Origin of the sequence: Sphingomonas zeae, assembly GCF_014197135.1 — a bacterium.
GTDB classification, from domain to species: Bacteria; Pseudomonadota; Alphaproteobacteria; order Sphingomonadales; family Sphingomonadaceae; genus Sphingomonas; species Sphingomonas zeae.
Genome location: NZ_JACIFA010000002.1, coordinates 56,713 through 109,186, shown reverse-complemented (window position 1 = coordinate 109,186; position 52,474 = coordinate 56,713). Strand labels below are relative to the sequence as shown.

At 66.8% G+C, this 52,474-nt stretch carries 62 protein-coding genes and 1 riboswitch (2 of these 63 running past the window's edge); of the genes, 35 read left to right on the top strand and 27 right to left on the bottom strand.

Annotation, left to right across the window (positions count from 1 at the left end; genetic code table 11):
* Both GGR45_RS03635 and GGR45_RS03630 read right to left on the bottom strand, forming a co-directional pair.
* A protein-coding gene (locus GGR45_RS03635) for an NAD(P)/FAD-dependent oxidoreductase (protein ID WP_175312798.1) crosses the window boundary here: on the bottom strand, positions 1 to 425 show its beginning. It extends 661 nt beyond the left edge of the window; 425 of the gene's 1,086 nt are visible here — the first part of the coding sequence; it begins with the start codon at positions 423 to 425; the stop codon falls past the left edge of the window.
* Positions 422 to 1,360, bottom strand: a complete 939-nt coding sequence (locus GGR45_RS03630; protein ID WP_175312797.1) for an alpha/beta fold hydrolase — start codon at positions 1,358 to 1,360, stop codon at positions 422 to 424. Before GGR45_RS03630 ends, GGR45_RS03635 begins: the two co-directional genes overlap by 4 nt.
* A gap of 50 nt (positions 1,361 to 1,410) precedes the next feature.
* On the opposite strand from GGR45_RS03630, the gene GGR45_RS03625 reads away from it, so the two are divergent.
* The 8 genes from GGR45_RS03625 (at position 1,411) to GGR45_RS03590 (ending at position 8,902) form a co-directional block, all read left to right on the top strand.
* The gene (locus GGR45_RS03625) at positions 1,411 to 1,905 is read left to right on the top strand and encodes an A24 family peptidase (RefSeq protein WP_175312796.1); all 495 of its coding nucleotides are present in this window, start codon (positions 1,411 to 1,413) and stop codon (positions 1,903 to 1,905) included.
* A gap of 50 nt (positions 1,906 to 1,955) precedes the next feature.
* Positions 1,956 to 2,975: a Flp pilus assembly protein CpaB gene (cpaB, locus tag GGR45_RS03620; RefSeq protein WP_175312795.1), complete on the top strand. Its 1,020-nt coding sequence runs from the start codon at positions 1,956 to 1,958 to the stop codon at positions 2,973 to 2,975.
* Between the two features lie 2 nt (positions 2,976 to 2,977).
* Positions 2,978 to 4,516 carry a type II and III secretion system protein family protein gene (locus GGR45_RS03615; RefSeq protein WP_246358034.1) on the top strand — a complete coding sequence of 513 codons (1,539 nt, stop codon included), beginning with the start codon at positions 2,978 to 2,980 and terminating at the stop codon, positions 4,514 to 4,516.
* 26 nt (positions 4,517 to 4,542) lie between these two features.
* Positions 4,543 to 5,220 carry a CpaD family pilus assembly lipoprotein gene (locus GGR45_RS03610; RefSeq protein WP_175312794.1) on the top strand — a complete coding sequence of 226 codons (678 nt, stop codon included), beginning with the start codon at positions 4,543 to 4,545 and terminating at the stop codon, positions 5,218 to 5,220.
* Positions 5,217 to 6,482, top strand: a complete 1,266-nt coding sequence (locus tag GGR45_RS03605) for a CpaE/TadZ family protein (RefSeq protein ID WP_175312793.1) — start codon at positions 5,217 to 5,219, stop codon at positions 6,480 to 6,482. The genes GGR45_RS03610 and GGR45_RS03605 overlap by 4 nt, the downstream gene beginning before the upstream one ends.
* Positions 6,483 to 6,486: 4 nt before the next feature.
* Entirely contained in the window at positions 6,487 to 7,467 is a 981-nt protein-coding gene (locus tag GGR45_RS03600) for a type II secretion system F family protein (RefSeq protein WP_175312792.1), read from the top strand.
* Positions 7,468 to 8,460 (top strand): type II secretion system F family protein, encoded by a 993-nt coding sequence (locus GGR45_RS03595; RefSeq protein ID WP_175312791.1) that lies wholly within the window; start codon positions 7,468 to 7,470, stop codon positions 8,458 to 8,460.
* A 79-nt stretch (positions 8,461 to 8,539) separates the two neighbouring features.
* A complete protein-coding gene (locus GGR45_RS03590) occupies positions 8,540 to 8,902 on the top strand; it encodes a hypothetical protein (RefSeq protein WP_175312790.1) in 363 nt (120 codons plus the stop codon).
* 276 nt (positions 8,903 to 9,178) lie between these two features.
* Here the strand turns inward: GGR45_RS03590 and ppdK are convergent, their stop codons facing one another.
* The 3 genes from ppdK to GGR45_RS03575 all read right to left on the bottom strand — a co-directional run bounded on the left by ppdK (position 9,179) and on the right by GGR45_RS03575 (position 14,897).
* Positions 9,179 to 11,839: a pyruvate, phosphate dikinase gene (gene ppdK, locus GGR45_RS03585; RefSeq protein WP_175312789.1), complete on the bottom strand. Its 2,661-nt coding sequence runs from the start codon at positions 11,837 to 11,839 to the stop codon at positions 9,179 to 9,181.
* Between the two features lie 125 nt (positions 11,840 to 11,964).
* The gene (gene glyS / locus GGR45_RS03580; RefSeq protein WP_175312788.1) at positions 11,965 to 14,058 is read right to left on the bottom strand and encodes a glycine--tRNA ligase subunit beta; all 2,094 of its coding nucleotides are present in this window, start codon (positions 14,056 to 14,058) and stop codon (positions 11,965 to 11,967) included.
* A complete protein-coding gene (locus tag GGR45_RS03575) occupies positions 14,058 to 14,897 on the bottom strand; it encodes a glycine--tRNA ligase subunit alpha (protein WP_175312787.1) in 840 nt (279 codons plus the stop codon). The genes glyS and GGR45_RS03575 overlap by 1 nt, the downstream gene beginning before the upstream one ends.
* Positions 14,898 to 15,144: 247 nt before the next feature.
* Between GGR45_RS03575 and GGR45_RS03570 the strand changes: the two genes are divergently transcribed.
* From GGR45_RS03570 to GGR45_RS03550, 5 genes are all read left to right on the top strand, one after another.
* The gene (locus GGR45_RS03570) at positions 15,145 to 15,348 is read left to right on the top strand and encodes a helix-turn-helix transcriptional regulator (protein ID WP_175312786.1); all 204 of its coding nucleotides are present in this window, start codon (positions 15,145 to 15,147) and stop codon (positions 15,346 to 15,348) included.
* 69 nt (positions 15,349 to 15,417) lie between these two features.
* The gene (locus tag GGR45_RS03565; RefSeq protein ID WP_175312785.1) at positions 15,418 to 15,615 is read left to right on the top strand and encodes a hypothetical protein; all 198 of its coding nucleotides are present in this window, start codon (positions 15,418 to 15,420) and stop codon (positions 15,613 to 15,615) included.
* On the top strand, positions 15,606 to 16,049 hold the full coding sequence (locus GGR45_RS03560) for a hypothetical protein (RefSeq protein WP_175312784.1): 444 nt from the start codon (positions 15,606 to 15,608) through the stop codon (positions 16,047 to 16,049). Before GGR45_RS03565 ends, GGR45_RS03560 begins: the two co-directional genes overlap by 10 nt.
* A 31-nt stretch (positions 16,050 to 16,080) precedes the next feature.
* Positions 16,081 to 16,980: a TraB/GumN family protein gene (locus GGR45_RS03555; protein ID WP_175312783.1), complete on the top strand. Its 900-nt coding sequence runs from the start codon at positions 16,081 to 16,083 to the stop codon at positions 16,978 to 16,980.
* A gap of 125 nt (positions 16,981 to 17,105) precedes the next feature.
* Positions 17,106 to 17,720, top strand: a complete 615-nt coding sequence (locus tag GGR45_RS03550) for a 50S ribosomal protein L25/general stress protein Ctc (protein WP_175312782.1) — start codon at positions 17,106 to 17,108, stop codon at positions 17,718 to 17,720.
* A 308-nt stretch (positions 17,721 to 18,028) separates the two neighbouring features.
* On the opposite strand, the gene GGR45_RS03545 is transcribed toward GGR45_RS03550, so the two are convergent.
* Positions 18,029 to 18,472: an EF-hand domain-containing protein gene (locus GGR45_RS03545; RefSeq protein WP_175312781.1), complete on the bottom strand. Its 444-nt coding sequence runs from the start codon at positions 18,470 to 18,472 to the stop codon at positions 18,029 to 18,031.
* Positions 18,473 to 18,687: 215 nt separating this feature from the next.
* On the opposite strand from GGR45_RS03545, the gene purB reads away from it, so the two are divergent.
* The gene (purB, locus tag GGR45_RS03540) at positions 18,688 to 20,004 is read left to right on the top strand and encodes an adenylosuccinate lyase (RefSeq protein WP_175312780.1); all 1,317 of its coding nucleotides are present in this window, start codon (positions 18,688 to 18,690) and stop codon (positions 20,002 to 20,004) included.
* 185 nt (positions 20,005 to 20,189) lie between these two features.
* Here the strand turns inward: purB and GGR45_RS03535 are convergent, their stop codons facing one another.
* Positions 20,190 to 20,705, bottom strand: coding sequence for a thioredoxin family protein (locus GGR45_RS03535; RefSeq protein WP_175312779.1), 516 nt, complete (start codon positions 20,703 to 20,705; stop codon positions 20,190 to 20,192).
* 32 nt (positions 20,706 to 20,737) lie between these two features.
* Here GGR45_RS03535 and GGR45_RS03530 point away from each other — a divergent pair, with 32 nt between their 5' ends.
* Positions 20,738 to 21,256, top strand: a complete 519-nt coding sequence (locus GGR45_RS03530; protein ID WP_175312778.1) for a hypothetical protein — start codon at positions 20,738 to 20,740, stop codon at positions 21,254 to 21,256.
* 18 nt (positions 21,257 to 21,274) lie between these two features.
* On the opposite strand, the gene dnaJ is transcribed toward GGR45_RS03530, so the two are convergent.
* Together dnaJ and dnaK are read right to left on the bottom strand one after the other, a co-directional pair.
* Positions 21,275 to 22,408 carry a molecular chaperone DnaJ gene (dnaJ, locus tag GGR45_RS03525; RefSeq protein WP_175312777.1) on the bottom strand — a complete coding sequence of 378 codons (1,134 nt, stop codon included), beginning with the start codon at positions 22,406 to 22,408 and terminating at the stop codon, positions 21,275 to 21,277.
* 178 nt (positions 22,409 to 22,586) lie between these two features.
* Positions 22,587 to 24,485 (bottom strand): molecular chaperone DnaK, encoded by a 1,899-nt coding sequence (dnaK, locus tag GGR45_RS03520; protein ID WP_175312776.1) that lies wholly within the window; start codon positions 24,483 to 24,485, stop codon positions 22,587 to 22,589.
* A 179-nt stretch (positions 24,486 to 24,664) separates the two neighbouring features.
* Between dnaK and GGR45_RS03515 the strand changes: the two genes are divergently transcribed.
* Together GGR45_RS03515 and GGR45_RS03510 are read left to right on the top strand one after the other, a co-directional pair.
* The gene (locus GGR45_RS03515; protein ID WP_175312775.1) at positions 24,665 to 25,105 is read left to right on the top strand and encodes a copper chaperone PCu(A)C; all 441 of its coding nucleotides are present in this window, start codon (positions 24,665 to 24,667) and stop codon (positions 25,103 to 25,105) included.
* Positions 25,102 to 25,566, top strand: a complete 465-nt coding sequence (locus GGR45_RS03510) for a vgr related protein (RefSeq protein WP_175312774.1) — start codon at positions 25,102 to 25,104, stop codon at positions 25,564 to 25,566. Before GGR45_RS03515 ends, GGR45_RS03510 begins: the two co-directional genes overlap by 4 nt.
* A 487-nt stretch (positions 25,567 to 26,053) precedes the next feature.
* On the opposite strand, the gene grpE is transcribed toward GGR45_RS03510, so the two are convergent.
* Complete coding sequence (gene grpE / locus GGR45_RS03505) at positions 26,054 to 26,599, bottom strand: nucleotide exchange factor GrpE (protein ID WP_175312773.1); 546 nt, start codon at positions 26,597 to 26,599, stop codon at positions 26,054 to 26,056.
* 12 nt (positions 26,600 to 26,611) lie between these two features.
* Entirely contained in the window at positions 26,612 to 27,652 is a 1,041-nt protein-coding gene (gene hrcA / locus GGR45_RS03500) for a heat-inducible transcriptional repressor HrcA (protein ID WP_175312772.1), read from the bottom strand.
* 293 nt (positions 27,653 to 27,945) lie between these two features.
* Between hrcA and rph the strand changes: the two genes are divergently transcribed.
* Positions 27,946 to 28,662, top strand: a complete 717-nt coding sequence (gene rph, locus GGR45_RS03495) for a ribonuclease PH (protein WP_175312771.1) — start codon at positions 27,946 to 27,948, stop codon at positions 28,660 to 28,662.
* Positions 28,659 to 29,285: an RdgB/HAM1 family non-canonical purine NTP pyrophosphatase gene (rdgB, locus tag GGR45_RS03490; RefSeq protein ID WP_175312770.1), complete on the top strand. Its 627-nt coding sequence runs from the start codon at positions 28,659 to 28,661 to the stop codon at positions 29,283 to 29,285. Before rph ends, rdgB begins: the two co-directional genes overlap by 4 nt.
* 137 nt (positions 29,286 to 29,422) lie before the next feature.
* Here rdgB and GGR45_RS03485 read toward each other — a convergent pair whose 3' ends face one another.
* Both GGR45_RS03485 and GGR45_RS03480 read right to left on the bottom strand, forming a co-directional pair.
* Positions 29,423 to 29,809 (bottom strand): hypothetical protein, encoded by a 387-nt coding sequence (locus GGR45_RS03485; protein ID WP_175312769.1) that lies wholly within the window; start codon positions 29,807 to 29,809, stop codon positions 29,423 to 29,425.
* A gap of 34 nt (positions 29,810 to 29,843) precedes the next feature.
* The gene (locus tag GGR45_RS03480; RefSeq protein ID WP_336621503.1) at positions 29,844 to 30,368 is read right to left on the bottom strand and encodes a CAP domain-containing protein; all 525 of its coding nucleotides are present in this window, start codon (positions 30,366 to 30,368) and stop codon (positions 29,844 to 29,846) included.
* 88 nt (positions 30,369 to 30,456) lie between these two features.
* Here GGR45_RS03480 and hemW point away from each other — a divergent pair, with 88 nt between their 5' ends.
* Positions 30,457 to 31,641 (top strand): radical SAM family heme chaperone HemW, encoded by a 1,185-nt coding sequence (gene hemW / locus GGR45_RS03475; RefSeq protein WP_175312768.1) that lies wholly within the window; start codon positions 30,457 to 30,459, stop codon positions 31,639 to 31,641.
* Between the two features lie 139 nt (positions 31,642 to 31,780).
* Here the strand turns inward: hemW and cutA are convergent, their stop codons facing one another.
* On the bottom strand, positions 31,781 to 32,098 hold the full coding sequence (gene cutA / locus GGR45_RS03470; RefSeq protein WP_285138873.1) for a divalent-cation tolerance protein CutA: 318 nt from the start codon (positions 32,096 to 32,098) through the stop codon (positions 31,781 to 31,783).
* Positions 32,095 to 33,339 carry a penicillin-binding protein activator gene (locus GGR45_RS03465; RefSeq protein WP_415640775.1) on the bottom strand — a complete coding sequence of 415 codons (1,245 nt, stop codon included), beginning with the start codon at positions 33,337 to 33,339 and terminating at the stop codon, positions 32,095 to 32,097. Before GGR45_RS03465 ends, cutA begins: the two co-directional genes overlap by 4 nt.
* On the opposite strand from GGR45_RS03465, the gene rsmI reads away from it, so the two are divergent.
* From rsmI to gmk, 7 genes are all read left to right on the top strand, one after another.
* Positions 33,338 to 34,207, top strand: a complete 870-nt coding sequence (rsmI, locus tag GGR45_RS03460) for a 16S rRNA (cytidine(1402)-2'-O)-methyltransferase (protein WP_175312767.1) — start codon at positions 33,338 to 33,340, stop codon at positions 34,205 to 34,207. The genes GGR45_RS03465 and rsmI overlap by 2 nt on opposite strands.
* A 63-nt stretch (positions 34,208 to 34,270) precedes the next feature.
* Positions 34,271 to 34,639, top strand: coding sequence for an STAS/SEC14 domain-containing protein (locus GGR45_RS03455; protein WP_175312766.1), 369 nt, complete (start codon positions 34,271 to 34,273; stop codon positions 34,637 to 34,639).
* A 28-nt stretch (positions 34,640 to 34,667) separates the two neighbouring features.
* On the top strand, positions 34,668 to 35,045 hold the full coding sequence (locus GGR45_RS03450; RefSeq protein ID WP_175312765.1) for a YraN family protein: 378 nt from the start codon (positions 34,668 to 34,670) through the stop codon (positions 35,043 to 35,045).
* 70 nt (positions 35,046 to 35,115) lie between these two features.
* A complete protein-coding gene (gene gshB, locus GGR45_RS03445; RefSeq protein ID WP_175312764.1) occupies positions 35,116 to 36,078 on the top strand; it encodes a glutathione synthase in 963 nt (320 codons plus the stop codon).
* Between the two features lie 196 nt (positions 36,079 to 36,274).
* A complete protein-coding gene (locus GGR45_RS03440; RefSeq protein ID WP_175312763.1) occupies positions 36,275 to 36,484 on the top strand; it encodes a hypothetical protein in 210 nt (69 codons plus the stop codon).
* Positions 36,481 to 36,690 carry a hypothetical protein gene (locus tag GGR45_RS03435; protein WP_175312762.1) on the top strand — a complete coding sequence of 70 codons (210 nt, stop codon included), beginning with the start codon at positions 36,481 to 36,483 and terminating at the stop codon, positions 36,688 to 36,690. The genes GGR45_RS03440 and GGR45_RS03435 overlap by 4 nt, the downstream gene beginning before the upstream one ends.
* 81 nt (positions 36,691 to 36,771) lie before the next feature.
* A complete protein-coding gene (gene gmk / locus GGR45_RS03430; RefSeq protein WP_175312761.1) occupies positions 36,772 to 37,431 on the top strand; it encodes a guanylate kinase in 660 nt (219 codons plus the stop codon).
* A 38-nt stretch (positions 37,432 to 37,469) separates the two neighbouring features.
* Here gmk and GGR45_RS03425 read toward each other — a convergent pair whose 3' ends face one another.
* The 3 genes from GGR45_RS03425 to GGR45_RS03415 are packed head-to-tail and all read right to left on the bottom strand — an operon-like array spanning position 37,470 to position 39,027.
* Complete coding sequence (locus GGR45_RS03425) at positions 37,470 to 38,153, bottom strand: ATP12 family chaperone protein (protein ID WP_175312760.1); 684 nt, start codon at positions 38,151 to 38,153, stop codon at positions 37,470 to 37,472.
* Positions 38,150 to 38,365 carry a hypothetical protein gene (locus tag GGR45_RS03420; RefSeq protein WP_175312759.1) on the bottom strand — a complete coding sequence of 72 codons (216 nt, stop codon included), beginning with the start codon at positions 38,363 to 38,365 and terminating at the stop codon, positions 38,150 to 38,152. The genes GGR45_RS03425 and GGR45_RS03420 overlap by 4 nt, the downstream gene beginning before the upstream one ends.
* Complete coding sequence (locus GGR45_RS03415) at positions 38,362 to 39,027, bottom strand: HAD-IA family hydrolase (RefSeq protein ID WP_175312758.1); 666 nt, start codon at positions 39,025 to 39,027, stop codon at positions 38,362 to 38,364. The genes GGR45_RS03420 and GGR45_RS03415 overlap by 4 nt, the downstream gene beginning before the upstream one ends.
* 166 nt (positions 39,028 to 39,193) lie before the next feature.
* Here GGR45_RS03415 and GGR45_RS03410 point away from each other — a divergent pair, with 166 nt between their 5' ends.
* Positions 39,194 to 39,589: a glycine zipper 2TM domain-containing protein gene (locus GGR45_RS03410; protein WP_175312757.1), complete on the top strand. Its 396-nt coding sequence runs from the start codon at positions 39,194 to 39,196 to the stop codon at positions 39,587 to 39,589.
* 234 nt (positions 39,590 to 39,823) lie between these two features.
* Here GGR45_RS03410 and GGR45_RS03405 read toward each other — a convergent pair whose 3' ends face one another.
* The 3 genes from GGR45_RS03405 to GGR45_RS03395 all read right to left on the bottom strand — a co-directional run bounded on the left by GGR45_RS03405 (position 39,824) and on the right by GGR45_RS03395 (position 42,083).
* Positions 39,824 to 40,918, bottom strand: a complete 1,095-nt coding sequence (locus GGR45_RS03405) for an RluA family pseudouridine synthase (protein WP_175312756.1) — start codon at positions 40,916 to 40,918, stop codon at positions 39,824 to 39,826.
* Positions 40,915 to 41,289 (bottom strand): fluoride efflux transporter CrcB, encoded by a 375-nt coding sequence (crcB, locus tag GGR45_RS03400; protein ID WP_175312755.1) that lies wholly within the window; start codon positions 41,287 to 41,289, stop codon positions 40,915 to 40,917. The genes GGR45_RS03405 and crcB overlap by 4 nt, the downstream gene beginning before the upstream one ends.
* Positions 41,290 to 41,351: 62 nt before the next feature.
* A complete protein-coding gene (locus tag GGR45_RS03395) occupies positions 41,352 to 42,083 on the bottom strand; it encodes a hypothetical protein (RefSeq protein WP_175312754.1) in 732 nt (243 codons plus the stop codon).
* A gap of 188 nt (positions 42,084 to 42,271) precedes the next feature.
* Here GGR45_RS03395 and GGR45_RS03390 point away from each other — a divergent pair, with 188 nt between their 5' ends.
* Entirely contained in the window at positions 42,272 to 42,493 is a 222-nt protein-coding gene (locus GGR45_RS03390) for a hypothetical protein (protein ID WP_058746007.1), read from the top strand.
* Positions 42,494 to 42,551: 58 nt separating this feature from the next.
* Here the strand turns inward: GGR45_RS03390 and GGR45_RS03385 are convergent, their stop codons facing one another.
* Positions 42,552 to 43,115 (bottom strand): glycine zipper 2TM domain-containing protein, encoded by a 564-nt coding sequence (locus GGR45_RS03385; protein ID WP_175312753.1) that lies wholly within the window; start codon positions 43,113 to 43,115, stop codon positions 42,552 to 42,554.
* A 175-nt stretch (positions 43,116 to 43,290) separates the two neighbouring features.
* On the bottom strand, positions 43,291 to 43,599 hold the full coding sequence (locus GGR45_RS03380) for a glycine zipper 2TM domain-containing protein (RefSeq protein WP_042484532.1): 309 nt from the start codon (positions 43,597 to 43,599) through the stop codon (positions 43,291 to 43,293).
* A gap of 136 nt (positions 43,600 to 43,735) precedes the next feature.
* On the opposite strand from GGR45_RS03380, the gene GGR45_RS03375 reads away from it, so the two are divergent.
* Positions 43,736 to 44,374, top strand: a complete 639-nt coding sequence (locus GGR45_RS03375) for a trimeric intracellular cation channel family protein (protein WP_246358031.1) — start codon at positions 43,736 to 43,738, stop codon at positions 44,372 to 44,374.
* Between the two features lie 17 nt (positions 44,375 to 44,391).
* Here GGR45_RS03375 and fumC read toward each other — a convergent pair whose 3' ends face one another.
* Complete coding sequence (gene fumC, locus GGR45_RS03370) at positions 44,392 to 45,798, bottom strand: class II fumarate hydratase (RefSeq protein WP_175312752.1); 1,407 nt, start codon at positions 45,796 to 45,798, stop codon at positions 44,392 to 44,394.
* Positions 45,799 to 45,900: 102 nt separating this feature from the next.
* Positions 45,901 to 46,084, top strand: a riboswitch (cobalamin riboswitch).
* A 92-nt stretch (positions 46,085 to 46,176) separates the two neighbouring features.
* Between fumC and GGR45_RS03365 the strand changes: the two genes are divergently transcribed.
* Genes GGR45_RS03365 through cobS form a run of 4 tightly spaced genes read left to right on the top strand, consistent with a single transcriptional unit; the run spans position 46,177 to position 48,858 of the window.
* On the top strand, positions 46,177 to 46,584 hold the full coding sequence (locus tag GGR45_RS03365; protein ID WP_175312751.1) for a DUF1636 domain-containing protein: 408 nt from the start codon (positions 46,177 to 46,179) through the stop codon (positions 46,582 to 46,584).
* The gene (gene cobT, locus GGR45_RS03360) at positions 46,581 to 47,591 is read left to right on the top strand and encodes a nicotinate-nucleotide--dimethylbenzimidazole phosphoribosyltransferase (protein ID WP_175312750.1); all 1,011 of its coding nucleotides are present in this window, start codon (positions 46,581 to 46,583) and stop codon (positions 47,589 to 47,591) included. The genes GGR45_RS03365 and cobT overlap by 4 nt, the downstream gene beginning before the upstream one ends.
* Complete coding sequence (locus GGR45_RS03355) at positions 47,588 to 48,145, top strand: histidine phosphatase family protein (RefSeq protein WP_175312749.1); 558 nt, start codon at positions 47,588 to 47,590, stop codon at positions 48,143 to 48,145. Before cobT ends, GGR45_RS03355 begins: the two co-directional genes overlap by 4 nt.
* Entirely contained in the window at positions 48,142 to 48,858 is a 717-nt protein-coding gene (gene cobS, locus GGR45_RS03350) for an adenosylcobinamide-GDP ribazoletransferase (RefSeq protein WP_175312748.1), read from the top strand. The genes GGR45_RS03355 and cobS overlap by 4 nt, the downstream gene beginning before the upstream one ends.
* On the opposite strand, the gene GGR45_RS03345 is transcribed toward cobS, so the two are convergent.
* From GGR45_RS03345 to GGR45_RS03335, 3 genes are read right to left on the bottom strand one after another with little or no spacing between them, the layout of a single operon-like run.
* Positions 48,843 to 50,297 (bottom strand): cobyric acid synthase, encoded by a 1,455-nt coding sequence (locus tag GGR45_RS03345; protein WP_175312747.1) that lies wholly within the window; start codon positions 50,295 to 50,297, stop codon positions 48,843 to 48,845. The two genes, cobS and GGR45_RS03345, sit on opposite strands and share 16 nt — an antisense overlap.
* Complete coding sequence (cbiB, locus tag GGR45_RS03340; protein ID WP_175312746.1) at positions 50,285 to 51,223, bottom strand: adenosylcobinamide-phosphate synthase CbiB; 939 nt, start codon at positions 51,221 to 51,223, stop codon at positions 50,285 to 50,287. Before cbiB ends, GGR45_RS03345 begins: the two co-directional genes overlap by 13 nt.
* Positions 51,216 to 52,205 (bottom strand): aminotransferase class I/II-fold pyridoxal phosphate-dependent enzyme, encoded by a 990-nt coding sequence (locus GGR45_RS03335; protein WP_246358030.1) that lies wholly within the window; start codon positions 52,203 to 52,205, stop codon positions 51,216 to 51,218. The genes cbiB and GGR45_RS03335 overlap by 8 nt, the downstream gene beginning before the upstream one ends.
* A 27-nt stretch (positions 52,206 to 52,232) precedes the next feature.
* Here GGR45_RS03335 and cobU point away from each other — a divergent pair, with 27 nt between their 5' ends.
* Positions 52,233 to 52,474: the 5' portion of a bifunctional adenosylcobinamide kinase/adenosylcobinamide-phosphate guanylyltransferase gene (gene cobU, locus GGR45_RS03330; RefSeq protein WP_175312745.1), read on the top strand. Its footprint extends 283 nt past the window's final position; the window shows 242 of its 525 coding nt (coding positions 1-242); the start codon lies at positions 52,233 to 52,235; its stop codon lies off the right edge, out of view.

Here is a 52,474-nt window from a genome sequence, read left to right as displayed (position 1 = left end):
TAATCGGCGTGAAGCGCGGCGACGTCGATATAGGCGCAGCTCGGCTCCCAGACGCCCTGCACCCATTCGGAGCGAAGGCCGGGGATGCGCGCCGCCGGATCGACGCGCGACAATTCCACCCCGCTCCCGGCGAAATCGGCGAGCAACCGTTCGACCCGCACCAAGTCCTCGGCGCGCCCGACATGCAGCGAGCCGAGCGGCGTCAGATACCCTCCCTCGCGCAGCGCGGGACCGGAGGCGGTGGTCAGCGGCTGCACCGCCGGACCGCCATAGGTTTCCGACCAGAAGGCAGCCGAGCGCCCCGTCGCATGGCGGCCGGGCATGTCCTCCGCCTCCAGCAGCACGACGCGCGCCCGCGTGCCGATCGCGGCGGCCAGGCTCGCCCCCGCCATGCCCGCGCCGACGATCGCGACGTCGTGGATCATGCCGCCACCCCGTCCAGAAAAGCGTCGATCGCCGCCAGGGCGCGCAGCCGCACCGGATCGACCTCGCGCAGCAGTTCATGCGCTGCTTCCGGCCCGAAACACTCGACCCGTGCGCCGATCCGTTTCGCGATGCCGATGGCCGCCCGGGGATCGACCAGCCGGTCCGCCTCGGCGATCAGCATCAGCGTGCGGACCTTCATTTGGTCGAGCCGGGGATCGCGGTTCAGCGCCCGGATCGAGCGCAAAGCGGAGGCCAACCAGCCCCAGCTCGGCGGGCCGAGCGCCAGTTCGGGCTGTTGGGTGTACCAATAGCCCTCATCCTCGAACCGCTCGACATCATGGGTCAGATTGCGCTGGCGCGTATGATGGCCGGGTCCTTGCTTGGCCTCCCAGATGCCGCGCTCGGCCCGGCCGAGCGCGTTCATCAGGCCGATGATCCCCGCACCCAGCAGCGCGCCGGTCGGCAGGCGCAGGCCCAGCATGGGCGCGACCAGGATCAGAGCGTCGGGATCGACCGCCCCCTCCACCACGGCGCGTAGAGCCAGATGGCCGCCCATCGAATGGCCCAGCAGGATATGCGGCAGTTCGCCCGCCGCATCCTCGACGCGCCACCCCGCCCAGAACGCACGCAAATCCTCGACCAGGATCGAGAAGTTGCCACCATGCCCGACATGCGGATCGGCCAGCAACCGCCCGGATCCCCCCTGCCCGCGCCAGTCGAACGCGGTGATGCTCCACCCTCGTGCGACCAGATGGGCGAAGACCTCGAGATATTTCTCGATCACATCGGCGCGGCCCGTCTGGAAAAGCAAGCGCCCACAGGGGGATTCCGCCGCCCAATCGAAACGCCGGTGTTCCCACCCGTCGGGCGCGTGCCAGCGCGACAGGGCGGAGGCGGCCGGAAAACTGCGGCGGAGGGACAGGGTATCGGTCATCCATGTCCCGGTTACGGTTTCGAAAGCCCCGCCGTCTAGAGCTTCATGCCATGGAATGGACCATATTGCGTATCGCGCTGCTCGTGGCGCTCGTCCTGCTGCTGGTCTCGGCGGGGATCGAGGATGCGCGCACCCGCGAGATCGCCGATCGCAAGAACATCGCCATCGCGCTGCTGGCCCCGCTCTGGTGGTGGACGAGTGGCCTGGCTGTCTGGCCGGACATGGCCGTGCAGATCGGGATCGCGCTGGCGGTGTTCCTGCTGTTCGCGCAGGCGTTCCGCATCGGGATGATGGGCGGCGGCGATGTGAAGATGATCGCGGCGATCGCGCTGTGGCTTCCGCTGCCGTCGCTGTTCCGCATGATGCTGGTCATGTCGATCGCGGGCGGCGCGGTCACGATCGCAATGCTGATCGGCCACCGCCTGCGCATTCGCAAGCCGGACGATTCGACCCTGGCGATCGAGGTTCCTTACGGCGTCGCCATCGCGATCGCCGCGCTCGTGATCCTCCAGGAACCGTTATTTAACCCCTTTCCGTCTACTTAACCAACCCAACGGACCGAGCAACGGGCTCGGTCGAGGCCGAAGAACGCAGGATGGACAGTCGCAAAGTGTTACTGCTGGTCGGGGCCCTGCTGATTGCGGGGATCACCGCCCTATTCGCTCGAACCGTCACATCCGGTAGCAGCGTTCCCGAGGCTCACGCCGTGGCAGCGCCGGTCGCGCCGCAGGCCGAGATACTGGTGGCGACCCGCACCCTGCCGGTCGGCACGATCATCGATCCCACCGCGCTGAAATTCCAGCCCTGGCCCAAGGACATGCTGGCTGGCGCCTATTATGTCAAAGGTCAGGCCGATATCGCCAAGTTGCAGGGCACCGTGCTGCGCTATGCGATCACTGCGGGTCAGCCGCTGACCCAGGGCGCGGTGGTGAGCCCTGGCGATCGCGGTTTCCTGGCCGCGGCGCTGACGCCGGGAATGCGCGCCGTGACCGTGCCGGTGTCGGCGCAAACGGCGGTGGCGGGCTTCGTCTTTCCCGGCGACCGGATCGACATGGTCTTGACCCAGGACGTCGCGGGCGGCGGCGACGGCCCCCCGCTCAAGGTGTCGGAGACGATCCTGCGCAATATCCGCGTCCTGGCGACCGACCAACGCACCGACAATCAGGCGGCCGACGACGGCAAGACGCCGGTGCATACCTTTACCACCGTCACCGTCGAGGCGACGCCCAAAATGGCCGAACAACTCGCGGTCGCGCAGACGGTCGGCACCCTGTCGCTGTCGCTGCGCGCGCTGGCCGAGCGCCCGGCCGACCTGCGTACCGGAGGCGATACGTTCGCCGCTGCGCAGCCGATGGTCGACCATGCCTCCTATGTCACCGGGGCCGACGTGTCTCGTTATCAGCGGCGTACCGTCCCCGGTCGCCAGGATGGCTCCGTACCCAGTCACGGGTCCATAGCCATGCCGAGCGGTGCGCCGGCCATGACTGCAGGGATGGGCACCGCCGCCCAGGCGATGCGCAGCCTGTCCGAAAGCGCGGGCGTACGGGTCGCAAGGGGGGGGCCATCCGCCGCCGCGTCCGTACCGAGCGCCATGACCATGGGGGGTGGGAATTGACCATGTCGCTCCGATCGATGCGTTCGCGCACGCCCCGCACCTCTGCCGTCCTGCTGCTGCTGGCGCCGCTTCTGTTCGCCCCCGCGCCCGCGCGGTCGGCCCCGTTCGGGCCGGGCGATGCGGCCCCGGCCAGCGATGGTTCGGGTGCGCTGGAGATCAATACCGGACGCGCGCGGCTGATTACGCTGCCCCGGCCGATGACCGACCTGTTCGTCGCCGATGACAGCATCGCCGACGTGCAGGTCCGTTCCCCGACCCAGCTCTATATTTTCGGCAAGAAGCCCGGCGAGACGACCGTGTCGGCCACGGCGCGCGGCGGGGCCGTCGTTTATGCCGCGACGGTCCGTATCGGCAACAATCTCGATTCGATCGGGCGGATGCTGAAGCTGGCCATGCCCGAGGCGCAGATCGTCGCCACCCCGATGAACGGCCTGATCCTGCTGACCGGCACCATCGCCTCGCCCGACGATGCCGCCGAGGCCGAGCGATTGGTCCAGGCCTATGTCGGCAAGGACACCCGGATCATCAGCCGTTTGAAGACCGCGACCCCGCTCCAGGTCAATCTTCAGGTCCGCATCGCGGAGGTGAACCGCAGCTTCGTCAAGCAGATCGGCGTCAACCTGCTCAACCGCGACTCCAATTCCAGCGGCTTCGTGTTCGGCATCGCCTCGGGGCGCAATCCGGGTAGCATTACCAACGTCACCAATGCCGCCGGTGCCGTGACCGGCACCCAATATACGTTCAACCCCGGCGCCCAGCGCACGACGCTGGGCCTGGGCGGGCGCGTGCTGGGCATGGACCTGCTCAGCGCGATCGATCTGGGCGAGACCTTGGGTCAGGTATCGACGCTCGCCAATCCCAATCTGACCGCGCTGTCCGGCGAGACCGCCACATTCCTGGCGGGCGGCGAGATTCCCATTCCGCTGGCCAGCGGCTTCGGCGCGGTGTCGGTCGAATATAAGCAATATGGCGTCAGCCTATCCTATACGCCGACGGTGCTGTCGGACGGACGCATCTCACTGCGCGTCCGGCCGGAAGTATCGCAACTCTCATCGCTGGGCGCCGTCACGATCAGCGGAACGTCGATCCCCGCACTGACCACCCGGCGCGCCGAAACCACGCTGGAGCTGGGTTCGGGCCAAAGCATGATGATCGGCGGGCTGTTGGCCAACTCGCGTGACAATTCGATCGAGAAGACCCCGTGGCTGGGCGACCTGCCGCTGATCGGCTCGCTGTTCCGCTCCAACGCCTTCAAGCGGAACGAAACCGAGCTGGTCATCATCATCACCCCCTATCTGGTGAAGCCGGTCAATTCCCCCTCGGACATAGCGCTGCCGACCGACGGGATGCGATCGCCGAACGATGCCGAGCGGGTGCTGCTGGGGCGGATGGGAAGCGGCGACGCGAAGCCGCGCGCCGTCCCGACTCTGGCCTCGCCGGTGCAGGGCCGCCCGATGGCTGCCGGGGTCGCCACCGGGCTCCCCGCCGCGTCCACGCCGCCCAACCGCAGGACCATGCCGACACCGGGCTTTTCCGAATGACCGTTTGCCTAAGGATATTGCGCCCCATGCGTCGTTCCCCACTCCTCCTGATGCCACTCGGCCTGGTGCTGATGACCGCAGGCTGCATGGGCGCCGGTCAGCCTGGGCTGGAGTCCGCCCATCAGCCGGTCGTGTCGCAGACCGACTATGTGCTGGACCTCGCACTGTCGGGCAGTCGTCTGGCGGCGGATGAGGATCGGCGGCTCGACGGCTGGGCGCGCAATCTTCGGCTGGGCTATGGCGACCGCGTCGCCGTGGAGGATCCGGCAGGCGAAGGGGCGGCGGCCTATCGCGAGGTGGCGAACGTCGTCGGCCGTTATGGCCTGTTGCTCGGTCAGGCCTCGTCGATCGCGCGCAGCCCGGTCGCCCCCTCGACCATCCGCGTGGTCGTAACCCGCGCCCGCGCGGTCGTGCCGGGCTGTCCCGATCTGCGCAGCGACACCTCGCCCGATGTGGAGGGCATGACTTCCTCCAACCATGGCTGCGCGGTCAATCGCAACCTGGCCGCGATGGTGGCGAACCCGACCGACCTGGTCCAGGGCGTCGGCGGTTCCGCCACCAGCGACACGGATACGGGCACACGCGGGGTCAAGGCCTTGCGCGCCGCGCCGCCGACGGGCCGTGGTGGCACCGTGCTGCGCGATCCCAACAGCAGCCAGAACGGCGGCGGCGCTCCGGCCGGTGGTGTGGGAGGCCTGCAGTGAACGCCCCCTGGAAGCCCGCCATGCTGACCGTCCGGGAGCCGTTCCTGGCCTTTGTCAGCGACGACTGGACGGCAGAGGCGATCCGCCCGCTGGTGGCCGAACAGGGTTGGTCGGTCGACAAGGTCACGAAGGGTGGCCTGCCCGGTGCGATCCAGTCGCTGTCGGTGTCGGCCAGCCCCCAGATCCTGCTCGTCGACCTGACCGACATCGCCGACCCCGTGGCCCAGATCAACAATCTGGCCGAGGTCTGCGAGCCCGGCACGATCGTCATCGCGGTCGGTCCGGTCAACGACGTGCGGCTGTACCGCTCGCTGATGGCGAGCGGGCTGCACGACTATCTGCTGAAGCCGATCAACGCCGACCAGTTGCGTGACACGATCGGCCAGGCGCGCACCATCCTCCATGCCCCCCGCGCCCCGGACATGACCCCGGAAAAGGCGCCATGCAGCGTCGCGGTGGTCGGCGTGCGTGGCGGCGTGGGCGCATCGACCGTCGCCACTTCGCTCGGCTGGCTGATGGCGGACCGGCTGGACCGGACGACCGCGCTGCTCGACCTCGACGTCCATTTCGGCACCGCCGCGCTGGCGCTGGACCTGGAGCCGGGGCGCGGACTGGTCGATGCGATCGACAATCCCAGCCGCATCGACGGGCTGTTCCTCGAACGCGCCATGGTCAAGGCGTCCGAAAAGCTGGCGATCCTGTCGGCCGAAGCGCCGATCAGCGCCCCGATCCTGACCGACGGCCTCGCCTTCGCGCAGTTGCAGGACGAGATGCGCCTCAATTTCGAGACGACGATCGTCGACCTGCCGCGCGGCATGATGATCCAGCAGCCGATGTTGGTGGCGACCGCGCAGACCATCGTGCTGGTCACCGAACTGACCCTGGCCGCCGCGCGCGACACGATCCGTCTGCTTGCCTGGATCAGGACCCATGCCCCCCAGGCGACCGTCCTGACGCTCGCCAATCGGGTACAGCCGCCCGCGCAGAGCGAAATAGCGCAAAGCGATTTCGAAGGGTCGATCGAGCGTCCGGTCGACTTCGCCGTGCCCTATGACCCCAAGCTGGTGGTCCAGGCTGCCAAGGTCGGCAAGCCTATCGCCGATCTGGGCCGAACGTCGCGCACCATCGCCCCGCTCATCGAGCTGACGCAGCGCCTTTGCGCCTCGGCCGAACTCGGCGGGGCCGCCATACCCGCGCGACGCGGGCTGCTCGACCGCTTCGACCTGAAGTCGCTGCTGACCAAGCGGACACGGGCCGACTGACGGCATGTCGAACGCGACGACCCTGATCCTGGCTCTCGGCGTCTTTCTGACGCTGATGCTGACCATGGCAGCGTTTTCCGCCCCCGGCCGGTCCCGCGGCCAGACGCGGCGGCTGGCGGGACTGCGCGGCCGCGTCGCACTCGATGTCGGCAAGCCGATGGAGGCGGTCGCCGCTTCGCGCGGTATCGCGCTGGCCGGGGACACGCGGATGGACAAGGCATTCGCTCGCCTGCTCCCCAACCCGGCGAAGCTGGCGACGCGGCTGGATCGCACCGGGCGCGACTGGACCGTCGGCCAATATGGGATGGCGAGCGCGGGGCTGGCGTTCGGCCTTCTGATCCTGTTCATGATCCTTGGCCTGTCCTTCTTCAGCGCGCTGCTGCTCGGCGTCCTGCTCGGGCTCTGGATGCCGCATATCATCGTCGGGCGAATGATTGCCAAACGGTGCAACAAGTTCGTCATCCGCTTTCCCGATGCCATCGACCTGCTCGTCCGCGGCCTGCGCTCGGGCCTGCCGGTCTCCGAGACGATGGCGGTCGTTGCACTGGAGATTCCCGGCCCGGTGGGCGAGGAATTCCGTGCCGTCACCGACCGGATGCGGATCGGCCGCAGCATGGACGCCGCGCTTCAGGATACTGCGGACCGGCTCGATATTGCCGAATTCCGCTTCTTCGTCATCGCCATCGCCATCCAGCGCGAAACCGGCGGCAACCTGGCCGAGACGCTGGCCAACCTCGCCGAGGTGTTGCGCAAGCGCGCGCAGATGAAGCTGAAGATCAAGGCGATGTCGTCCGAATCCAAGGCGTCGGCCTATATTATCGGCGTCCTGCCCTTTGCCGTCTTCGGCATGATCTGGATGATAAACCAGCCCTATATGGCGCGCTTCTTCGTCGATCCGCGCCTGATGCTGGTCGGGGCGGCAGGCTTCGCATGGATGGGCCTGGGCGCTTTCATCATGTCCCGCATGATCAGTTTCGAGATCTGAATGACCAGTCCCGCGTCCGCCGTTCTTACCCTTGATCCCGCGTCGCTGGCCGCACTGCTCTGGGGCATCTGCGTCTTCGCGCTGCTGGTCGCGGGCTATGCCGTGATCGGCACGCGCGACCCGATGGCTCGCCGGGTCCGCGCGCTCAACGAGAGGCGCGAACTACTCAAGGCCGGGATCGACAGCGCGCCCAAGCGTCGCGCGCAACTGATCGACCGCGCCACGCTGCTGGAGCGGATGCGCGCGGTCCTGAGCACCTTCAAGATGCTCCAGGACGAACAGGTCAAGGCGATCCAGATTCGCTTGCTTCAGGCGGGTATCCGTTCGAAGGAAATGGCGGTCGCGGTGATTTTCGGGCGGCTGGCCCTGCCGATCGTGCTGGGCGGCACCATGGCCCTATGGGTCTATGGCACCGAGGACTTCGCCGACTGGAGCGGTTTCAGCCGCTACATGATCGTCGCCGGCACGCTGGTCCTGTCCTACAAGGCGCCCGATCTGGCGCTCAAGAACCAGGTCGACAAGCGGACCGCCGCGATCCGCAAGGGGTTGCCCGATGCGCTGGACCTGATGGTCATCTGTGCGGAAGCGGGCCTGACCGTCGACGCCGCCTTTGCCCGCGTCGCCCGCGAGTTGCGCCGCGCCTATCCCGAACTGGGCGATGAGTTCCAGCTGACGTCGGTGGAACTCGGCTTCCTGACCGACCGGCGCCAGGCGCTGGAGAATCTTGCCATGAGGGTCAATCTGGAGTCGTTGCGCGGGGTCGTCACCACGATGATCCAGACCGAGAAATACGGGACGCCACTCGCCAGCGCGCTTCGCGTGCTTTCGGCCGAGTTCCGCCACGAACGCATGATGCGCGCCGAGGAAAAGGCCGCGCGGCTGCCCGCGATCATGACGGTGCCGCTGATCCTGTTCATCCTGCCGGTGCTGTTCGTCGTGATCCTGGGGCCAGCCGCCTGCTCGATCAAGGATACGTTGATCGCGGGGCAATAGACCCCGCCTTCGCAACCAGCATCCAATCCAGTCGTTGATCGGTCGTAACAGACATATTCAACAGGATGGGATCGACGCGATGCTGTTCACTTCGACGACGCAGTTCGCCGTGCTGGGGCTGGTCCTTATCGCGGGTTGGCTCTTCGGGCTGGCAAGCCATCCGGGCGGCCGCAAATGGCGCACCCGCTATTCCACCGAGCGTGACGCCCATGCCGCGCAGGTCAAGGATACCGAGGCCAAGCTGTCAGCGGCACAGGCCCGCATCGCCGAGCTGGAGCGTGAGAACCAGCGGCTTGCGAACGCCCAGCCGGTTGCGGCGGCCCCGGTGGTGGAGCGGGCTGCGTACCGTCCGGTCGCGGCGAGTGCCGCACGTCCGGCCTATCCGGCCGGCGCGCGTCGCGGGTGGTTCGACTTCGGGAACCGGGTGACGACACACGGGTGATGGTTTTCGTCGGGTGGGCTCGGTGAGACACCCTGCCCTCCCCCATCCCCTCCCGCCTGCGGGAGGGGCGTGCCAAGTGGAATCGTCGAGCGTTTAAAGCGGCCTACGGCTCTTCAGGAAGCGGAACGGTTGCCCAGTAACGCTCCCCTCCCGCAAGCAAGTTTCAGGCCGGTCATGCCCCCGGCATGACCTAAACGATGCGGGGCATCGTTTACCTGAAACTGGATGGGGAGGGAAAGTGGCCGGGCGAAACCTAGCCACATCCCTCCCCCAAAATCACCGTGCCTTCAACGCCGCCTGCGCCGCCGCGAGCCGCGCGATCGGCACGCGGTAGGGGCTGGCCGAGACATAATCCAACCCGACGGTCTCACAAAAGGCGATCGACGCCGGATCGCCGCCATGCTCGCCGCAGATGCCCAGCTTGATGCCGGGCCGCGTCGCCCGGCCGCGCTCGGCCGCCAGGCTGACCAGCTCGCCCACGCCATCGACATCCAGGCTGACGAACGGGTCCTTGGCGTAGATGCCCTTCTCGACATAGACGCCCAGGAAGCGCGCGGCATCGTCGCGGCTGACGCCCAGCGTGGTCTGGGTCAGGTCGTTGGTACCGAAGGAGAAGAACTCGCCCACCTCGGCGATCTCGCCCGCCTTCAGCGCGGCGCGCGGCAATTCGATCATGGTGCCGACCAGATACTCGACCGTTTTGCCCCGCTCGGCGAAGACGGCCTGTGCGGCCTTGTCGACCACCGCCTTCATCAGCTCCAGCTCGCGCCGCGTGGCGACCAGAGGGATCATGACCTCGGGAATCGGCGCCTCGCCGGACTTCTCCGCGACGTCGAGCGCCGCCTCGAAGATGGCGCGCGCCTGGATCTCGTAGATTTCCGGGTACGTCACGCCCAGGCGACAACCACGATGGCCGAGCATCGGGTTGAACTCGTGCAGCTCGTTCGCCCGGCGCTTCAGCGTATCGACATCGACGCCCGCCGCCGTCGCGACTTCGGCGAACTCGGCTTCCTGCTGCGGCAGGAACTCGTGCAGCGGCGGGTCGAGCAGGCGGACCGTTACCGGTAGGCCCGCCATCACCTCGAAGATCGCGGTGAAGTCGGCGCGCTGTTCGGGGAGCAGCTTGGCGAGCGCGGCGCGGCGGCCCGCTTCATCCGAGGCCAGGATCATCTGGCGCACCGCGGTGATCCGTGCCGAATCGAAGAACATATGCTCGGTGCGGCACAGGCCGACACCCTCCGCGCCGAACTCGCGCGCGGTGCGGCAGTCGAGCGGGGTTTCCGCATTCGCGCGCACCTTCAGACGCCGGACCTGATCGGCCCATTCCATCAGCGTGGCGAAATCGCCCGCCAGCTCGGGCTGCACGGTCGCGACCGCACCAACCATCACCTCGCCGGTCGAACCGTCAAGCGTCAGGATGTCGCCCTCGCGAACCTCGCGGCTACCCACACGCAGCAGCTTCGCCTTGTTGTCGATCGACAGCGAGCCCGCGCCTGAGACGCAGGGCCGCCCCATGCCGCGCGCCACGACCGCCGCGTGGCTGGTCATGCCGCCACGCGCGGTCAGGATGCCCTTCGCCGCGTGCATCCCGTGAATATCCTCGGGGCTGGTTTCGACACGGACCAGGATCACCGCCTCGCCCGCCGCCGCCGCGCGCTCGGCGGCATCGGCGTCGAACACCACCTTGCCCGAAGCCGCACCCGGGCTCGCGGGCAAGCCCTTGGTCAGCACGTCGCGCTTGGCATCGGGGTCAAGCGTCGGGTGGAGCAGCTGGTCGAGCGCCGCCGGATCGACTCGCGCGATCGCTTCCTCGCGGGTGATGAGGCCCTCATTCGCCATATCGACCGCGATCTTCAGCGCCGCCTTGGCGGTGCGCTTGCCCGAGCGGGTCTGGAGCATCCAGAGCTTGGCCTGTTCGACCGTGAACTCGATGTCCTGCATGTCGCGGTAATGCGTTTCGAGCTGGTCGAACACGGCGGCCAGCTCGGCATAGACCTCGGGCATCGCCTCTTCCATCGAGGCGGGCTTGGCGTTCGCTTCCTCGCGCGCGGCCTTGGTCAGGTACTGCGGCGTGCGGATGCCCGCCACCACGTCCTCACCCTGCGCATTGATCAGGAACTCGCCATAATAGGCGCGGTCGCCCTTGGAAGGATCGCGCGTGAAGGCCACGCCGGTCGCCGAGGTGTCGCCCATATTGCCGAAGACCATCGCCTGCACGTTGACGGCGGTGCCCCAGTCGGCGGGAATGTCGTTCAGGCGGCGATAGACCTTGGCGCGTTCGGACTGCCACGACCCGAACACCGCGCCGACCGCGCCCCAGAGCTGGTCGTGCACGTCCTGCGGGAAGGGCTTGCCCCATTGCTCCTCGACCAGGCGCTTATAGGTCGTGACCAGCGTCTTCCAGTCCTCGGCCGACATCTCGGTATCGAGGGTGAAGCCGTTATCCTCCTTGGCGATCTCCAGCGCTTCCTCGAAAGCGCCGTGATCCAGCTCCAGGACGACATCGGCATACATCTGGATGAAGCGGCGATAGCTGTCCCAGGCGAAACGCTCGTCGCCCGCCTTCTTCGCCAGCCCTTCGACGGTTTCATCGTTCAGGCCCAGGTTCAGCACCGTGTCCATCATGCCCGGCATCGACACCCGCGCGCCCGAACGGACCGAAACCAGCAGCGGGTTTTCCGGATCGCCGAAGCGCTTTTCCGTCACCGCCTCGATATGCGCGATGCCGTCCGCGACCTCGTCGCGCAACTCCTGCGGAAACTGCTCGCCATCCTCATAATAGCGGGTGCACATCGCGGTCGAGATGGTGAAGCCCGGTGGCACGGGCAGCCCGATCGAGGCCATTTCGGCGAGATTGGCGCCCTTCCCGCCGAGAAGGTTCTTGTCCCCCTTGCCGCCGTCCGAAACGCCGCCGCCGAAACGGTACACATAGGTCATCGGTTCGATCCTTTACTGGTCGTCACGTCCGACGCCCTGGGGACACAGGCGTCGGTGTACATAAGGCGATATTGCCGGAGGGGAAGACAGGAACGTCGCAACGTCGTTTCCCGATCCGGCTCAATTCATCCCTCGATCCGGGAGAAATCCGCCACCGTATGGACGGCGGCCCGCACCCGCGCGAGCAGCGCGAGGCGCGCGGTCCGCTTGGCCGGATCGGCGTCGTTGACGGTGACATCGTCGAAGAACCGGTCGATCGGCGCGCGAAGCGAGGCGAGCGCGGCCATCGCGGCCTCGAAATCCTCGGCCCTCACCGCCTCGGCCGCCTTGGGCTCGGCCGCATCGAGCGCGGCGATCAGATCGGCCTCGGCGGGCTCGAGCGTATAGGTCGGCGCGGTCCAGCTCTGGTCGCCCTCGACGCCTTCCTTCTTCAGGATATTCGCGGCGCGCTTGTACCCGGCGAGCAGGTTGGTGCCGTCGTCGGTAGTGACGAAGGCTTGCAGCGCATGGACGCGCGAAAGAAGGCGAACCATATCCGACTCTCCTCCCAACGCAAAGACGGCGTCGATCAGGTCATGCCGAACACCAGCTTCCCGCTGCTGCACCTTCAATCGGTCGATAAAAAAGGCGATGACACCATCAACGTCAGGCACAGACAGCCCTGGCAATTGCACCTGCCCCAAGACGTCTCTCAATCTAAATCGTAATTTGTTTACAATGATTGTGCGGATGACACCAAGGGCTGCGCGACGCAACCCAAATGGATCTTTCGACCCGGTAGGCTTTTCTCCAATCGAAAAGAAAGCCAATATCGTATCAAGCTTATCTGCAATCGATACAGCTATAGCAATCGGTCCATTGGGAACGTCATCGCTCGCTCCAACTGGCTTGTAGTGATTGCGAATGGCATCTGCGACTTGAGGGTCTTCGCCCTGAGCATTAGCATAATATCCACCCATTATGCCTTGCAGCTCGGGAAATTCCCCGACCATACCACTTCCCAAGTCATTCTTGGAAAGTTTCGCTGCGGTCTCGATAAGGCGAATCTGATCACCTTCCGAAAGCGTGCTCAAGGGTTCAATCTTGGGACCATTTGAGAATATTTTGGACTGCTCAACTAGCAAACGACCAATCCAAGCCACGCGCTCGGCTTTACCGCCCATGTCACCCAGCTTTTCATGGAATATCAAACGCCCAAGCTTAGACCCTAAATTTTGCAGGCCCGCTTTCAGGTCCGTCTCGTAGAAGAAGCGCGCGTCGGACAGGCGGGCGGCGAGTACCTTGCCATTGCCTTCGACGATCTTCGCGCCGCCATCGGTCGCCTCGATATTGGCGGTGCAGACGAACGCGTTGGCCAGCTTGCCGTTACCATCGCGGCAGACGAAATATTTCTGGTTCACCCGCGCGGTCAGCTGGATGACTTCGGGCGGCACCTCGAGGAAAGCCTCATCGAAGCGGCCGAGCAGCGGCACCGGCCATTCGGTCAGCCCGGCATTCTCAGCAACCAGCCCTTCATCCTCGACCAGTTCCAGCCCGGCCTCGGCGGCCAGCGCCGAGGCGCGCGCACGGATGATCGCGGCGCGCTCGTCCTGATCGACCAGCACCTTGGCGGCGCGCAACTGCGCGACATAGGTGTCCGCGCCGGTCAGCAGAATCTCGGCAGGCGCATGGAAGCGGTGGCCGCGCGTGACATTGCCGCTGGTGATCCCGGCGACCTCGAACGGCACCACCTCGCCGCCGAACAGAGCGACGATCGCGTGCAGCGGGCGTACCCAGCGCATCGACTCGGTCGAGGCGGACTCCGCGCCCCAGCGCATCGACTTGGGCCAGGGGAAGGCGCGGACGATCGCCGGGATCGCCTCGGCCAGCACTTGCGCTGTCGCACGACCGGGCTTTTCGGTGATCGCGAAGAGCACGCCGTCACGCTCGGTCAGCTGTTCGCGCGTCAGCCCGGTCTTGCGCAGGAAGCCCTCGAGCGCCTGCGGCGGCGCCGACGCACGCGGCCCCTTCACTTCCTCCGACACCGCCTCGGTCGCGGGCGGAAGGCCACGCGCGATCAGCGCCAGACGGCGGGGACCGGCATAGGTGACGATCTCACCCGCCGACAGCCCGGCCTTGGCCAGTTCGGCGGCGAAGAGCTTGGCGAGATTCTCCCGCGCCCCCGCCTGCATCCGGGCGGGGATTTCTTCGGAGCGAAGTTCGAGCAGAAAATCGGTCATCACGCGGCCCAGCCGTTCTTGTCCATCCAGGCGCCGCACGCGCCCTTCGCCAGATCGCGGACGCGGCCCATATAGGCCTGGCGCTCCGCCACCGAGATCACGCCGCGCGCCTGCAGCAGGTTGAAGGTGTGGCTGGCCTTGATCGCCTGTTCATAGGCGGGGATGGGCAGCTTTGCCTCCAGACAGCGCTCGCACTCGGCCGCCGCCTTGCGGAAAGCGTCGAACAGCGTGTCGGTATCGGCGATCTCGAAGTTCCAGGTCGACATCTGCTTCTCGTTTTCGAGAAACACGTCGCCGTAACTCACGCCCGCATCGTTGAAGCGCAGGTCGTACACATTGTCGACGTCCTGGATGTACATGGCCAGCCGTTCGAGCCCGTAGGTCAGCTCGCCCGCGACCGGCTTCATGTCGTATCCGCCCATCTGCTGGAAATAGGTGAACTGCGTCACCTCCATCCCGTCGCACCAGACTTCCCAGCCGAGGCCCCAGGCACCCAGCGTCGGGCTTTCCCAGTCATCCTCGACGAAGCGGATGTCGTGCTTGGTCATGTCCACGCCGATCGCCGCCAGACTGCCCAGATACAGGTCCTGCAAGTCGGCGGGCGAGGGCTTCAGGATCACCTGATATTGGTAATAATGCTGAAGCCGGTTCGGGTTCTCGCCATAGCGGCCGTCGGTCGGGCGGCGGCAAGGCTGGACGAAGGCGGCGTTCCACGAGTCCGGCCCCAGCGCGCGCAGCGTGGTCGCGGGGTGAAAGGTGCCCGCCCCCATTTCCATGTCATAAGGTTGCAGGATCACGCATCCCCGCTCGCTCCAATAATCATGGAGGGTGAGGATCATGCGCTGGAAGGAAAGGGGTCCCTCCGGGGTGCCGTTTCGGGTCTGCATAATGGCGCAGGCTTTGGCGGATGCCCCCTTCGCGGTCAAGGCGAGCGGCCATGCCTCTGACGCCCGCTAGTCAGCCACCCATGATATTTTGTCAGGTGTTATTGACAATATCGCGGCTCACTGTCACTTTGTCATGGTCACCTGACATTACGTCATGCACGAGTGACAAGGGAGGTTGGCCATGCAAGAGGAGGTGGACATGAAAAATCGCCTCAAGGTGCTGCGCGCCGAACGCAATTGGAGCCAGGCGGAGCTGGCCGGCAGGCTGGACGTGTCGCGGCAAGCCGTGAACGCCATCGAAACCGGGAAATACGACCCCTCGCTGCCGCTCGCCTTCCGCATCGGCCGCCTGTTCGAATTGCCCATCGAGGAGATTTTCGATGACGAGCATCATGGTGAGTGAGGGCGACACCCGCTGGGGCGAGGTCGCGATCGTGATCGGCATGGCCTTTTCCTGCATCGGGGTGCGGTCATGAGCCGCCGCCTGACCCGCGCGGTCATCGGCAGCGGCATCGCGGTGTCGTTGCTCGGCTGGGGTGCCGGACGGATGGGCGACATCACGTTCCATACGCTCCGCCCGAACCTGCAGGACGCTACCGTCGCCACCCACAAGGTCGCGATGCCCAGATTTTCCGTCCGTCTTTCCATCGAGGTGCGACCATGGCCATGAAATCTTCGCGCATCACCAAGGGGCCGAGCGAGCGCGCCAATCGCAGGCTGGTCGCCCTTTCGGGCGCTGTCGGCGGCGTTGTCGGCCTGGCCATGGCCATCGTCGCGATCCTGTCCACCCCGGCAGGGGTAAAGCCCAGCGCTTCCCATATGTGGACAGCGCCGCTGCCGCTCTGGTTCGCGATCCTCATGGCCGTGATCTGGGGCGTCGTCGTGCCGATCATTTCCTGGCGCTGGCACCGAGTCGTCGACGAGCATGAAAGCCGCGCTTATCGCGACGGCGCCTTGGCGGCCTTTTACGTCGTGGGCCTGGGCGCTCCGGTCTGGTGGTTCCTGTGGCGCGGCGGCGTGTTGCCTGCCCTTCAGGTTGAATGGGTTTACGGCGCGCTGATGGCCACGTGCGGCATCGTCTGGATGTGGCGCAAATACGTCTGATCTTCCCTTCCTTTTCCGAAAGTCCGATCCCATGAAGACGATCATGAAAGCCGCCCTCACCTCGCTCGCGCTCATGCTGGCGCTGCCTGCCTGTGCGCAGAGCAAGCCCGCACCGAACCCCAATGACGCCGACCCTGCGCTCTGGGTGGTCAAGGATGCCGACACCACCATCTATCTGTTCGGCACCATCCATGTGCTGAAGCCCGGCCTGTCCTGGTTCGACGAGGCGGTGAAGACCGCGTTCGACAAGTCCGACCAGCTGATGCTGGAGATGGTCCAGCCCGACCAGGCGACGATGCAGCAGATCGTGCTGAAGAACGGCATCATCACCAGCGGCCCTACCCTGACCGAGCAGCTGCCCGCCGACAAGCGTGGTGCCTATCTGAAGGCGGTGACCGATGCGGGCCTGCCGCCCCAGGCGTTCGACCGGATGAAGCCGTGGCTGGCGGGTGTCACCCTGTCGATCGCGCCGATCCAGAAGCTGGGCTACGATCCCAAGAACGGACCCGAAACGGTGCTGGCCGACGCGGCCAAGGCGGCGAACAAGCCGGTCGCGGGGCTGGAGACCGCCGAGCAGCAGATCGGCTATTTCAACGGCCTGTCGCAAAAGGCACAGATCGACTTCCTGACCTCGACGGTCGAGGATCTGCCCAAGGCGGGCGAGGAAATGGCCGAGATGGTCGACGAATGGGCCAAGGGCGATCCCGATGCGCTGGCCAAGACGATGAACGACAGCCTGAAGGACTCGCCCGAGGTCGCCAAGACTTTGCTGACCGACCGCAACGCGCGCTGGGCGACGTGGATCAAGGAGCGGATGGCCAAGCCCGGCACCGTCTTCATCGCGGTGGGTGCCGGCCACTTGGCGGGCAATGACAGCGTCCAGGCGCAACTCGCCAAGCAGGGGATCAAGGCCGAGCGTATCGCCTATTGATCGCGCGCGGCGGCACCGGCCTTGTCTTTCAGGGCCTTTGCCGCTATGCGCCGCCGCTTCCGGTCATGGTCATCCCTGGAGGCGTGGTCGGAAACCTATATCCATTTTGTTTCGGAGTTACTGGAATGAGCGACACCCTTACGCTCGCCGCCGAGACGCGCGATCAGGTTGGCAAGGGAGCCTCCCGTTCGCTGCGTCGTGAAGGCCGCGTCCCCGCCGTGATCTATGGCCAGAACAAGGCCGCCGCGTCGATCCATCTCGAGGAGAAGGCCCTCGTCAAGGCGCTGATGACCGGCCATTTCTTCACCTCGGTCATCATGGTGGACGGCCAGCGCACGCTGGCGAAGGACGTCGCGTTCCATCCGGTTACCGACCGCCCGCTGCACGTCGACTTCGTGCGGATCGGCGAGCATGAGACCGTCACGGTTGCCGTGCCCGTCGTGTTCACCGACGAAGACCAGAGCGGCATCAAGCAGGGCGGCGTGCTGAACGTCACCCGTCACGAGATCGAGCTGGTCGTCGACGCCGCCAACATCCCGACCGAAATCAGCATCTCGCTGAAGGGTCGCGCGGTGGGCGATTCGATCCACATCTCGGACGTGAAGCTGCCCAAGGGCGCCCAGCCCGCGATCGACGACCGCGACTTCGCGATCGCCACCATCGTTCCGCCGACGGTCCCGACCGCCGCGGACGAAGCGGCCGACGCCGACGCGGCTGCCGAAGGTTCGGAAGAGGCCTGATCCGGCCTCGCTTCGCCCAACCGGGCCAAGCGAACGAAATCAGGGCAGGTGGCGGAAACGCCCCTGCCCTTTTTCGTGCCTCCCCAAGCGGTGCTTAGCGAGGGGGACCATCGCGCCGGTGATGATGGAAGGGGCAGGACGGACCTGCCAAGCCCTTCCAACACGCCCCGCAGGCGCGGTTCCCTTCCCCATCCTGCGATGGGGAGGATTGGGGCGAGACAAGGCAAAAGGGCCGCCGAACCCGAAGGTCCGACGGCCCCGTTCATCCCCGCTCGGGGAATAGTCGGAACGGAGGGGGTGTTCCGATTTTAGCCCTGACCCTGGCTCAGAAAGCCGGTCAGTTCGGTCTTGGACACCGCCTTGTCCTTATCGGTGTCGGCCTGGGCGAAGGCGCTGCCGACCCACTTCTTGGTCGTCGGCGCATCAGCCTTGGTCGACGGATCGGTCTGCGACTTCAGCGCGACCATCCACTGGGCGAACTCGGCCTTGCTCAGCTTGCCGTCGCCGTCCTTGTCATAGGTCGGGAACTGCGTGTCGACGACCTGGGCGATCTGGCTACCGTTCGCCTGCACCTGACCTTGGGTCGATGCAGACGCATCCGCGGCGGGTTGCGCAGTTTGTGCCGGGTCTGTCGCGGTTGCCGGGGCTTCCTGCGGCGCGGCTGGCGTGGTCTGGGCTGGCGAAGGCGTGACCTGGGCCAGAACGGGGGCAGACGCCATCATCGCGGCGCCAAGAAAAGCATATTTCATCATCTCGTCTCTCCCTTACTTTGGTCGATCGATGACTATGAAGACCGGGAACGCATCTTCATCATTAGTGATACGGTCCTAAACTCCATTATGCCATATGGGGATCCGTCCTTGGGATTTGAAGGCGCGGCTCGTCCCTGCTAACGGCACGGTACGCCGTGATTCCAACAGGAAGTGCACGGTGAGCCGTGCCATTTCCACGACCCGAAGGTGCCCCGATGATTCCGCGCTATTCCCGTGCCCCCATGACCCGGATCTGGGATCCCCAGACCCGTTTCCGCATCTGGTTCGAGATCGAGGCGCACGCCACCGACGCGCTGGCCGAGCTGGGCGTGGTGCCCAAGGAAGCCGCCGCGCGCATCTGGGAAGCCGACAAGGCGGCCGGCGATTTCGATATCGCGCGCATCGATTCGATCGAAGCCGAGACCAAGCATGACGTCATCGCCTTTCTGACCCATGTCGCCGAGCGGACCGGACCGGAAGCGCGTTTCCTGCATCAGGGCATGACGTCGTCCGACGTGCTGGACACCTGTCTGGCGGTGCAGTTGGCGCGCGCCTCCGACATCCTGATCGAGGACCTGGACGCGCTACTCGCTGTCATCAAGCGCCGTGCGATCGAGCATAAGCTGACCCCGACCATCGGCCGCAGCCACGGCATCCATGCCGAGCCCGTGACCTTCGGGCTGAAGCTGGCGCAGGCCTATGCCGAGTTCGACCGCAACCGCGCCCGCCTGGTCGCGGCGCGCGCCGATGTCGCCACCTGCGCGATCTCGGGCGCCGTCGGCACCTTCGCCAATATCGACCCCAGCGTCGAAGCCCATGTCGCTGAGAAGATGGGGCTGACCGTCGAGCCCGTCTCGACCCAGGTCATTCCGCGCGATCGCCATGCGATGTTCTTCGCCACGCTGGGCGTCATCGCCAGCTCGATCGAGCGTCTGGCGACCGAGGTCCGCCACCTGCAGCGCACCGAGGTTCTGGAAGCCGAGGAATATTTCTCGCCCGGCCAGAAGGGCTCGTCGGCGATGCCGCACAAGCGCAACCCGGTGCTGACCGAGAATCTGACCGGCCTCGCCCGCATGGTGCGCGGTTACGTCACCCCGGCGCTGGAGAATGTCGCTTTGTGGCATGAGCGCGACATCAGCCATTCCTCGGTCGAGCGCTATATCGGCCCCGACGCGACCATCACGCTCGATTTCGCGCTGGCGCGCCTGACCAGCGTGATCGACAAGCTGGTCGTCTATCCGGCGCGGATGGAGAAGAACCTCAACAAGATGGGCGGCCTCGTCCACTCACAGCGGGTGCTGCTGGCGCTGACCCAGGCGGGCGTGAGCCGCGAGGACGCCTATCGCCTCGTCCAGCGCAACGCGATGAAAGTGTGGGAGTCGGACGGCGAACTATCGCTGATGGAACTGCTCAAGGCCGATGCGGATGTGACGGCGGCGCTGTCGCCGGAGGAGATCGAGGCGCGGTTCGACCTCGATTATCACTATAAGCATGTCGACACGATCTTCGCGCGGGTGTTCGGCGAAGCGTGATGAGTGGGGGAGTCTCATTGGCGTAGGGTTGCGCCGAACCGGACTCCCCTCCCCCAGCCCCTCCCGCCTGCGGGAGGGGAGAGGCTGTGTGCAACCGTTCCCCCACATAGCTCCCCTCCCGCAAGCGGGAGGGGCTGGGGGAGGGAACGACGGAAGTTACCGGGCCAGCAGGCCGCTGAGTCCCCTCATCCCGCCCAACCGGCCAGCCAGTCCGCCACCGCCTGCGGCGTCATCGCCCGCGCATCGGCGAGCGCCGTCTCCCGGCCCGCATTGATCAGCTTGTTGGTCCTCGGATCGACGATCAGGACAGCAGGCACGCCCGCCAGCCGCCCCTTCACGCCATAGGAAGCCGGGATATCCATATTCTGGTCGAACCGGCCGACATCGACCGTGACCACTTCGAAATGCTTGGCGACGAAGGCGCGCATCTGCGGGGTTTCCATCACCCCCGCCAGCAGGCGGCAGTCGAGGCACCAATTGCCGCCCAGATCGATCAACATCCGCTTGTGTGCCTTGACCGCGCGCGACCGCGCAGCCTTGATCGCCGCCTTCGCATCGCCCGCATGATAGGGCAGCGGCAGCGGCTTGCGCAGTGCCTCGAAACTGGCGACGCCGACGCGCGGAGCCGATACCGACGCGGCGGCGGCGGAGGCCAGGGCAATGGCGGCGAGCGCCGGAACAATCATGGAACGATAGGACATGGAGGCATTCCCCTCTAAGCGGCATAAGGCAGATGTCCCTCAAGCTCGCGTCCTTGGCAAGCGATGCTCCCATGCGCCGCAACAATCAGAAGTTTTGCATACCCATGCGGCGGACATGCCCGGCAGCCATCGCTGCCGTCATGGCGTGGCCGCGAACGCGCAACGCGCAACGCATGCGCAGCTTCACCGCGGGCTGTGGCAAGGCGGCGTGTACCCGGAACATCGTCTATCGCTTTACCCCACATGGGCAAAACCAATCGGTCGAAGGCCGGTTGAGCCTGTCGACCAGTCACCACGATCATGAGGAATATGATTATGTGATGGCGACCAATAACGTCCCCATCCTTTATGATCCCCGCGATCCCAGCCGAGCGATGTTCTTCTGGCGCGATCAAATCGCGAACCGGGCATCACCACGCAAGATGTGGGACTTCATACTCATCATCAATCTGATCTTTGCCGCCGCCGCCACGCCGCTCGGCTTGATGATGGCTTGGAGCATCCGTCGGCAAAGGGCCAAGGCTCGTGCGGCAAAAGCCACACCCGCCTGACCCCTTGCCCGGTCACGATCACTCGCCAGCGAAGACGCTCTTCAACTTGGCGAAAAAGCCCTGGCTTTCCGGGCATTCGTCACCCGTCTCGGTTTCGCGGAACAGTTCGAGCAGTTCGCGCTGCCGGGTCGACAGCCGGGTTGGCGTTTCGACCTCGATCTGGATGACCAGGTCGCCGGTGCCGCGCCCTTGCAGTACGGGCATACCGGCGCCGCGCTGACGAAGCTGCTTGCCGGACTGGATGCCCGCCGGAATCTTGATGTCGTGCGTGCGCCCGTCAAGGCCGGGAATCGATAGCGATCCGCCCAGCGCCGCCGTGGTGAAGCTGATCGGCGCACGCGCGAACAGGGTCGTTCCCTCGCGCTCGAAGATCGCGTGCCGCTTCACATGGAGGAAGATGTACAGGTCGCCCGCAGGCGCACCCCGCGCACCCGCCTCGCCTTCGCCCGACAGGCGGATGCGGGTGCCCTCGTCGACGCCTGCGGGCACGTTGACGGCCAGCGTCTTGGTCTTCTCGACACGGCCGTCGCCGCGACAATCGGGGCAGGGATCGGCGATGATCTGGCCCGCGCCCTGACAGACCGGGCAGGTCCGCTCAACCACGAAAAAGCCCTGTTGCGCACGGACCTTGCCATGGCCGCCGCACTGCTGGCAGGTCTTGGCGCTAGTCCCGGCCTTGGCGCCCGTACCGTCGCAGGTGTCGCACGCAGCCGAGACATCGACCGTGATCTCGGTCTGCTTGCCGTGGAACGCTTCCTCTAGCGTGATTTCCATATCGTAGCGCAGGTCCGCGCCGCGCCGGGGCTGCTGCCGCCCGCCGCCGCGCCCACCGCCCATGAACTCGCCGAAGACGCTTTCGAAAATATCGGAAAAGGCGCCGAAGTCCTGCGCGCCATGGCCGCCGCCACCGCCGCCCATGCCCTGCTGGAACGCGGCATGGCCATAACGGTCATAGGCCGCACGCTTCTGCGGGTCCTTCAGGCAGTCATAGGCTTCGCTGATCGCCTTGAACTTGGCCTCGGAGTCCTTGCAGCCCGCATTGCGGTCCGGGTGGTACTGCATGGCCAGCTTGCGGTACCGCGACTTGATCGTCGCATCGTCCGCCGTGCGCTCGCATTCGAGCAGTTCATAATAGTCGATCGTCGTGCTCATGCCCGGTCTCGCCCCGTCCGCTCTCATGCGCGTCGCCGACCGTCCGTGCCGTCAAGCCGGACGGAGCGACACCGCCAAGCGCTTCGCCACTTCATGCCCCGAACGATAAGCCGGGGCGGTATTCGTAAATTCCGAACCGAAGGCCCGGCCTCCCCGAAGGGGGACCGGGCCGACAGCCTTACTTGGTGTCGTCGACTTCCGAGAATTCGGCGTCGACCACATCGTCCTGCTTGGCCTGGCCGGCATCAGCAGCGGGCGAGGCTTCGGCCTGCTGCTGCTTTTCGTAGATCGCCTGGCCCAGCTTCATCGCCACCTGAGCGAGGGCCTGCGCCTTCTCGTTCATGGTGTCGGGGTTGCCACCCTCGACCGCCGTCTTGGTCTCGGTGATCGCTGCCTCGATTTCCGACTTCAGCGACGCGTCGACCTTGTCGCCATTGTCAGCCAACTGACGCTCGGTCGTGTGGATCAGCGACTCGGCGTTGTTCTTGGCCTCGGCCTCGGCACGACGCTTCTTGTCCTCCTCGGCGAACTTCTCCGCGTCACGGACCATCTGGTCGATGTCGTTGTCCGACAGACCGCCCGATGCCTGGATGCGGATCTGCTGCTCCTTGCCGGTGCCCTTGTCCTTGGCCGAGACGTTGACGATGCCATTGGCGTCGATGTCGAACGTGACCTCGATCTGCGGCACGCCGCGCGGCGCCGGGGGAATGCCGACCAGGTCAAACTGACCCAGCAGCTTGTTGTCGGCTGCCATCTCGCGCTCGCCCTGGAAGACCCGGATCGTCACCGCATTCTGGTTGTCGTCGGCGGTCGAATAGACCTGGCTCTTCTTGGTCGGGATCGTCGTGTTGCGGTCGATCATCTTGGTCATGATGCCGCCCAGCGTCTCGATACCCAGCGACAGCGGGGTCACGTCGAGCAGCAGCACGTCCTTGACGTCGCCCTGCAGCACGCCCGCCTGGATCGCGGCACCCATGGCGACGACTTCGTCGGGGTTCACGCCGGTGTGCGGATCTTTGCCGAAGAAGTTCTTCACGACCTCACGGACGCGCGGCATACGGGTCATGCCGCCCACCAGCACCACGTCGGCGATCTCGTCGGCCTTCATGCCCGCATCGGCCAGCGCCTTCTTGCAGGGCTCCAGCGTGCGCTGGATCAGGTCCTCGACCAGACGCTCCAGATCGGCGCGGGTGATCGACTTGACCAGATGCTTCGGGCCGTTCTGGTCGGCAGTGATGAAGGGCAGATTGACCTCGGTCGACTGGGCCGAGGACAGCTCGATCTTCGCCTTTTCGGCCGCTTCCTTCAGACGCTGGAGCGCCAGCTTGTCCTTGGTGAGGTCGATGCCCTCTTCCTTCTGGAAGCCCGACGCCAGGAAGTCGACGATCTTGTTGTCGAAATCCTCGCCGCCCAGGAAGGTGTCGCCGTTGGTTGCCTTCACCTCGAACACGCCATCGCCGATCTCGAGGATCGAGATGTCGAAGGTGCCGCCGCCAAGGTCATAGACCGCGATCGTCTTGCCGTCCTGCTTCTCCAGGCCATAGGCCAGAGCAGCCGCGGTCGGCTCGTTGATGATGCGCAGCACTTCGAGGCCGGCGATCTGGCCGGCGTCCTTGGTCGCCTGGCGCTGCGCGTCGTTGAAATAGGCCGGAACCGTGATGACCGCCTGGGTCACCGTCTCGCCGAGATACGATTCGGCGGTTTCCTTCATCTTCTGCAGCGTGAAGGCCGAGATCTGCGACGGGCTGTAATCCTTGCCGCCTGCATTGACCCACGCGTCACCGTTCGGGCCGCGCGCGATCGCATACGGAACCAGCTCGGTATCCTTCTTGGTGACGGGATCGTCGAAGCGACGGCCGATCAGGCGCTTCACCGCGAAGATGGTGTTGTCGGGGTTCGTCACCGCCTGGCGCTTGGCCGGCTGGCCGATCAGACGCTCGCCGTCCTTGGCGAAGGCGACGATCGACGGCGTGGTGCGCGCGCCTTCCGCATTCTCGATCACCTTGGGCTTGCCGCCCTCCATGACAGCGACGCAGCTGTTGGTGGTGCCGAGGTCGATGCCGATCACTTTTGCCATAAGTCTCTAAATGCCCCTCAAGAACATAGTCTGGAAGTCAAATGCCGGGGTTCGCCGGTCCCGAAAGCGGCGACCCGAAAACCCCGTTCACGAGCCGGATATAGGTGGGCGTTCCGTTGCCGCAAGATTGGATGGAACCTAGGATGGCTTCGGGATTTGCCGAAACGGGAGGGTTTGTCATGCGACGCGCTGTTTTTCTGGGCCTTTGGGGGCTGGCCGGGGCGGCGGCGCTCGGCGGATGCTCCTCTAGGCCCGAGCTTTCGAGCGAGGAAGGATGGGTTCGGCTGGCCGCCGTGCCGGGGCGTCCGGCGGCAGCCTATTTCATCGTGCATGGCGGTGCCAAGCCCGTCGACCTGATCGGGGTCAGCAGCGACGTCGCGATCACCAGCGAGATGCATGAGGGTGGCATGGCGATGAAAAAGGTCGACGCCGTGCCCATCCCGGCGGGCGGCACCGTCGCCTTTCAGCCGGGCGGGCGGCATGTGATGCTGTACGACATGAACCCCGGGGTGAAGCCGGGGCGCATCCTGTCGCTGCTCCTGACCTTTTCGGATGGCACGCGGCTGCGTCAGGGCGCGCGCGTGATCGCGGCAGGCGATCCTGCGCCGCAAAACGGATGACGGCAAAGCGCCCCCTCACCGCTGCAGAGGAAGCGCTGGCGCGCGGCGTATTCGGTGACGCCATCGACTATGGCCAGGTGCGGCTGTCGCCAACCAAATGGGCGTTTTTCCAACCCCGCGACACGGTGATGGCCCCGACCGGATGCATCCACTTCCACCCCAAGGGCGGTCTGTGGCGCGAGGACTTCGGCGCCTGCCCGCTCCACGAACAGGGTCTGTTCGTGCATGAGATGGTGCATATCTGGCAGCACCAGCGGGGCATTTTCCTGCCGCTGAAGCGCCATCCCTTTTGCCGTTACAGTTATTGCCTGAAGCCGGGGCAGCGTTTCGAGCGCTATGGCCTGGAGCAGCAGGCGGAGATCGTCCGCCATGCCTTTCTGCTGAAACGCGGCGCGGCAGTCGCGGGGGCGCCGCCGCTGGCACAGTATGAGACGTTGGTGCCGTTTCGGGGGACTCGCTGAGGTTTCGGTTGGGTGAATGCCCTCCCCCATCCCCTCCCGCCTGCGGGAGGGGCGTGTTTCTGGTAGCCGCAGGCGCCGTTGCATCGTTGGCCCCTGAGGCAACCGAGCACCGCACCCCTCCCGCAGGCGGGAGGGGATGGGGGAGGGAAAATCCGAACCTGGGGGATCTATGCCGCCCGCGAATATCCAGGAAAAGCCCAGGTTGTTCGATCATGGTTGAAATCATCGACCATCGTTGTCTCTTGCGAGGCCTGCCGCGCTCATCACGGGATGGGAGTTGTCATGACGGTCGGCAATACCAACGGCGCCGCGCTTCGAGCGATGGCCGCCACGCAGTGCGCCAATAGCGATCTGGCGCAATCGATGGCGCGGCGGTGCCAGGGCCAGCCGGGAACGGCAAAACACTCCCGTCATTGCGCGCATGACACCATGAAAAAAGGGCGGCCCCATAAGGTCCGCCCTTTCGTCATTCGTCCGGAAAGCCCGATCAGTCGGGCTTCTTGGCCACCGCCACCAGCGCGGGGCGGAGCAGACGGTCCTTGATCATGTAGCCCGACTGCATCTCCTGCACGATCGTGCCCGGCTCCTGATCGGAGGGCATTTCGATCATCGCCTGATGCTTGTTGGGGTCGAGCGGCTGGCCCATGGCCTCGATCTTGGTGATGCCGTGACGGCCGAGCACGCTGTCCATCTCGCGGCCGGTGGCGTCTAAGCCGGTCACCAGCCCCTTCCACTTGTCGTCGGTACGCAGGTCGGCCGGGATCGCCGCCAGCGCGCGCTGGAGATTGTCGGCGACCGACAGGACGTCGCGCGCAAACGCTGTCGCGGCATAATTGCGTGCGTCCGCCGCTTCCTTTTCCGCGCGACGCCGGACATTCTGGTTCTCGGCCTGGGCGTAGAGATATTGCTGCTTGGCTTCGGCCAGCTGGTTCTCCAGTTCCGCCAGACGGTCCTGCCCCGCCACTTCGGGCGCAGCCTCGGCCGTTTCCTCACGCAGATCGTTCTGGGTTTCGTTGGTCGTATTTTCGCTCATCATAATCCCTGTTCAGCCCATCATGCGGGCGAGCGTTGCCGCCGTGAAATCCACCATGGGCACGACGCGCGCATAGTTCAACCGCGTCGGCCCGATTACACCGACCACGCCGACCACTTGGCCGTCGAGGCCGCGAAACGGCCTGGCGATCACCGAAGATCCGGAAAGCGCGAACAATTTGTTCTCGGCTCCGATGAAGATCCGGGTCGAATCTCCCGCGCGTGCGGAATCCAGCAAGTGGGCGATTTCCTGCTTGCCCTCCAGATCGTCGAGCAGGTCGCGCACCCGCTCGAGATCGGCGGCAGCGGCGGCGTCGATCAGCCGCCCCTGGCCGCGCACGATCAGGATCGGACGCCGCTCGCCATCCTCGCTCCACACCGCCAGCCCCTGCTCGACCAGCGCCCGCGCCGCTCCGTCCAGCGCCGCGCGCCCCGCCGCCAGCTCGCGCTCCAGGCGATCGCGCGCCTGGCCCAGCGTGAGGCCCGCCAGCGTCGCGGACAGATAATTGCCCGCCTCGACCAGCGCGGACGGGGTCATGCCGGGCGGCAGTTCGAGGACCCGGTTCTCGACCGCGCCATCCTCGGCAACCAGCACGGCCAGCGCCTGGGTCGGCGACAGCGGCACGAAGCCGATCGAGCGCAGCTTCATCTCGCGCTTGGGCACCATGACCAGCCCCGCACAGGCCGACAGCCCCGACAGCACCGCCGTCGTCGCCGCCAGCGCCTCCTCGACCGGGCCGGAGCGGGCGGCGCGCGCCTCGATCGCGGCGCGCTCCTCGATGCTGGGCTCCATCGCATGCATCATGCCGTCGACGAACAGCCGCAGCCCCATATCGGTCGGCATCCGCCCCGCACTGGTATGCGGCGCCGCCAGCAACCCGCGTTCCTCCAGTTCCTGGAGCACGTTGCGGATCGAGGCGGGCGACAGGTTGATCCCCGACAGCGCGATGGTCTTCGACCCGACCGGCTGTCCGCTGGTCAGATAGCTGTCGACCACCACGCGAAAAATATCGCGCGCCCGGTCGGTCAGCTCGGTGATCGGAAGTGTGACCATGATAGAAATGTAGGCATTGGGCGCACGCCACTCAACCGCGATCGGAAGACCTCTCTTCTTCTCCGCGCCCTCTGCGCCTCTGCGCGCAAAAAAGAAGAATGGTTCACGCGAAGCCGCGAAGGCGCGAAGATTTCCAGTCCCCTCTTCGCGGCTTCGCGGCTTCGCGTGAACCATTTTGTCGCGCAGAGACGCAGAAGACGCAGAGAGAAGAGTGTCTTCCGATCGCCGTCGTCCTCTCTGGCGCATCGCGCGGGGGCCGGTTAGGGCTGGTGCCAAGGAACAAGGAGAAGACTATGCGCCCGTCCGGCCGGATGCCCGACCAGATGCGTCCCATCACCATCGAGCCGAATTTCACCCGCCACGCCGAAGGTTCGGTGCTGATCGGGTTCGGCGACACCAAGGTGCTCGTCACCGCCAGCGTCGAGGAACGCGTGCCCCCCTTCCTGCGCGGCAAGGGCGAAGGCTGGGTCACGGCCGAATATGGGATGCTGCCCCGCGCCACCCATACGCGTGGCAGCCGTGAAGCCGCCAAGGGCAAGCAGTCGGGCCGCACCCAGGAAATCCAGCGGCTGATCGGCCGCTCCCTGCGCGCCGTCTGCGACCTGAAGGCGCTGGGCGAGCGGCAGATCACCATCGACTGCGACGTGATCCAGGCCGATGGCGGCACCCGCACCGCCGCCATCTCGGGCGCGTGGGTCGCGCTGCGCATGGCGGTCAACAAGCTGATGGCCGAGGGCAAGCTGACGAGCGACCCGATCCGCCACAAGGTCGCTGCCGTCTCCTGCGGCATCCATCAGGGCGCGCCGGTTCTCGACCTAGACTATATCGAGGACTCGAATGCCGATGCCGACGCCAATTTCGTGCTGATCGAGAACGGCCATATCGCCGAGGTTCAGGCGACCGCCGAGCACGCCACCTATGACGAAGAGGCGCTGCTGCGCCTGCTGCGCCTCGCTCGCATGGGCTGCACCGAAATCTTTGCCGCCCAAGACCGGGCAATCCGCGCGTGAGCGGCGAAGGGAACGGCCGCCAGGCGATCCGCAAGCTGGAGCCCGGCAAGCTGGTGCTGGCCAGTCACAACAAGGGCAAGATCGTCGAGTTTCGCGAACTGCTCGCGCCCTACGGCATGGAAGTCATCGCGGCGAGCGATCTCGACCTGCCCGAGCCGGAGGAGACCGGCACCACCTTCGTCGCCAATGCCGAGTTGAAGGCGCTGGCGGCAGCCGATCTGTCCGGTCTGCCTGCGCTGTCCGACGACAGCGGGCTGTGCGTCGAAGCGCTGGGCGGCGATCCGGGGCTGTTCTCGGCGCGCTGGGCGGGGCCGGAAAAGGACTTCGGCATGGCGATGCGCGCGGTCGAGGATCGGCTGAACGAGGAGCCCGACATGAGCCGCGCCGCGCATTTCGTCTGTGCGCTGGCGGTCGGCTGGCCCGACGGCCATGTCGAATGGTTCGAGGGTCGCGTCGATGGCACGATCGTGTGGCCGCCGCGCGGGGACAAGGGACATGGCTATGACCCCATCTTCCAGCCGATCGGCTATACCGAGACCTTCGCCGAGATGGACCAGGACGAAAAGAACCGCATCAGCCACCGTGCCGACGCCTTCGGCCAGCTGGTGAAAGCGGTGTTCTGAACAATCCTCCCCGGTACGGGGAGGTGGCGGGCCGCAGGCCCGACGGAGGGGGGGCTTCCGCCAGGGATGTCCTTTGTGGCGATCCCCCCTCCACCATCCTTCGGATGGTCCCCCTCCCCGTACCGGGGAGGATGACGTTACCGCTTGGCCAGCCGCTTCTGGTTCGCCGTGACCGCCTTGTGCACCGGCGCCATCGCCTGGACCGGCATCGACGCGCCGATCAGCATGGCGCGGGCCATCGCTTCCCAGGCATTCAGCATGTTCCCCCGCGGATCGTGCCGCGACAGCCTGGACAGCGCCGCCTGATCGCGGTTCCAGACCTTGGCCGACTGGTCGAAGGCTTTCACCTTCTCGCTGACCATCAGGGTCATTTCCGCCGCCGAGGACTTGCCCGTCGCCATCGCTTCCATGCGCGAGGCGATGACGCTCTGCGCGCTCACCATCGCTTCGCCCGCCATCACCGCGAATCGCGCGGGCGCGGTCCAGAAGGCCATCCATGCCATCGGATCATAGGGATTCGCCATCGCGTCATTACCTTCCCGTCGTGCTCGGCCTGAGTCAGAAAGCCCGCTCGCCGAAGACGTTGCCGGTCGGGCTATAGCGGCAAACGAGGAAATCGTCGCGCGCATTGCTCGCCATCGCGCATCCGACCGCCGTGGAACGAGCCCAGACGATCTGGGTATAATGCGCGACATCGCCGAACTGGCCCGTCCGGCTGGCCTGCGGCACGGGCAGATTCACAAAATCGCGCTTTTCGGCCACCCAATGCCCCATCATTTCGTCATAGCGATAGGCGCCGCGCGTGCCGGTCCACAGATTCTCGCCCTGCCGGGTCGGCCCCTGCGGCTGTTCGGCGTGCTGGAAACGGCCGGTACGCGCCAGTTCCTGGGCATAGGCCAGCGCGTTAGCGGCCAGCCTCTCATCCCAGACCAGTGGCCCCAGACCAACCTCCGCCCGCGCCGCCCGGTGGCCATCAAGCATTGCCCGGCGCAGCAGTCCTGGCCCACGCGGCGCGGGTGCGTCGGTGGTGCGCTCCTCGACGATACGGGGCGGGCGCTCCACGCCGGTCTGTGAAGGGATCATCGGACCGCATCCCGTCAGCAACAGGGCGACGGCCGGAATCGATAAGAGATGGCGTAGCGTGCGCATCGCCGCCATATCGGGGCACATCATGTCCTCCGCAATATCGTCCGCCCCCTCGCCCACGCGCGCGCCGCTCGCCCTTTACGTCCATTGGCCCTTCTGCGTTTCCAAATGCCCCTATTGCGATTTCAACAGTCATGTTCGGGAGTCGGTGGACCAGGCGGCATGGGCCGATGCGCTGCTTGCGGACCTGGCGCACGAGGCGGCGGCGCTGCCGGGACGCCAACTGACCTCGATTTTCTTCGGCGGGGGCACGCCCTCGCTGATGCCCCCCGCGACCGTCGCCGCGATCCTGGACGCAGCCGAGCGCCATTGGGGTTTTGCCGAGGGGATCGAGATCACGCTGGAGGCCAACCCGTCCTCGGTCGAGGCGGCGCGTTTTGCCGACCTTGCCGCCGCGGGGGTCAACCGCGCATCGCTGGGCGTACAAGCCCTGGACGATACGGCACTGCGCTTCCTCGGCCGCGCGCACGGCGTGGACGAGGCGTTGCAGGCGCTCGAGACCGCGCAGGAACAGTTCAGCCGAATCAGCTTCGACCTGATCTATGCCCGCCCCGGCCAGCCGCTGCGCGACTGGGAAGCCGAACTGCGCCGCGCGATCGGCTATGGCACCGAGCATCTGTCGCTCTATCAACTGACCATCGAACCGGGCACGCGCTTCGCCACCGAGGCGGCCGCCGGGCGACTGACCATCCCCGATGGCGACGCCGCCGCCGACCTGTTCGAGACGACCCGCGCCATCACCGCCGCCGCCGGGCTGCCCGCCTATGAAACCTCCAACCACGCCCGGATCGGCGCGGAGAGCCGCCACAACCTGACCTATTGGCGTTACGGCGACTATGCCGGGATCGGCCCGGGCGCGCATGGCCGCCGCGAGGGCGTCGCCACCGCGCGGCGCAAGAAGCCGGAAAACTGGATGGCCGCCATTGCCCGCAACGGCCATGGCATCGAACTGGAGGAAAGCCTTCCGCCCGTCACCCGCGCGACCGAAGCGCTGGTCATGGGCCTGCGCCTGGCCGAAGGCGTCGACCTGTCGCGCGTGGCCGCATTGGCCAAGGGGCGCGAGATGGTGAACCGCGCTGCCGTGACCACCTTGGCAAAGCAGGGGCTGGTACGGCTGCAGGGCGAGCAGTTGATCGTTACCGAGGCAGGGGCGCTGCTGCTGGATGCGATCCTGCGCGAGGTCGTGCTTACGGGGGACAGGGTAGCATAATTGAAGAGCCCAATTCCTCCCCGCTCGCGGGGAGGTGGCAGGCCGAAGGCCTGACGGAGGGGTGTCACGGCCAGCGGGGACACCCCTCCACCAGCTTCGCTGGTCCCCCTCCCCTTGCAGGGGAGGAATTTACATCGCCTCAGTCCACCGCCTGACGCACCCAATCCAGGTAGCGCGACGATGCGTCGGTGATCGGCAGCGCGACGATCTCCGGCACGTCATAGCTATGCAACGCCTCGATCGCTTCGCACAGTTCGGCGAAGCGGTGCCGCATCGTCTTGATGTGCAGCATGACTTCCGGCTCATGCTGAACCGCACCGTCCCAGCGATACCAGCTTTCGATCGGCATCATCTGGACGCACGCTGCCAGCCGCCCCTCGACCAGCGCCTGCGCGATCGCGGCTGCTTCGTCACGACCGCCGACCGCGCACATCACGACGATGGCCTCGTCCTTCACCCCCCGAACCCGGTTGGGGCGGGCGACACCGTCACCGCTGTGCCGTCGCGCAGTTCCTGCACCTCCAGCGCGCGTTCGGCCACCCCGTCGCGCCCGAAGCGGAAGGCACCGTCAATCCCGGCGAATCCGTCGGACGCGCGCAGCCGCGCCTCCGGGAAGGGTGCGTTCATCTTCCAGTCGCGTGCGATCCGCACCGTCAGCAGGACCGCGTCATAGCCCAGGCTCGACAAGCGATAAGGCGCTGCACGGAACCGCGCCCGGTATTTGGTGGCATATTGGCGGTAGAGATTGTTCGACACGCTGGCAAACCATGCGCCATTCAGCGCGGCGCGTGAGGCGATGCCCGATTCGGAATTCCACAATTCGGTGCCGAGCAACCGCGTCGTCCCGCCCGACCCGCGCTTGACGGCGGGAGCCGCTGCCGCCGCCGCTGCGCCGCCATCGGCGATCAGCACCGCGTTAGAGGGCGCCTTGGCATTCAGCCGCTGCGCCGCCGCCGCGATGCCGCCTGCGACCCGACCATAGGGCTGGAGCGAGACGACTTGCCCCCCCGCCCCTTCGACCGCGCGCAGGAACGCGGTCGAAGCGCGCTCGCCATAGAGACCGTTGGGAACAAGCCCCGCAAAGGTCGTGACGCCACGTCCCCGCGCATAGGTCACGACCCGGTCGATCGACTGGGCAGGCGTATAGCCCATCAGGAACGTTCCGTTCCCCGCCACACCCGCATCGTTGGAAAAGCCGATGACCGGCACCCGCGCCGCGCGCGCGATCGGGGCGACCGCGCGGACATCCTCGGATAGCAGAGGCCCCAGGATCAGCTGCGCGCCCTCGGCGATGGCCTTTTGCGCTGCGGCACCTGCGCCGGTCGCCGTGTCGTAATTGGTGATGCGGATCGTATCGGCCTGCGTATCGAGCAGCGCCATCATCGTGGCATTGGCGATCGACTGCCCCACCCCGGCATTGCTGCCCGACAGCGGCACCAAGAGCGCGATACGGTGGCGTGCGGTGTCGCGCGGCAGGCCAGGTTCGACCTCGGTCGAGGGGCGCGGGCTGGTCGGCACCGGCCGGGTCTGCGGCTGGTCGACAGGCCCGCGCGGCACGATCGTCTGACAGGCGGCGAGTGCCAGCGTCGTCGCCAGCGCGACCGCGCGGCCCAACCGCCCGCCGCTGACCAGCGATACGCGATGGAAGCGGCCCCGAATGACGGCCCCCGGTTGTACGAACAGCCCTGCCTCTGTCATGACGATCCCCGTGACCCAATCCGAACACACTCTCGAACCCGGCCTGTACATCGTCGCGACCCCTATCGGCAATCTCGGCGATCTGTCTCCGCGTGCGGCCAACATATTGACAAACGCCGATGTCATCGCGGTCGAGGACAGCCGCGTGACCGCCGGGCTGCTCCGTCACATCGGGGTCAAGCGGCCCATGCAGCCCTATCACGACCACAATGCCGAGCATGTCCGCCCGGGCCTGATCGCGCGGATGGCGACCCAGGCGGTGGCGCTGGTGTCGGACGCAGGGACGCCTTTGATCTCCGATCCCGGCTATAAGCTGGTGCGCGACGCCCGGGCGGCGGGTCACGCGGTGGTGACGATCCCCGGCCCCTGTGCCGCGATCGCCGCGCTGACCCTGGCCGGGCTGCCGACCGACCGTTTCCTGTTCGCAGGCTTCCTGCCGCCCAAGGAAAAGGCGCGCGCCGATGCGATTGCGGAGATCGCCGGCATCCGCGCCACTCTGGTCCTCTATGAGTCAGGCCCGCGCCTGCCTGCGACGCTGACCGCTCTAGCGCAAGGGCTGGGCGACCGCGAGGCGGCGGTGACGCGCGAGATCACCAAGAAGTTCGAGGAGGCGGTGACCGGCACCCTCTCCACCCTCGCTGCTCGCTACGCCGAGGGCGGCCCGAAGGGCGAGATCGCGATCGTCGTCGCCCCGCCGGGCGAAGCGCCGCCCGCCACCGAACAGGATGCCGACGCCGCGCTGGCCGACGCGCTTACCCGGCTGCCCGTCGGCCGCGCCGCCAGTGAGGTCGCCAAGGCGCTGGGGCTGGATCGCAAGGCCCTTTATGCCCGTGCGCTGGCCATGAAGGACGGAAATTCAAGCGATTAGGGTGCCGCCTTAGCAATTCGGCAAGGGTCATGGGCGCATGTCGGGTCAAGGAGCCGCTGCCCCATGTATTCCTTCGAATTTCGTCACGACATCAACCTGCTCGACATATGCTGGTCGGGGTTGTTCACGCCGGCCATCGCGATGCGCTATGCCCGCGAACTGGTGGATGCGTTTCGACGCAGCGGCTTCCGTCCCGGCTATCGCCTGCGCATCGATATGAGCGCGATCACGGTCCAGCCACAGGATGCGGTCATGACCGTCCACGAAGCGCTGCGCGATTTCCCCCGCGCCAGCCGCATCGCGATGGTGACGAGCAGCGCGATCGGGCGGCAACAGATACGGCGGCTGATGACGCAGCCCTATCTGCGCGTGTTCGACACGGCGGAGGATAGTCTGGAATGGCTGACTTCGCCGGAGGAAAGCCTCGCCTGACGACCTGGTCATGCGTTAGAAACTGCCCATGTCGCTTGTTCCGCCCCGCCCCCGCCGCGATCGCCGTGCCGCCGAAGAGGTCGGCCGACGCGGCGAGCGTCTGGCCGCGTGGTGGTTGCGTCTGAAAGGCTGGTCTATCCTCGACCGCCGCGTCCGAACGCCTGCCGGTGAGGTGGACCTGATCGCGCGGCGCGGATCGCTGGTCGCGTTCGTCGAGGTGAAGACGCGCAAGACCGCCGCCGAACTCGACTTCGCGATCGACGAACGGCGGCTGGCGCGGGTCGCGGCGGCCGCCGAGGTGCTGATGCCCAGCTATGCCGGGCCGAACGACGATATCCGGGTCGACGTGATCCTGCTCGCTCCCGGGACCCGGCCGCGTCATATCGAAAATGCCTGGTGCGGGTGACGCATGGGTGACAGGCGGGCGGTCAGCGACTACCTCCGCCCCGAAGACCGACCGAAGGAAGGAACGCCCCATGACCCAGTCGCTGACCGTCGCCGTCCAGATGGACCCGATGGACCAGATCAACATCGCGGGCGATTCGAGCTTCGCGCTGATGCTGTCGGCGCAGGCGCGCGGGCACAGGCTGTTCCATTATGATGCGGGTGACCTCAACTGGTCGGACGGGCATCTGTGGACCAAGGCGCATCCCGTCACCGTGCAACGCGTCGCGGGCGACCATTACCGCTTCGGCGAGCCGGTGAAGCTGGACCTCGGCGACGAAGCCGATGTCGTGCTGATGCGGCAGGACCCGCCCTTCGACCTGGGCTATATCACCGCGACGCATCTGCTGGAGCGAGTCGTCGAGAAGACCTTGGTCGTCAACAATCCGCGCAGCGTGCGCAACGCGCCGGAAAAGGTCTTCGTCCTCGACTATCCGCAGTTCATGCCGCCGACGCTCGTCACCCGCTCGCTGGACGAGGCGCGCCGCTTTCTGGCGCAGCATGGCGAGATCGTCATCAAGCCGCTGCACGGCAATGGCGGCAAGGCGATCTTCAAGGTCGGTCGCGACGGCGCGAACCTGTCGGCGCTGATCGAGGTGTTCAATACCGCCTATCGCGAGCCGCATATGGTGCAGGCCTTCCTTCCGGCCGTGGCCAAGGGCGACAAGCGTATCGTGCTGATCGACGGCGAGGTCGCGGGCGCGATCAACCGGCTGCCGGGCGAGGGCGAAATCCGTTCCAACCTGGCGGTCGGTGGATCGGCGGAGAAGACCGAGCTGACGGCGCGCGAGCGCGAAATCTGTGCGGTTCTGGGTCCGGAGCTGAAGCGGCGCGGCCTGCTGTTCGTCGGCATCGACGTGATCGGCGGCGAGTGGCTGACCGAAATCAACGTCACCTCCCCCACCGGCATCGTCGCGATCGAAAAGTTCGACGGCATCGACGTCGCGGGCCTGATCTGGGATGCGATCGAAGCGAAGGTCGCGGCGAAGGGTTGAATCCAATCCTCCCCGGCACGGGGAGGGGGACCAGCGAAGCTGGTGGAGGGGGGTCGCCGCAGGGTAAGTCCATTGCGGCACGCCCCCTCCGCCAGGCCTGCGGCCTGCCACCTCCCCGTGCCGGGGAGGATTATTCCCCACGGAACCCTTGCCCCCTCCCATGCTTTCCTGCCTCGAGCAACGAAGGACATGTGCAATGGGTGCAACGACCATCGGCGCCATGGTGGGCGCCGCCGTCGACGGTCTGTCCGGTGACGACGGCGTCGCCGACGGCGCGATCATCGGCGCGGTGACGGCCAATGTCCTGAAAGTCGTGTTGCCGCTCGCCATCACCTATGCGGTGGGCTGGGCGGTGCTGCGCGGCGCGGGCGAGATCAAGGACCGGTTTTTCGGAGAAGCAGCATGATCGGACGTATTGTCGGCGCGCTCGTCGGGCGTGAAATCAGCCGTCGCGAAGGCAGCGACGGATTCAAGGGCGCGGCGCTCGGTGCGCTGGCGGTGGGCGGTATGCGCCGCCTGGGTCCGCTCGGCCTGCTGCTCGGCGGCGGCTATGCGGCGAAGAAGGCCTATGACCGGCGCAAGGCTGGCAAGCTTGCGGGCAACCGCTACTGAAAGACCGCCGAAGGCCAAAGTGATACCGCAGCGCGTCAAGCATCTCTTGACGCGCTGCAACCGCGTGCGTCAAAGGCAGACATGCCCAACTCGCCCGCCCATCCCGACGATCCCCACAAGCTGAAGCGCCGCGGCATGTTGTTCGTGCTGTCTTCCCCCTCGGGCGCGGGCAAGTCGACGATCGCGCGCAAGCTGCTCGCTGATGACGATGGTCTGCAAATGTCGGTATCGGCGACGACACGCGGGATGCGACCGGGCGAAGAAGACGGCAAGGACTATCACTTCGTCGACTTGGAAGAGTTTCGCCGCATGGTGGCGAATGACGAATTTCTCGAATGGGCGCATGTCTTCGACAATCGCTACGGCACCCCACGCGCGCAGGTCGAGGCGATGCTGGCGGCGGGCAAGGACGTGTTGTTCGACATCGACTGGCAGGGCGCGCAGCAGCTTTTCCAGATTGCTGGCGGCGACGTGGTGCGCGTGTTCATCTTCCCCCCCTCGATGGAGGAACTGCGCCAACGCCTCGAACGCCGTGCGACCGACTCGGTCGAGGTGATCGACGCCCGCATGGCCCGCGCGACCAACGAGGTCAGCCACTGGGACGGTTACGACTATGTCCTGGTCAATGACGATGTCGAGCAGTGTTTCCAGGGGGTGAGGACGATCCTCCAGGCCGAACGCCTCAAGCGATCGCGCCAGACCGGGCTGATCGGGTTCATCCGGAAGCTGACGACGAAGTAAGCGGGGGGCGTGCCCTCCCCCCCGGGCGGGGGTTGGACTTACCCCAGGACCTGCAAAAACCGAACGGCCGCGTCGAACTCCCGCCGCTTGGCCTCGCGTGCTTCGACGGCCAGGTAATCCTCGCCCCATTGTTCGGCCTGAAAATCCTCATCGACATGCGCCGCGGCCCAGATCGCATGGACGTCTGCGGCCCCCTCCAGCAGCGCCAGCGAGAGCACCAGCGAGCCCGTAATCGTCACCACGGGCGACAGCGCGGCGAGGCGGAAAGGATCGAGCGCCGCCACCGCCTGCGCCAGCCGCTCGACGGTCGCCGGCGGCTGGGGCTTGTGCATGATCCCCGTCACAAGCGTGAAATGCACGTCGTACCGCGTCTGCGCCCAGTCGAGCAGCGGATTCCATACCGCGTCCTGCCGCGCCACCAGCTCCGGTGGTGAGTCGGCGCGGTAACAGAGCAGGTCGCTTTCGGCATAACGCGCAAGACCGTCCGCGAAGGGCGCCGGGTCCATGCCGATCCGGTCGATCGCCGCATTGGCCAGCCCGGTCAGCGGCATGGCGCGCGGATCGACCGTCTCCCCGACGCCGCGCCACTCGTCCGCCACCGCCTCGGCCAGCGCAGGCGTCGGCAGCGCCAGCGGAACCCGGCCCGGCGTGCGCACCGGCCGGTCGTCCAGCCGCACCACCCGCTCGGCATCCACCGAGACGTGTTTCCAAAACCGCTTCATTCGCCCCCGCTCCGCCAGCGATGCGCAAGCCCTGCGGGCACGATCGCGATCATCGCCAGCGCCGACAGGATGATGGCGACCCCCAACGCCTTGTGCGGCCATGCCACCCCGCGCGAGGCCAGCACCACCCCGAACAGTGCGCCCGCCACGCCGATCAGGCGGACGGCCATGATGATCAACCAGCGCCGCCGAGCGCGCGTATCGCCGGTCATGGCCGCACCAGCAGCGCGGGGAGATCCGCAACATCCTGCGCGACGACATTCGCGCCCGCGTTCACCAGTTCTCTCACGTCATGATATCCCCAGGCGACGCCCACCGCGAAGGCGCCCGCCGCCCTGCCCATCGCCATGTCGAAGCTCGTATCGCCGATCATCGCAACGTCCTGCGCCGCCACGCCGGTCTCGGCCATGGCGGCAAGCACCATCGACGGGTCCGGTTTGGAGGGATGGCGGTCGGCGGTTTGCAGCGTGACGAAGTGATGGGTCAGGCCATGTTCGGCCAGCACCCGCGTGAGGCCACGATCGGATTTGCCCGTCGCCACGCCCATCAACCAGCCCTCCCCCGCCAGATGGTCGAGCAGGGCCGGGATGCCGTCAAACAAAGGCTCGGGCTCCATCGCGCCCGCCGTGCGCAAGCGGAAGAACGCCGCCTTGTAATCGCTGGCGAGCCGGTGGTGCACCGCGTCGGCCTGATCGGGCGCCAGCACGCGCATCGCCTCGACCAGACTGAGCCCGACGATCCGGCGAATCGCGGCGGCGGGTGGCGGGGTCAGGTCGGCCAGGGTGAACGCCTCGACAGCGGCGAGACAGATATTGGCCTGGCTGTCGACCAGAGTGCCGTCACAATCGAACAGGGCAAGGCGCGGGCGCGTCATCGTCCCCTCCTATCGGCAAGGCTGGCGCGGGGGAAGCATGACGTTTCGCATGAACAGCAGCTAACAACCGCATTCAGCATCCGAACATCGCGAATCGCCCATAAGGGCTTCAACGACGACGGGAACCACCCCGCCGCCGCCGGTTTGAAGATCAAGGGAGATCGTGATGTTCAAGAAGCTTTCGCTCGCTGCCGCCGCCCTTGCCGTCGGCGCCACGGCCATGGTTCCGACCGCTGCTTCGGCACAGCGTTATTATGATCGCGGTTACGGCGACAGCCGTGCCTATGGCGATGCCTATGCGGACGGGTACAATCGCGGCCCGCGCTATGATCGCGGCTATTATGACCGCGGCGGCTACAACCGTGGCTATTACAACCGGGGTCCGCAGCGCTGCAACAGCGGCACCACGGGCACCATCGTCGGCGCGATCGCCGGTGGCCTGCTGGGCCGCACGATTGACTCGCGCGGCGACCGCACCCTCGGCACGATCCTGGGCGGCGGCGCCGGTGCGCTGGCCGGTCATGCCATCGAAAAGTCGAACAACCCCGGCTATTGCCGGTAACATTCGGGGCTGAGGGGGATACCCCCTCAGCCTCGGATAAGCGACAGCCCCGTCGACCTCGGTCGGCGGGGCTTTCTCGTTTACCTGCCATTCCTCCCCTGCAAGGGGAGGTGGCAGCCGCAGGGCTGACGGAGGGGTGTCCCGGCCAGCGAGGTCATACACCACGAGCGTGGCCCCCCCTCCACCACCGCTTCGCGGCGGCCCCCCTCCCCTTACAGGGGAGGAAAAGCGGACTCAGCGCGTCCCTCGACCCCGCCGTTCGCCGCGGCGTTCCTTACGATACTGCTTGGCGTGCGCCTTGGCGCGCTGCTTCAGGACTTCCTTGGGCGGCGGGCCGCGATCCTCGTCCTGGGGCAGGACGTCGCCGCGAATCTCGTCGAAGCCCAACTGGTTCATCGATTCGGCAAAGTGGTGGGGCAGTTCGGCGGTCTGGTCGATGCGACCGCCATCGGGATGGTCGACGCGGATGCGGCGCGCGTGCAGGTGCATCTTGCGGCTGATCCCGCCGGTCAGGAAGGCTGCCGCGCCGCCATATTTGCCGTCGCCAACGATCGGATGGCCGATCGCCGCCATGTGGACACGCAGCTGATGGGTACGGCCGGTGAAGGGCTGCAACTCGACCCAGCAGCAGCTGTTGCCCGCGCGCTCGATCACGCGGTAACGCGAGCGCGCCGCCTGGCCGTTTTCCTCGTCGACATGCATCTTCTCGCCACCGGTGCCCGGCTGCTTGGCGATGGGCAGCTCGATCGTGCCATCGTCGATCGACGGCACGCCGACGACCAGCGCCCAGTAGATCTTCTTGGCAGTGCGCCCCGAAAAGGCCTTGGCGAAGAACGCCGCCGCGCGGGCATTGCGGGCGACCAGCAGCGCGCCTGACGTGTCCTTGTCGAGACGGTGGACCAGCTTGGGCCGTCCCTCCGCCTCGAACTGCAACGCGTCGAGCAGGCCGTCGACATGCTGCGTCGTCTTGGTCCCCCCTTGCGTCGCCAGGCCCGGCGGCTTGTTCAGGACCAGCGCGTCGCGGTCCTTGTGGATCACCATCTCGCGCGCGAACGACTCCTCATCCTCGGACAGGATGTGGCGCGGCCGCATCGTCGGCTTGCTGCTCTCGGCCAGCGCGGGCTCGGCGGGGGGCACGCGCAGCACCTGGCCCGCCGAGATCCGGTCGCCCGGTGTCGCACGCGAACCGTCGACGCGAAGCTGCCCGGTGCGCGCCCATTTGGCGACCGTGGTGAAGCTGGTGTCTGGCAGATGCCGCTTGAACCAGCGGTCCAGCCGGATGCCGTCATCGTCATAGCCGACCGTGAATTGGCGGACAGAGTCCGTCATGCGAAAATCCTTGTGATCGAGAGTCCGGCCCACAACGCGGCCAGCGAACCCAGCAACGACAAGGCGACATAGCCGAGCGCGACCGTCATCTGGCCACGCTCGATCAGGGTGATGGTATCGAGCGAGAAGGACGAAAAGGTGGTGAAACCGCCCAAAATCCCGACGCCGATGAACAGCCGCCACCCCTCGGCACCGCCGGCACGGGCAAGGACGCCTGCCAGCAATCCCATCAACAGCCCGCCGACCCAGTTGACGGTCAGCGTGCCATAGGGAAAGTTCGGGCCGAACGCATGGAGCATGTAGCGACCGGTCAAATGCCTGGCCCCCGAACCCAATGCGCCGCCCAGCATCACGAGAAGAAGCGGTGACATAATCCCGTTCCCCTAGCGCAACCCGCCCACCCGCGCAAAGGACAAGCGCGGCCCGGCTTGGATCAGCCTCCCTTTACCACCAAGTCGACATCGGTACCGCCGTCCGGCCGGGTCGCGGCATAGACCATATAGGCTGCCGCGCCCCGCGTCCCGCCCAGGACATGCTGCGCGCCGTCCATCTTGTGCTCGGCGCTGTAACCTGCCCCGCTGGCCCGGGTGTAATAATAGTCGATGACCTTCGCAGCGGGCGCAGCGGTGCGCAGGCCGACGATGCGAAGGGCACAGCCATTCGCGTCGTTACCCGCGGCCTCCGCGACGCGAGCCCCCGGATAGGGCGCGAAGGCCCCCGGCATCCGGTTCGCCCATCCCGTCGAATAGCGCAGCCCCGACAGGCAGGCGGCATTGCCCCCCTGCTGCCCGGCCTTGGCCGCCAGGGTGAAGGCCCCGGCAGAGGCACGGCATTCCGGGCAGTCGCGCGAGGCGAGCGGCGCGGACTTCAGCGTGCGGGCATCGACAGGATCGGCTGGCGGCCGCAGCGAAGGAACCTGATCGCTAGCGGGCCGATTGGGCGGGCGCACTGCATTGGCGTTGGATGTCTGGGTCAGTCCGGGATCGACCATGATCTGCCCGGCCAGCGCCTCGCGCAGTTGCGGGTCGCGCGCCGGACTGCCATCGTTCAGCGACGCGAGTTCGTTGTCGAGCGCATTGAGTTGCGCGTCATCGTCCGACTTGCCGCCGCACGCCGCCAGCAACAGGCAGCCCAGCGGGATCAGGATATATGTCGACTTCGCCATCATGATGCTTCGTCTAGCACGGTTAAGCGACGCGATCCTTAACGGTTCTTGCCTTTGTCGTGACCCAGCGCGGGATAAAGGGACGACCCTCATTGTTCCTCCCCTTGCCTGGGAGGAATGGGGCAAATGTCGATCAGTCACAGGCGTAACGCTTGTGCAGAGGGTGCCCCCTCGCCATCTTGGGATCCATGCTGAACCTGTTCTCGATCGTCATCGGCCTGGTCGCGCTTCTGCTCGGCATCGTGCCTTTCCTGCCCTTCTTCGCCTGGGGTTACTGGTTCGTGATCCCCATCGCGATCGTCGGCGCGGCGGTCGGGGCATTGTCGTCGCGTGACACGGGGCGCAATCTCAACCTGATCCTCATTCTGATCTTCGGTCTTCGCCTGATGCTGGGCGGCGGCTTTATTTAAAACGAGAAACGGCCCGGCGAGTCTCCTCGCCAGGCCGTCCTTCAGCCAGCCCGCCGATTTAGCGGCAGCGAACCTGGCCGCGATCGATCTGCTGGCCGAGCAACGCGCCGCCGCCAGCCCCGATCACCGTGCCGAGCAGACGCGAACCGCCGCCCGCGATCACATTGCCCAGCGCACCGCCCGCCAGGCCGCCGATCACCAGACCGGTCGTCCCGTCATTGCGGCGGCAGTAGAAGCGTCCGTTCATGCCGCGATAGATGCGGTCGTTCCGGCCCAGTGCGCGTGGCTGGTAATAGCGGCCGTCGCGATAATAGCGCTCCGGATAGTAACCGCGCTGGCCCGGCTCGAAACGGTTATAGTCATAATTGCGCCAGCGGACGTTGCGCATGTCGCGGCGATAATCCTTTCGCGCATCGCGAATGTCCTCGCGATATTCCTGACGTGCCTCACGAACGTCGCGACGCGAATCAGCGCGGCGGACGTCACGGTTATAGTCGCGGCGGGCGTCGCGCACGTCCTCGCGATATTCCTGACGAGCTTCCCAGCCATTGCGCTGCGCCTCGGCAGGAATGGCAGAAAAGGCGGTGGCGGCAATCGTCGCCGTCAACAGAGCAATACGCATTACCAAACTCCCGTTGATGATGGGAAAAAGAACCCATGTCTGTGACGCTTGTTGCGTGAACGGAAAACTACTTGGCGTTCACTATCGAGACAGTATCATCTGCAGGATTTTCCAAACAAAAGGGGCGCCACCCGAAGGTGACGCCCCTTTTTTGTTGCAAGGGGAAAAACCGGCTTCAGCGGCAGCGGCGGTTGCTTGTGCCGCGCTCGATCTCGCGGCCGGCCAAGGCGCCAACGGCCGCACCGCCCAACGTGCCCAGCGTGCGGTCGCCGCGCGTATCGATCGTGCGCCCCAGCAGCGCACCCGCGACGCCACCGACGACCAGACCGGTCGTGCCGTCCGGCTTGCGGCAGCGGACACGGCCACGATCGTCGCGCCATTCGCGATATTTGTAGCGGCGCTGCGCGTCGGCGGCGGTCACCGGCAGGACCAGCGTAGGGACGACCATTGCGGTGCAACCCAGGGCAAGCATCAATTTCCGCATCACAAACTTCCTTTCGAATTGATCTGACGCCGTAACGTGCCAATTCTACTGTCCGTTGCATGAACGTGAGATAACGTCGCGTTCATCTGCCGACCGCCCTTTCCCCCCGTCGTCACCGGCTCTAGGGTCGTCCGCGATGCTGCCCCAACCCACCGCCATGCTGCCCGCCGTGATGCCCTGGCTCGATCTGGCGGGGCTGGCCGTGTTCGCGGTGTCCGGCGCGCTGGTCGCGGCCAAGCACCGCCAGACGATCGTGACGCTCGTCTTCTTCGCGCTCATCACCGGGGTCGGCGGAGGGACGCTGCGCGACCTGCTGATCGATGCGCCGGTCTTCTGGGTGCATGACGCACGGGTGCCGCTGGTGTGCCTGATCGCGGCGCTCGCGGTCTGGGCAACGCCCGCGCGCTGGTGGCGGGGCAGCGCCCTCGACTGGTTCGATGCGGTGGGGCTGGCGGCCTATGCCGTGTACGGCGCGGCCAAGGCGAGCGGCTATGGCATCACCCCGATTCCCGCAGCAATGTTGGGGGTGGTATCGGCCTGTGTCGGCGGCATCATCCGCGACGTGATCGCGGGCGAGCCTTCGATCCTGATGCGGCCGGAACTCTACGTAACCGCCGCCGCACTGTCCTCGACCAGCTATGTGATCCTGATGCAGCTGGGGGTGCCCGGTGCCGGGCCGGTAGCGGCACTGGCGGGATTCATATTGCGCGGGGCGGCGATCCGGTATCGGATTGCTTTGCCTGCTTATCCGGCGAAGGGGTGGGATCGGGGGTAATTCCCTTGCCCCCAACCTCACCGTCCCAGCATCAACTCGGGCCGGACCACCCGGTCGAAGGTTGCCTCATCGACCAGACCCAGCTCCAGCCCCGCCTCCTTCAACGTCTGCCCCTTCTGGTGCGCGTGCTTGGCGATCTTGGCGGCATTGTCATAGCCGATCTCGGGCGCCAGCGCCGTCACGAGCATCAGCGAGCGGTCGAGCAACTCGCTGATCCGGTCGTGATTGACCGTCATTCCCTCGACCGTGCGGGTCGCAAAGCTCTCCATGCCGACCGCCAGCAGATGGATCGAGCGCAGCACATTCGCGCCGATCAGCGGCTTGAAGACGTTCAACTCCAGATGCCCCTGCAAGCCACCCACGGTCACGGCGGCATTGTTGCCGATCACCTGCGCGGCAACCATGGTCAGCATCTCGCACTGGGTCGGGTTGACCTTGCCCGGCATGATCGAGCTGCCCGGCTCGTTGGCGGGTAGCTCCAGCTCACCCAGACCCGAGCGCGGGCCGGAGCCGAGCAGGCGGATGTCGTTGGCGATCTTGGTCAGCGCGACCGCCAGCACGTTCAGCGTTCCGTGCAGGTCGACCAGCCCGTCATTGCTGGCCAGCGCCTCGAACTTGTTGGGCGCGGTCACGAAATCGAGTCCGGTCGCCTCCGCGATCTCGGCGGCGATGGCCTCGGCAAAGCCATGCGGTGCGTTCAACCCGGTGCCGACCGCCGTCCCCCCTTGCGCCAGCGGCAGGATATTGCGGTGGAGCGTCCCCTCGATCCGATCGCGGGCATTGGCGAGCTGCTGGACATAGCCGGAGAACTCCTGGCCCAGCGTCAGCGGGGTCGCGTCCTGCAAATGGGTGCGGCCGATCTTGACGATGCCGTCCCATTCCTTCGCCTTGGCATCCAGCGCGCCGTGCAGCCGGTCGAGCGCGGGAAAGAGCTGCCTGGTCACGGCCAGCGCGGCGGCGACATGCAGCGCGGTCGGGAAGGTGTCGTTGGACGACTGGCCGCGATTGACGTCGTCATTGGGGTGGACGGGCGACTTGCCGCCGCGCGTGCCGGTCAGCATCTCATTGGCGCGGCCCGCAATCACCTCGTTGGCGTTCATGTTGGACTGGGTGCCCGAGCCGGTCTGCCAGATGACGAGCGGGAACTGGTCGTCATGGCGCCCGTCGATCACCTCCTGCGCCGCCGCCTCGATCGCATCGGCCTTGTCCGCCGCCAGGCCATGGCCGCGATTGATCCGCGCCGCCGCCTTCTTCACGATGGCGAGAGCATGGACGATGCCGATCGGCATCTGCTCGCGTGGCCCAAAGGGAAAATTCTCCAGGCTGCGCTCGGTCTGCGCCCCCCAATAGGCCTGGGCGGGCACTTCGATCGGACCGATCGAGTCGGTTTCGGTGCGGGCGGATTCGGTCGAGATCTGGGTCATGGGGACAGGGACTCACCGCTAGGGGGCTGGGTTCCCATGACATAGTGTTCAGAAGCCGACCATGCGAGGGCAGGACGCTTGCCACCTCGCCCCCGTCCGCCTATCGCCCACCTTGCGACAGGTTCCCCGAAAGGGGATCAAAAGGGAATGGGGTGCGACACCCCGGCTGCCCCTGCAACTGTAAGCGGCGAGCCACCCGCCACGACGCCATTGGGATCACCCCGAGAAGGCGGCGGACCGGCCCCGACCCGCGAGCCAGGAGACCTGCCCGTCGCGGTCGTCCTTCGGCTGGTCAGGGTGTACCGGACGAAACGGGGCTTTCCCTCGCGCGGCGACAGCGCCTTTGTGGAGACGAGTCCCGATGTACGAGCCCTTGTCATGCTGAAGCCCGCCACCCCCGGCCCCGCCGTGGTCGCCTGCAACACCTGCCGCCTGTCCGACGACGCGCGTGAGAACGATCAGGGTCAGCGCGGCGGCGCGCTGCTCGTGGAGGCTCTGCGCCGGGTGCAGGCGTCCGACCCTGCCTATGCCGATGTCGCGGTGGAAGAGATGCCCTGCCTCTTCGCGTGCCAGTCCTTTTGCACCGTCCATCTACGCTGTCCCGGCAAGGTCGGCTATGTGATGGGCAAGTTCACCCCCGATGACGAAGCCGCGCGCGCGATATTGGACTATGCCCGCGCCTATGCCGACAGCGACTGGGGTCAGGTGCCGTACAAGCAATGGCCGCAAGGGGTTAAGGGCCATTTCCTGACCCGCACCCCCCCGGAAGGATTCGTCGTCGCATGACCGCCTTCGCGTCGATTGCCGCGTTCGAGACGGCGCTCGCCACCCTGCCCCAGGCCGATGACCAGGCCCGCGCCGCCGCGACCGCGCGGCAGGGACAGTTGACCAAGCCGCCGGGTTCGCTCGGCCGGTTGGAGGATATCGCGATCTTCCTGGCTGGGTGGCAGGGCATCGAACGTCCGCGGATCGAGCGGGGCCGCGCGGTCATCTTTGCCGGCAATCACGGCGTCACGGCGCGCGGCGTCAGCGCTTTTCCGGCGGACGTGACCGTTCAGATGGTTGCCAATTTCGCCGCCGGTGGCGCCGCGATCAACGCGCTGGCGGCGGCGGCCGGGCTGGAACTGGCGGTCGTGCCGCTCGACCTCGATCAGCCGACCGCCGACTTCACAGCCGCGCCCGCCATGACCGTCGAGGAGTGCCTGAGCGCGCTGTCCGCCGGAGCCGAGGCGGTGGGCGATGCCGACCTGCTGGTGCTGGGCGAGATGGGGATCGGCAACAGCACCGCCGCCGCCGCGCTCGCCGCCGCCAGTTTCGGAGGCGAACCGGCGCTGTGGGTCGGGCCGGGCACCGGCCTCGATGCGCGAGGCGTGCGGCGTAAGGCCGAGGTCGTGACCGAGGGGCTGGCGCTGCACCGTGAACACCTGACCAGCGCCTTTGAGATCCTCCGCCGTCTGGGCGGGCGGGAGATCGCAGGCATGGCGGGTGCGGTGCTCGCCGCGCGACACCGACGCATTCCAGTGGTGCTGGACGGCTTTATCGGCACCGCCGCCGTCGCGCCGCTGGCCAGTGCCAATCCGGCGATCGTCGCGCATTGCCTGTCGGGGCATTGTTCGGCCGAACCGGGCCATGTCCTGCTGCTCGCGCGGCTGGGGTTGGAGCCGATCCTGTCGCTGAACATGCGGTTGGGTGAGGCGAGCGGCGCGGCGGTCGCGGCGCAGATCATCCGCGCGGCGATCGCGGCGCATAACGGCATGGCGACCTTTGCCGAGGCGGGTATCGCGGGCGCGTGACGTCCTTCCGGCTCCATCTGCTCCGCCATGGCGAGCCCGAATTGACGGGGCGGATGCTGGGGCGGACCGACAGTCCCGCCACGGCGCGGGGGATCGCGGCCTGTGTCGGGCAGGCGGCGGGGCTGAGCGTCACCCGCCGTATCGCCTCCGACCTGTCACGCGCGCGCGCCTGTGCCGAAGCGATCGGCCCGGCGGAGGTCGATCCGCGCTGGCGGGAGCTGGATTTCGGCGAATGGGACGGGCTGGCGGCGAGCAACATCGACCCGGAGGCGATGCGCCGCTTCTGGGACGATCCCGATGCCGCGCCGCCACCGGGCGGCGAACGCTGGTCCGATCTGGTCGTCCGCGTACGTGCGGCCATCGCCGACCTGCCGTCCGAGCCGACGCTGGTCGTCACCCATGGCGGCGCGATCCGCGCGGCGCTGCATGTCCTGTGCGGCTTCGACCTTCGTGCGTGCTGGTCGTTCGCGCTGCCCTATGCCGCGCTGGTCACGCTGGAGGTGTGGGACGGCGCGCCGCGTAGCGCGCAGGTGACGGGGCTGGTCTGCCCATGAAGACGCTGATCGTCGCGCTCGGCTTTCTGACCCGGTTGCCGGTGCCACGGGTCGACGCGGACGAAGCGGATTTCGCCGCAGCCATTCGGCTCTATCCGGTGGTGGGGCTTGTCATCGGTGTGATCATCGCGGGGGCTGGCTGGCTGGGCGCGCAAGTCGATCCGTGGACGGGAGCGCTGGCGGCGCTGGTCGCCTGGGTCTGGGCGACGGGGGCGCTGCATCTCGACGGGCTGGCGGATCTGTCCGACGGGCTGGGCGCGGCGCATGGCGACCGGTCGCGGCTGTTGTCGGTGATGGCCGATCCGCATATCGGCAGCTTCGGCGTCGTGGCGCTGGCGATGCAGTTGATCGCCAAGCTGGTCCTGCTGCACCGCGTCCCCACCGGCGGCTGGGCGGTGGTCGCCCTGATTCCGGTGGCGGCGCGGATCGGGCCGTTGGTCTGGGCACGGCTGCTGCCGCCGCTTCGCCCCGGCGGTTTGGGCGCGCTGGTCGCGCGGGCGGTGCGGCCGCTCGACCTGATCGGCTGGACCATCGCCGTACTGGCGCTGGGCTTGCTTTATCCGCCGCTGGCCACCGCGCCCTTGGCGATCCTGATCCTGTCACTATGGTTCCGGCGCAAGCTGGGCGGTGTGACCGGCGATGTTCATGGGGCCGGCATCGAGTTGACCGAAACCGCCCTGCTCCTGGCCGCCGCGCTCTACGCCCTGCCCTGAGCGATCCGCAGCAGCGCATCGCAATCGACATGCGCCTCCAGCACGGCGGCGATCGCATCGAGCGCGGCATCGACATCGGCGTGGTGATCCGGCCCCTGACCTGCCACGCCGATCCGCGCCAGCCACGCCGCGCGCTGCCCTGCTTCGCCGAGCAGGCCGTGAACATAGCTGCCCGCGACCAGCCCGTCGGCGCTGATCGCTCCCTCCACCCGGCCATCGGCGAGACGACCGACAGGGCGCGCGGTATCCGGGCCGCTCGTGCGACCGAGATGAATTTCATAGCCCGAAAAGGACGCCCCCAGCGCCTCGCCCGTCACGGGCCGCACCGTCTTCGCGCCGGTCAGCACGGTCTGAACGTCGAGTAGCCCCAGCCCGGCGACGCTCCCCGCCGGCCCTTCGATGCCGTCCGGATCGGCGACCGAGCGGCCCAGCATCTGGTATCCGCCGCACAGCCCCAACACCGGTCGCCCGCGCCGATGATGCGCGGCGATATCGATATTCCACCCTTGTGCGCGGAGGAAGGCGAGGTCGGCGATCGTCGCCTTCGACCCCGCGAGCACGATCATCGCGGCATCGGGAATCGGCTCGCCGGGGCGGACCATGACCAGATCGACCTGCGGCTCCAGGCGAAGCGGATCGAGATCGTCGAAATTGGCGATGCGTGGCGTGATCGGACAGGCGATGACCACCCGCCCCCCGGCCTTTGCTCGCCCCCGCTCCAGAATGACGGCATCCTCGCTGGGGAGACGGGCGGCGTCCGCCAGCCAGGGGATCAGCCCCAGGGAGTGCCAGCCGGTATGCTCGGCGATCGTCGCCATGCCATCGGCGAACAGCGCCGGGTCGCCGCGAAACTTGTTGACCAGAAACCCCCGGATCATCGCGGCATCCGCAGGGTCGATCACCGCCTTGGTCCCGACCAGCGATGCGATCACCCCGCCGCGATCGATATCGCCCGCCAGCACCACCGGCACGCCCGCCGCCCTCGCAAAGCCCATATTGGCGATGTCGCCCGCGCGCAGGTTCACCTCGGCGGGCGAGCCTGCTCCCTCGACGATGACGAGGTCGCACGCCGTCTCCAACCGGCGATAGCAGTCCACCACCTCGGGAAGCAGCCCAATTCGTCCCTCGCGCCATCTCGAGGCGGGGAGCATCCCCCGCACCTGCCCGCGCACGATCAGTTGCGAGGTGCGGTCGCCCTGCGGCTTCAGCAGCACGGGGTTCATGTCGACATGCGGTACGACCCGCGCCGCCATCGCCTGCGTCGCCTGCGCCCGCCCGATTTCGCCGCCTTGCGGAGTGGCGGCGGCATTGTTGCTCATATTCTGCGGCTTGAAGGGGCGGACGCGAAGGCCGCGATTGGCGAAGGCCCGGCACAGCCCGGCGACCAGCACCGACTTGCCGACATCCGAGCCGGTGCCCTGGATCATCACGCCAGCCATGCGACGCCCCCCGCGATCAACCAGAGCAACAGACAGGCGCGCGCGTAGATTTGCAAAGCGATCACGATGTCCTTGGGCGAAGCCGCCCGCCCTTCGCGTCCGATCCATGGTTTGATCTGGGTGACGCCGTCATAGGCGACCGGCCCCGCCAGCGCGATGCCCAGCGCGCCTGCCATCGCCGCTTCAGGCCAGCCCGCATTGGGCGAGGCATGGGCGCGCGCATCCCGTTTCATCACGGTCCAGCCGCCTGCCCCCGCCACGCAGACCAGCAGCCCGGCGATCCGCGCGGGCACCCAATTCGCCCCGTCATCGATCCGCGCCGCCGCCCAGCCGAACGCCCGCCAGCGCGGCTCCTTATGCCCGATCAGGCTGTCGGCGGTGTTGATCGCCTTGTACATCCACAGCCCGGGCAGCCCGAGCAGAAGCAACCAGAACAGCGGCGCGACGATGCCGTCGCAAAAGCTCTCCGCCAGCGTCTCGATCGCCGCGCGCGAAACGCCCGCCTGGTCCAGCCGGTCGGTATCGCGGCCCACGACCCGCGCAACCAGGGTTCGGGCGGCGGGCAGGTCACCACGCATCAGCGCGGCTGCCACGGGCCTCACATGAACGTAAAGGCTGCGCTGCGCCAGGCCAGGCCAGGCCAGGACGGCACTCGCGACCCAGCCCCAACGGCCGAACAGCAGGTGCAATTCCCGGTCGAGCCACCATGCCGCCCCGCCGGTCAGCGCGATGAGGAAGAACATGGTCAGGACGCCCAGGCCCCGCCGAACGCCCTCGGGCCAGTCGGGCCGGTTGCCGAGCCGCTCGGCGAGATTCAGGAATCGGGCGAACGCTCCCACCGGATGCCCGATGCGCGCATAGAGCCGGTCGGGCCAGCCGATCGCCGCATCGAGCGCCAGCGCCACCAGAGCCACGGGATCAGCCATGCCGCAAGGCCTTGTCCAGTCGTTCAAGCTCCGCCTCCGCGGCGGGCACGCCGAAACGCAAGCGCTCGGGCGCATCGGCAAAAGGCCGGACGAGGATGCCCGCCGCCGCCAGCCGCCGGAACAGGTCCGACGCTGCGGGCGTATCGACCATGCGGAACAACGGACATGCCCCTTGCGCGACGAGACCATGGCGCGCGAGAACCGCATCCAGAGCGCGGGCGCGTTCGACAAGCGCGATGCGGGTCGCGGCGATCCACTCGCGATCGGCATAGGCTGCGCTACCCCACAGGATCGCATGGGTGGACACCGGCCAGTCGCCCAGCAGTTCGCGAAGCCGCGCCAATATGCCCGGCGCGGCGATGACGAAGCCCAGCCGCACCCCCGCCAGCCCGAAAAACTTGCCGAACGAGCGCAGTACCACGACATGCTCGTCGCCGGCAAAGCCGGGGCCAGGCATCGCATCGGCAAAGGCTTCGTCGAGAAGCAGCCAGCCGCCCGCCCGTCCTTGCGCCTGGGCCAGACGGGCGAGGTGTTCGGGCGAGCGATGGACGCCATCGGGATTGTTGGGATTGGCGATGAGCAGGCCGCCGGTCCGCCCTGCCCAATCGTCCAGCGCGGCATGATCGACCCGCACGGAAGCGACCGCGCCGTGGGTGCCATAGCTCGGGCGGACCGCGATGACCGGCTGGGCCACCCCCAGCAACGGCAACAGGCGAAGCGCCATCTCACTGCCCGGCACCGCGGCGACCCGCTCCGGCGTGACGCCGAAATGCGCCGCCGCCAGCGCCTCCAGTCGGGCGAGCGCACCGCGATCCGGCAAGGGGCCTGCATTGATGGTCATCCCTGCGGGCGGGGTCCAGGACACCGGATTAATCCCCGTCGACAGGTCCAGCCACGGCGCAGGCGCGTTCGGGAACAGCGCCATGGCCGCGTCGATCCGGCCGCCATGATGGGTCAGCGCCGCCATTTCCGCTTGCGTCATTGCCCTGCTCCCGCGATGCGGACGGACATGACGAAGCCCCGCACCATCCTCGTCCTCGGCGGTGCCCGGTCGGGCAAGAGCCGCCATGCGCAGGCGCTGGCAGAGGCCATGACGCCTGAAGGCTGCTTCATCGCAACCGCACAAGCCTGGGACGACGAGATGCGCGACCGCATCGCGCGGCACCAGGCGGACCGCGACGAACGCTGGACGACGGTAGAGGCCCCGCTCGCGCTGGCCGACGCCATCGCGGAGCATAGCCGTTCCGACCG

What these genes read in the sequence shown, in the direction of transcription:
- GGR45_RS03405 (WP_175312756.1), bottom strand. Translation starts at nt 40,918, where the DNA reads ATGACGGACTCTGTCCGCCAATTCACGGTCGGCTATGACGATGACGGC.
- cbiB (WP_175312746.1), bottom strand. Translation starts at nt 51,223, where the DNA reads ATGGCTGATCCCGTGGCTCTGGTGGCGCTGGCGCTCGATGCGGCGATC.
- GGR45_RS03550 (WP_175312782.1), top strand. Translation starts at nt 17,106, where the DNA reads ATGAGCGACACCCTTACGCTCGCCGCCGAGACGCGCGATCAGGTTGGC.
- GGR45_RS03380 (WP_042484532.1), bottom strand. Translation starts at nt 43,599, where the DNA reads ATGCGGAAATTGATGCTTGCCCTGGGTTGCACCGCAATGGTCGTCCCT.
- GGR45_RS03530 (WP_175312778.1), top strand. Translation starts at nt 20,738, where the DNA reads ATGTCCCTCAAGCTCGCGTCCTTGGCAAGCGATGCTCCCATGCGCCGC.
- GGR45_RS03440 (WP_175312763.1), top strand. Translation starts at nt 36,275, where the DNA reads ATGGGTGCAACGACCATCGGCGCCATGGTGGGCGCCGCCGTCGACGGT.
- GGR45_RS03345 (WP_175312747.1), bottom strand. Translation starts at nt 50,297, where the DNA reads ATGGCTGGCGTGATGATCCAGGGCACCGGCTCGGATGTCGGCAAGTCG.
- GGR45_RS03535 (WP_175312779.1), bottom strand. Translation starts at nt 20,705, where the DNA reads ATGTCCTATCGTTCCATGATTGTTCCGGCGCTCGCCGCCATTGCCCTG.
- GGR45_RS03615 (WP_246358034.1), top strand. Translation starts at nt 2,978, where the DNA reads ATGTCGCTCCGATCGATGCGTTCGCGCACGCCCCGCACCTCTGCCGTC.
- GGR45_RS03420 (WP_175312759.1), bottom strand. Translation starts at nt 38,365, where the DNA reads ATGACCGGCGATACGCGCGCTCGGCGGCGCTGGTTGATCATCATGGCC.
- GGR45_RS03545 (WP_175312781.1), bottom strand. Translation starts at nt 18,472, where the DNA reads ATGATGAAATATGCTTTTCTTGGCGCCGCGATGATGGCGTCTGCCCCC.
- GGR45_RS03570 (WP_175312786.1), top strand. Translation starts at nt 15,145, where the DNA reads ATGAAAAATCGCCTCAAGGTGCTGCGCGCCGAACGCAATTGGAGCCAG.
- GGR45_RS03485 (WP_175312769.1), bottom strand. Translation starts at nt 29,809, where the DNA reads ATGGCGAATCCCTATGATCCGATGGCATGGATGGCCTTCTGGACCGCG.
- GGR45_RS03610 (WP_175312794.1), top strand. Translation starts at nt 4,543, where the DNA reads ATGCGTCGTTCCCCACTCCTCCTGATGCCACTCGGCCTGGTGCTGATG.
- GGR45_RS03630 (WP_175312797.1), bottom strand. Translation starts at nt 1,360, where the DNA reads ATGACCGATACCCTGTCCCTCCGCCGCAGTTTTCCGGCCGCCTCCGCC.
- GGR45_RS03415 (WP_175312758.1), bottom strand. Translation starts at nt 39,027, where the DNA reads ATGACGCGCCCGCGCCTTGCCCTGTTCGATTGTGACGGCACTCTGGTC.
- glyS (WP_175312788.1), bottom strand. Translation starts at nt 14,058, where the DNA reads ATGACCGATTTTCTGCTCGAACTTCGCTCCGAAGAAATCCCCGCCCGG.
- gshB (WP_175312764.1), top strand. Translation starts at nt 35,116, where the DNA reads ATGACCCAGTCGCTGACCGTCGCCGTCCAGATGGACCCGATGGACCAG.
- GGR45_RS03410 (WP_175312757.1), top strand. Translation starts at nt 39,194, where the DNA reads ATGTTCAAGAAGCTTTCGCTCGCTGCCGCCGCCCTTGCCGTCGGCGCC.
- GGR45_RS03625 (WP_175312796.1), top strand. Translation starts at nt 1,411, where the DNA reads ATGGAATGGACCATATTGCGTATCGCGCTGCTCGTGGCGCTCGTCCTG.
- GGR45_RS03465 (WP_415640775.1), bottom strand. Translation starts at nt 33,339, where the DNA reads ATGACAGAGGCAGGGCTGTTCGTACAACCGGGGGCCGTCATTCGGGGC.
- hrcA (WP_175312772.1), bottom strand. Translation starts at nt 27,652, where the DNA reads ATGGTCACACTTCCGATCACCGAGCTGACCGACCGGGCGCGCGATATT.
- GGR45_RS03385 (WP_175312753.1), bottom strand. Translation starts at nt 43,115, where the DNA reads ATGCGTATTGCTCTGTTGACGGCGACGATTGCCGCCACCGCCTTTTCT.
- dnaJ (WP_175312777.1), bottom strand. Translation starts at nt 22,408, where the DNA reads ATGAGCACGACGATCGACTATTATGAACTGCTCGAATGCGAGCGCACG.
- GGR45_RS03590 (WP_175312790.1), top strand. Translation starts at nt 8,540, where the DNA reads ATGCTGTTCACTTCGACGACGCAGTTCGCCGTGCTGGGGCTGGTCCTT.
- GGR45_RS03335 (WP_246358030.1), bottom strand. Translation starts at nt 52,205, where the DNA reads ATGACGCAAGCGGAAATGGCGGCGCTGACCCATCATGGCGGCCGGATC.
- grpE (WP_175312773.1), bottom strand. Translation starts at nt 26,599, where the DNA reads ATGAGCGAAAATACGACCAACGAAACCCAGAACGATCTGCGTGAGGAA.
- crcB (WP_175312755.1), bottom strand. Translation starts at nt 41,289, where the DNA reads ATGTCACCGCTTCTTCTCGTGATGCTGGGCGGCGCATTGGGTTCGGGG.
- GGR45_RS03600 (WP_175312792.1), top strand. Translation starts at nt 6,487, where the DNA reads ATGTCGAACGCGACGACCCTGATCCTGGCTCTCGGCGTCTTTCTGACG.
- GGR45_RS03450 (WP_175312765.1), top strand. Translation starts at nt 34,668, where the DNA reads ATGTCGCTTGTTCCGCCCCGCCCCCGCCGCGATCGCCGTGCCGCCGAA.
- cobS (WP_175312748.1), top strand. Translation starts at nt 48,142, where the DNA reads ATGAAGACGCTGATCGTCGCGCTCGGCTTTCTGACCCGGTTGCCGGTG.
- GGR45_RS03555 (WP_175312783.1), top strand. Translation starts at nt 16,081, where the DNA reads ATGAAGACGATCATGAAAGCCGCCCTCACCTCGCTCGCGCTCATGCTG.
- GGR45_RS03390 (WP_058746007.1), top strand. Translation starts at nt 42,272, where the DNA reads ATGCTGAACCTGTTCTCGATCGTCATCGGCCTGGTCGCGCTTCTGCTC.
- GGR45_RS03480 (WP_336621503.1), bottom strand. Translation starts at nt 30,368, where the DNA reads ATGATCCCTTCACAGACCGGCGTGGAGCGCCCGCCCCGTATCGTCGAG.
- cobT (WP_175312750.1), top strand. Translation starts at nt 46,581, where the DNA reads ATGACCGCCTTCGCGTCGATTGCCGCGTTCGAGACGGCGCTCGCCACC.
- GGR45_RS03575 (WP_175312787.1), bottom strand. Translation starts at nt 14,897, where the DNA reads ATGATCCTCACCCTCCATGATTATTGGAGCGAGCGGGGATGCGTGATC.
- GGR45_RS03515 (WP_175312775.1), top strand. Translation starts at nt 24,665, where the DNA reads ATGCGACGCGCTGTTTTTCTGGGCCTTTGGGGGCTGGCCGGGGCGGCG.
- GGR45_RS03560 (WP_175312784.1), top strand. Translation starts at nt 15,606, where the DNA reads ATGGCCATGAAATCTTCGCGCATCACCAAGGGGCCGAGCGAGCGCGCC.
- GGR45_RS03435 (WP_175312762.1), top strand. Translation starts at nt 36,481, where the DNA reads ATGATCGGACGTATTGTCGGCGCGCTCGTCGGGCGTGAAATCAGCCGT.
- GGR45_RS03455 (WP_175312766.1), top strand. Translation starts at nt 34,271, where the DNA reads ATGTATTCCTTCGAATTTCGTCACGACATCAACCTGCTCGACATATGC.
- gmk (WP_175312761.1), top strand. Translation starts at nt 36,772, where the DNA reads ATGCCCAACTCGCCCGCCCATCCCGACGATCCCCACAAGCTGAAGCGC.
- rsmI (WP_175312767.1), top strand. Translation starts at nt 33,338, where the DNA reads ATGACGATCCCCGTGACCCAATCCGAACACACTCTCGAACCCGGCCTG.
- GGR45_RS03395 (WP_175312754.1), bottom strand. Translation starts at nt 42,083, where the DNA reads ATGGCGAAGTCGACATATATCCTGATCCCGCTGGGCTGCCTGTTGCTG.
- purB (WP_175312780.1), top strand. Translation starts at nt 18,688, where the DNA reads ATGATTCCGCGCTATTCCCGTGCCCCCATGACCCGGATCTGGGATCCC.
- cpaB (WP_175312795.1), top strand. Translation starts at nt 1,956, where the DNA reads ATGGACAGTCGCAAAGTGTTACTGCTGGTCGGGGCCCTGCTGATTGCG.
- GGR45_RS03595 (WP_175312791.1), top strand. Translation starts at nt 7,468, where the DNA reads ATGACCAGTCCCGCGTCCGCCGTTCTTACCCTTGATCCCGCGTCGCTG.
- GGR45_RS03365 (WP_175312751.1), top strand. Translation starts at nt 46,177, where the DNA reads ATGCTGAAGCCCGCCACCCCCGGCCCCGCCGTGGTCGCCTGCAACACC.
- GGR45_RS03565 (WP_175312785.1), top strand. Translation starts at nt 15,418, where the DNA reads ATGAGCCGCCGCCTGACCCGCGCGGTCATCGGCAGCGGCATCGCGGTG.
- GGR45_RS03510 (WP_175312774.1), top strand. Translation starts at nt 25,102, where the DNA reads ATGACGGCAAAGCGCCCCCTCACCGCTGCAGAGGAAGCGCTGGCGCGC.
- rph (WP_175312771.1), top strand. Translation starts at nt 27,946, where the DNA reads ATGCGCCCGTCCGGCCGGATGCCCGACCAGATGCGTCCCATCACCATC.
- GGR45_RS03425 (WP_175312760.1), bottom strand. Translation starts at nt 38,153, where the DNA reads ATGAAGCGGTTTTGGAAACACGTCTCGGTGGATGCCGAGCGGGTGGTG.
- hemW (WP_175312768.1), top strand. Translation starts at nt 30,457, where the DNA reads ATGTCCTCCGCAATATCGTCCGCCCCCTCGCCCACGCGCGCGCCGCTC.
- fumC (WP_175312752.1), bottom strand. Translation starts at nt 45,798, where the DNA reads ATGACCCAGATCTCGACCGAATCCGCCCGCACCGAAACCGACTCGATC.
- GGR45_RS03375 (WP_246358031.1), top strand. Translation starts at nt 43,736, where the DNA reads ATGCTGCCCCAACCCACCGCCATGCTGCCCGCCGTGATGCCCTGGCTC.
- ppdK (WP_175312789.1), bottom strand. Translation starts at nt 11,839, where the DNA reads ATGACCTATGTGTACCGTTTCGGCGGCGGCGTTTCGGACGGCGGCAAG.
- dnaK (WP_175312776.1), bottom strand. Translation starts at nt 24,485, where the DNA reads ATGGCAAAAGTGATCGGCATCGACCTCGGCACCACCAACAGCTGCGTC.